Raw genomic sequence first — 49,917 nt, forward strand, 5'->3', positions numbered from 1 at the left:
CGTCGCACCAGGTCAAGAACTCGCGGATCTTGGCGGCACCGGCACGATGCCCGTGCGCCGCGGTCTCGAGCATGCGCTGCTTCGCCCAGCGGCGGTTTCCGTCGACGATCATCGCGACGTGGTTCGGCACCTCGGCTTCGGCGAGGCCGCGGCGGATTCGGCGCTGGTAGAGACGGTAGGCGAAACCCCGGCCCACCGGCGTCTCGGCCGTGTCGCCGCCGCCTGATCGTCGCCGTGAAGTCACGCTCTTACGGTAGCCCACTCGTCTGAGCCGGGGTATCCGCCTCCCGGGTGATGGACGGTGCCGCGCGGATGACGCCGCGTTGCCTTAGGTACGCATGAATGCGACGATGCTCGGCATCGAGCCGCGCCTTGATCGTCACCAGGCGGTCGGCGTACTTCTCGACGAGCTTCGCCTGGATATCCCACTCGGTGTCGTAGATGGCTTCGGCGTAGCCGCTTGATTCTTGGCACTCGGCGTCGGCCGTCGCGATCCTGATCTCGTCAGCGCTCGCCTTCTCCGTGGGCGGCGCATCGGCGTCGAGGCCGAACATCGCACGAAGGGAGGGAGTCGGCATATCTGCCGGGTCGGAGCCCAGATCGGCGATACCGAGCGGAGCCATGCAATCGGCCCAGCGCCCGGCGGCCGCGACCACCCCGCGGTCTGCTCGCGCGCGAGCGTAGGCCTCGGCCGCGAGCTTCGTCGCAAACTGCGAGATCGGCTTGTCGAGCCCGAGACGCCGGTCAGCGCGCTCGGCACAGGCAGTCCAAGCCTTATCGCCCGCTCGATCGAGGCGCGGTTGCCGAAAGAGCTCGTCGATCTCCCGCTGGTCGAGGCCGCCCTCGCCGATCTGCTGGTGATACCCGAAGGTGCGCGCGGTCTCGGGGGTGAAGATCAGGCGGGTGACGGAGTTCCAGCTGGCGTTTCCGTCGGGACGCACCGTGCGGGGCGCGACGGACCACTTCTGGCCGGCCGCCTTCATGCAGGTGCCGATCGCGAGGTCGCGGGCATAGTCGCGGTTGCCGGTCTGCGTCTCGACGAAGGCGTCGGTAGGCATCACGATTCGGCTGCGGTCTTTGGCCGGCAGCCGGACGTCGTGGCGGCCCGTCTCGGGTTCGCTGCACGCCACTGCACCGAAGGCCACGACGAGGGTGACCGCCATGCCCGCCAGTGCGCGGCGAGCGCGGGGCCGGGCTGTCACTGCGCGACGAATTTGCCGGAACTGATGCGGTTGTCGAACACCTTCGTGATTGTGCCGCCGGCATCGCCGAGATAGCGGTCGCCGGAGCCCCGGGGAAGATCGATCGACGGACCTTTGAAATTGGCGTCTTGCCAGAAACGGACCGTCTGGTACCGACCGTTGTTGTAGACGGAGGTGGCGATGTCGTCGGCGTTCCACTGCCCCGAATCGCCGACACGCACCAGACGGAGATCGCTGACCGAGTTCGAGAAGCTCGTGCGGATTCCGCCGTAGCTCTTTGCGTCGTAGAGACAGGCAGAACCGAGTGCGCAGGTACCCGGCGCGGGTGAGGTCGCGCGCGGGACGCCGCTCGCGGAGGCCGGGCTGGCGGCACCGATCGCGGCTGCCGCGCCGGTGAGAGCGGCCACCGCGCTCACGAACACCCTCTGGCGAATGGACTTCATCGTTCTCCCTCGAATCGTCGCCCGGCTGGGCCCCTTCACTCTATGGAACGAGAAGTGTCACATGCAAATACAGGTCCGTGAACTCCTGGCGGATAGCCAGAAAAGCCCCCTACGATCGGTGGATGACCGCTCTTGGCACCCAGCTCGAGGTCAAACCCACCTGGCGCGGGTGGATTCACGCCGCGACCTTTCCCGTGGCGATCGCCCTCGGCGTCGTCCTCGTGAGTCTCGCCGTGGGCACACCTGCCAAGGCGTCGACGGCCGTGTACTTCGGCACGTCACTGCTGCTCTTCGGAGTGTCGGCGACCTACCACCGCTTCAACTGGAAGCCGAAGGCGAAGCTGCTGCTCAAGCGCCTCGATCACTCCAACATCTTCCTGCTGATCGCCGGCACCTACACTCCCCTTGCCGTCTTGAGCCTCCCGCACGACAAGGCGGTCATCCTGCTCTGGCTCGTCTGGGGCGGGGCCTTCGCCGGCATCGCCTTCCGCGTCTTCTGGACGAGCGCGCCCCGCTGGCTCTACACCCCGCTCTACGTGCTCCTCGGCGTGGGTGCGCTGCTCTACGTGCGCGAATTGATCGCCAACAACCCCGCGTCGATGATCCTGGTGCTCGTGGGCGGGCTCCTCTACATCATCGGAGCCATCTGCTACGGCACGAAGCGTCCGAATCTGATCCCCGGAGTCTTCGGCTTCCACGAGCTCTTCCACGCGCTGACCGTGCTGGCGTTCCTTTGCCACTGGACGGCCGTGCTGCTCGTGGCGATCTAGCGCCGCTCTCGCAGCTTCAGCGACCGGAGCCCGGGCCGTCGGTCTCGCCGCGCAACTCGTCGTCGAGCCCGGCAGCCGCCCTCGCGGCCTCCTCGCGCTCCGCCTCGATCTGCTCGCGCACCTCACCGCGGTAGCGGGTCCGTCGCACGCGTCGCGTCATGTCGACGATCAGAAAAACGGTGGCTAGAGCGACGCCGAAGATCGCCAGAAACCCGATCCACCCGGGCGTGACGACGCTGTCGGGGACGGTCTGGACCCCCGGTGAAGACGGGTTGCCGGTTTCGGCAAGGATCCTCGTCGCCAGTGCACTGACTGACACCGAGACGGCCAACACGCTCACTCGGTCACGCCCGCGAAGAGATCGGTCTCGGGCAGCGTGGTCTCGACCTTGGAGTCGATGAGCTGGAAGTCTTCGGTCGGCCAGACCTTGGCCTGCAGTTCGTGCGAGTGCAAGAAGAAGAATCCGGTGGGGTCGACCTGGCTCGCGTGCGCCCGCAGCGCATCGTCGCGCGCGGGGAACGAATCGGCGACGTTCACGTGTGTTGTCGACGGGTCGGCTCGTTCGCCCCAGCGCTCGAACATCTCGTCCATCTGCGCGAGGACGGGAGAGTCGGGGGTCTCGACCTTGATGGCCTCGTAGATCGCCCGCATGCGCGTGGTGTTCATGATGCGGTCGTAGTAGAGCTTCGACACCTGCCAGGCAGGGCCCGCGTGGGGGTAGCGCGCGGGGTCGGCGGCAGCCTCGTAGGCCGCGACCGAGACCTCATGGGTGCGGATGTGGTCGGGGTGGGGGTAACCGCCGTTCTCGTCGTAGGTGAGGAGCACGTGGGGCTTGAACCGACGCACGATGCGCACGAGCGGCTCGGTCGAGATCTCGAGGGGAATGGTCGCGAACGAGTTGACCGCGACGCTCTCGCCCTCCTCGGGCAACCCGGAGTCGCTGTACCCGAGCCAGACATGGTCGACACCCATGGCCTCTTGAGCGCGGGCCATCTCGAGGATCCGCAGCCCGGCGATGTCCCGCTCGGCGTGGGCCCGCGCCTCGAGGTGCTCGTTGAGGATCGACCCCTGCTCGCCTCCCGTGCAGCTCACCACCAAGACCTCGACCCCGGCCTTGCGGTAGTGGGCGTACGTAGCGGAGCCCTTGCTCGACTCGTCGTCGGGATGGGCGTGGACTGCCAGCAGGCGCAATGGCACGGTGGTACCTCGGATCTCGGTCACGGCCAGCGTTGCTAACCTCTACCCAAGGATAATCGGACGGAGACCGCAGGTGGCGCCCACCCCCTCGAGCAACAGCACGAGCGCACCGCAGTCGTCGACAGCGCCCGCGGGCGACAGCAAGCTCGACGTCCGTTACGGCCGCACTCGCGCCTTCCGTCTGCGGCGGCGCTGGATCGCGGCAATCGCCGGCGGCGTGGTCGTGGTCGTCTTCGGCGCCTGGGTGCTCTTCGCAGCATTCGATGGCACGAGCGCCACCATCGAGTCGAACGACGCCGGGTACGTGATCCACGACGCCCACTCGGCGACCGTGCGCTCGCAGATCAGCGTCGATCCGGGCACGAAGGTCGACTGCTCGATCCAAGTGCTCAACTCGGGCTTCGACGTGGTCGGCTGGAAGGTCGTCCACTTCCCCGCATCGACGAGCCAGAACAACACCTACACGACCGACCTCAAGACCATGAACCGCGGAGTCACGGGCTTGATCGACAAGTGCTGGCTGCCGTAAACTCTCGTGATTCCCGCTCGAGACCGGCCACACGGCCGGTCTCCTTTTTTCAGCCACCCACCCTTCGGGGTATTGGAGCAACCATGAGCAACGCAGAAACAACCACCTGGCTCTCGCAGGAGGCCTACGACCGGCTGGCCGCCGAGCTCGAGACCCTCAGCACTTCGGGCCGCGACGAGATCGTCGGCCGCATCTCGGCCGCGCGCGAAGAGGGCGACCTGAAAGAGAACGGCGGCTACCACGCGGCCAAAGACGAGCAGGCGAAGATCGAGGCGCGCATCCGCACCCTGATCAACCTCCTCAAGACGGCGACCATCTCGGAAGGCGCGGCCGACACCGGCATCGTCGGCCCCGGCATGCTCATCACGGCGACCATCGCCGGCGACGAGTCGACGTTCGTGCTCGGCAGCCGCGAGATCATCGCGCCCGGCAGCGATCTCACCGTCTACAGCCCGACGAGCCCACTCGGCGAGGCGATCGAGGGCAAGAAGGCCGGCGACTCGACCTCCTACACGGCTCCCAACGGCAAAGAGATCGCCGTCACGATCTCGTCGGTCGCGCCCTACAGCTTCTAGCCCGTCACGACAGAAGGCCCAGGATCCCACGCGACCAGCGTCGGATCCTGGGCCTTCTGTCGTGAACGCACCAGCGTCACGGACCGCTAGCGCCTACGAGGCCGCGGGCTGCGGCGTGAATCCGTTGTCGCGCAAGCGCTCCATGACCTGTTCGGCGTGATCGGGACCGCGTGTCTCGACGCTGAGCTCGAGTTCGACCTCGCTGATCTGAAGGCCACGGCCGTGCCGGGTGTGCAGCACTTCGACCACGTTCGCGTTGGCCTCCGAGATGATCTCGGAGACGCGGGCGAGCTGACCCGGCCTGTCGGGAAGCATGACGCGGAAGTGCAGGTACCGGTCGCTGGCGGCGAGGCCGCGGCTGATCACGCGTTCCATCATGAGCGGGTCGATGTTGCCGCCCGAGAGCACGATGACGGTCGTTCCGGTCGGCTGCACCTGCTCGGTGAGCACGGCGGCCACGCCCACGGCTCCGGCGGGCTCCACGACCTGCTTGGCTCGTTCGAGCAGCACCAGGATCGCGCGGGCGGTGTCGTCGTCTTTGACGGTCACGACCTCGTCGACGACGTCGCGGGCGATCGCGAAGTTGAGCACTCCGGGCTTGGCCACGGCGATACCGTCGGCGATCGTCGGCGTGGGAACGACCGCGGTCGCCTCGCCCAGCTTCATCGAGATCGCGTAGGGTGCCGAGTTCGCCGCCTGGACGCCGACGATGCGGATCGTTCCGCCGGTCTCGCGCCGAGCCTGGGTGACAGCACTGGCCACCCCGGCGATGAGGCCGCCGCCGCCGATGCTCATAATGATCGTCTCGACGTCGGGCACCTGGTCGAGGATCTCGAGGCCGAGCGTGCCCTGGCCCGCGATCACGTCGGGGTGGTCGTAGGGCGGGATGAAGACGGCGCCGGTCTCGTCGGAGAACTCTTTCGCCGCTCGCAGGGCGTCTTCGACGGAGTTGCCGCCGAGCACCACATCGGCGCCGTAGTCGCGGGTCGCCTGCAGCTTCGGCAGCGCCACGCCGACCGGCATGAAGATCGTCGCCGTGATGCCGAGCTCGCGAGCCGCCAGCGCGACGCCCTGTGCGTGGTTGCCGGCACTCGCCGCCACGACGCCGTGGGCGCGCTCGTCGGCGTCGAGCTGCGACAGCCGGTTGTATGCCCCGCGGATCTTGTACGAGCCCGTGCGCTGGAGGTTCTCGCACTTGAGGTACACCTTCGCGCCGAGCGCCTGACTCAAGAAAGACGAGCTCTCCATCGGCGTGACGTGCGCCACGTGCGACACGCGCTCGCGGGCTTCGCGGAACTCGGCAAGTGTCGGGCCAGCCAGGGTCACATCCGTCATGGAAGAAGTGTAGGCGGCGAAACCCCGATTGAGGATCCGTATGTCGGTAGCGGCATCTATCCTCAGACCGTGCTCCCGTCCAGCGTTTCTCCCGCTCTCGCCCGTCGCGTCGCCCTGGCGGCGCAAGGGTTCGGTCGCGTCCCGTCCGGGCCCGTGGCGACGCGTCAGCTCAACACCCTCATCGATCGTCTCGGCCTCTTGCAGATCGATTCCGTCAACGTGTTCGAGCGCAGCCACTATCTGCCGATCTACGCCCGGCTCGGATCCTTCGATCGGTCTCTGCTCGACCGACTCACCTTTGCCCGAGGCGGTCGCTACACCGAATACTGGGCGCACGAGGCCGCGTTCCTCCCGACGTCCGATTGGCCGCTCTGGCGCTGGCGGATGGAGCACTACCGCGACTACTACGCCGCCCGGCCCGACTCGTGGGCGTCGGCCAACACGGCGACGCTCGACTGGTTGCGGGCGGAGCTCCGGGCATCCGGGCCCCTGCCGGCGAGTGCGATCGAGGCCGATGCCGTGATCGGTGCCGAGTCGACCGCGCGGCGGGGTCCGTGGTGGGGCTGGAGCGACGTCAAGCAGGGGCTCGAGGTGCTGTTTCGCACGGGCGAAGTCGTCAGTGCCGGTCGCACCCGCTTCGAGCGGGCCTACGGTCTTCCCGATCAGGTACTGCCCTCAGCGGTGCTCAATCGCACGGTCTCGCGTGCCGACGCGCACCGGGCGCTCGTCTCGCACGCCGCGCGGGCGCACGGTGTCGGCACCGCGTCCGACATCGCCGACTACTTCCGACTCAAGGCGGCCGACGTCGCTCCGGCCTTGGCCGATCTGGCCGAGGCCGGCGAGATCACTCAGGTCTCGGTCGACGGCTGGGGCCGGCCAGGGTGGCTGCATTCCGAGGCGAGGTTGCCCCGGCGCATCGAGGCCGACGCACTGCTCTCGCCGTTCGACCCGATCGTGTGGGAGCGCGCGCGGGCCGAGCGCCTCTTCGGGTTCCACTACCGGATCGAGATCTACACGCCACAGCCCAAGCGGGTCTTCGGCTACTACGTGCTGCCGGTGCTGCAAGACGAGGCGCTGGTCGGTCGGGTCGACCTCAAGAGCGACCGCCAGGCCGGGGTGCTGCGGGTGCAGGCGGCGTGGCACGAGGCGGGGCAGACAATCGATGTCGAGCGGTTGGCGGCCCTGCTCCGCCGAACGGCCGAGTGGCAGGGCCTGGAGTCACTCGAGGTGATGCCGCGTGGCGACCTCGCGGCCGCGCTGACTGCTGCCGTCCGCTCCCATTCTTAGGAAAGCGCCGGACCGCTCACCGGGTTCGCTTCAGAACTGCACGCGGTCAGAACTGCACGCGCGGGGGCTCGGCGATCGCCGACGGCTCTGCCACCTCGAAGAAGTCGCGCGAGGTGAATCCGAGCCGCTTCGAGAAGAGGGTGTTCGGGAACACCGTGGTCTTCGTGTTGAACTCACGCACGCCGCCGTTGTAGAACCGCCTCGACCCTTGGATCTTGTCTTCGGTTTCGACGAGCTCTGACTGCAGTTGAAGGAAATTCTGGCTCGACTGCAGCTGCGGGTAGGCCTCGGCCACGGCGAAGATGCTCTTCAGCGACTTCTGCATGTGGCTCTCGGCGACCGCGGCCTCGGCCGGACTCGTGGCGCTCAGCGTCTCGGCACGCGCCTTGGTGACGCTCTCAAAGACCCCCGACTCGTGAGTGGCATACCCCTTCACCGTGCTGATGATGTTCGGGATGAGGTCACCCCGACGCTTCAGCTGGACGGTGATATCGCTCCACGCCTCATCGACGCGCACCTTGAGGGTGACCAACGAGTTGTAGGTCGCCCAGAGGTAGATGCCGAAGATGATGAGCAGCAGCACGACAATGCCTGCTGCAATGAGAATGCCGATGAGGGCGGAATCCATGGTTGAGATACTCCTTGTCGATCCGGGGATCACTATAAACGGGCTGAATGGGGGCTCCATGCGCGGGGGGCATTCTCGGAGGCAACTCACGCCCAGCGGCGGTTTCGACGGATCCTTGGCCTTGTGCCTGTAGGCACTTGTAACAATTCACGGAGATTTCACGTACTCCGCCGTTCGAACGATTGACTTGTACCCCGCAACTTGGCTTACTGGGGGGCAGTGCTCACCAACACGACCCCCGGCTCCCGACGCTCCGTGGCCATGGCCAGCGGGCGCGTTCGTCGTGGGCGGGTACCCGCAGCGATCTGCATGGCAGCACTGGCCCTCGTTCTGATCGTCTCGGGTCTCTCGCTCGCTCCGTCCGCAGCCGATGCGGCGCCGACGAGTGCGACGCCGACACCGTCGCAGGGCATCGGCACACCGGCCCCGCCCGTCGCCCCGACCATCTCGGTCGCCGACTCGCCGCGCGCCCGGGTGACGGTGTCAGGAACAGCCACGCCCGCGGCACACCTGCGCGTGCTCGACCCCGTTCACCCCGCATCGTCGCTCTGCACCTCGACGGCCACTGCCGACGGGCGCTGGTCGTGTGAAGTCGACCTCGTGTCAGGCGCCGGGCAGACTCTCACCGTGCGTGACCTCACCGACACCGCGCTCGGCGACGTCCAGTCGGCTCCGTTCTCGGTGCTCGCCGCCCCGGTGCTGTCGACCGGGTCGGGAATCGACATCGGAGCCCGCGTCCAAGGAACGGGCTATCCCGGCGCTCGAGTGACGGTGACGACCGACGGCAAGGCCGCGGCGACAGCAACCGTCAGTGACGCGGGGCAGTGGAGCACCGTGCTCTCAGCCACGACGACACCGTCCGGTCGCTACAACGTTCAGGCGACCCAGTCGTCGTCGCGCGTTCCGGCGGTTCCGGTCTCGTCCGCCTCCGCCGCGGTCACCGTCACGATCGACCGCGATGCCCCGGCTGCGCCGACGGTCGCCCACCCCACGCAGGGCTCCACCATCAGCCGGCAGCCCGTGGTCTTCGACGGCACCGGCGAGAGCGGTTCCACCGTGACCACCTACGTCGACAGCAATCCCGTCTGCACCGCCGTCGTGAAGAACGGCGCATGGAGCTGCAGATCGGAGGGCCTCCTCCTCCCGTCCGGAGACCGCCGAGTCCAGGCTGCTCAGCGCGACGCCGCCGGCAACTACGGTGCGCCCAGTGCGGCCGTCCTGGTCACATTCGCCCCGTCGTCGCCATCGGCCACACCCTCGACTCCGTCGGCGACTCCGTCCGCCCAGCCCACGACGCCATCCGACTCGACGGAGCCGTCTGCCGCTCCCCCGACGGGCACGCCGACCAGCCCCGGTACCCCGGGCGGCGGGTCGCCCAGCGGTGGCTCGTCCGGTTCCGGTGGGTCGACCGGATCAGGGGGAGGCACCGGCGGCAGTGGTTCAGGCGGCGGTTCAGGAAGCGGCTCAGGATCCCTCGGCTCGGGTTCCGCCTCGACCCCCGGCGTCATCGACAGTTCGTCGTGGTCGGGCCCGACCGGCTTCGGCGGCACCCTCCCGACGCTGTCGCAGGGTCTCGGCGGCTGGTCGTGGATGTGGGCACTCGTCATCGGCCTCGTCTTCCTCCTCCTAGTCGTCGCACCCCTGCGCCTTGCTGCCTCGGCGCTGGGCGGTCGGCTCGCCGGACGAGCCCACCGACTCGCGGGCCGCAACCGCTCGATCTCCGACCGCGACGAGCTGTCGGTCCTCTCGCCGACCGCAGGGGTCGTCCTGGCCCTCGCGGTCGGCGCCGTGCTCGTCGCCCTCGCCGCGGGCGTCGACGACCAGGTGCGCTACATCCGGCTCATCGTGGCGATCGCCGTCGGTATTGCCCTGATCAACGGTCTCGGCGTCGTGCTCCCCACCTGGCTCCTAGGGCGACGTCTCGGGCTGCGCCTCTCCCTCTCCGTTTCGCCCCGCCTGCTCATCGGTGCCGTGGCGGCGTGTGTGGCAACCCGGGTGCTGGGCATCGACCCGCCGCTGGCCCTCGGAGTGCTCCTCGTTGCGGGCCTTGCCGACACGGGTGGGCGCGCCTTGGTGGAGCAGGACGACTCACGAACGCGCGGTGTCCTCGCCACGGCCCAACTCGGATCCCTTGCCGGCCTGTCGTTCCTCGCGTGGATCGCCCACGGGCTCATGCCGGCCGCGAGCACTGCTTTCGCCGTCGAGATCACGCGGGAGGCGCTGGTGACGATGTGTCTGGCGGGTCTTGGATCTTTGATCGTCTTGCTGGTACCGCTCGGAGCCCTACCCGGTCGCGCTCTCTACGCCTGGTCGCGACCGACGCTGGTCGGGTTCGCCGTGATAGGCGTCGCCATGGCCTCCGTCGTCTATCTCGGCGGCCCTGACGAGACGTTCCCGATGCTGCCGCTCGTGATCGCCTCCGCGGCATTTGCGACCCTTGCCGTGGGCGCCTGGGCCTGGGTGCGTTTCGTCGAACCCGGCGACGACGTCTGAAGAGCGAGTGCCCCCGCAGGGATTCGAACCCTGACTGAAGCGATTTTAAGTCGCCTGCCTCTGCCGATTGGGCTACGGGGGCGTGCCCGTCAAGCGTACTGAACGAGCCGCGAAACGCCTGATGCCCCCGCAGGACGGGGGCATCAGGCTTACCGACAAGCTATTCGGCGGCGGGAGCCTTCTCAGCCGGCGCCTTCTTGGCGGCGGGCTTGCGCGCCGGCGCCTTCTTGGCCGCAGGCTTCGACTCGGCAGCAACCGGCTCGGCCTTCGTCTCGCCGTCGGCGGGAGTGGCGTACGCGGGGCCGGGCTGGCCGGCAACCTTGCCAATCTCGGGGGCCGGGGCTGCGGCGGGCTCTTCGGCCGGAGCCGCGGGCTTGGGTCGCGAGGCGAACTCTTCGAAAGCGGCGCGCGGCCTCGTGACGTTGTCGAGCGAGGCGATGTCGCGGCCGAGCACGAAGTTGTTCGCCCAGCCGGTCACGACGCGGATCTTGCGCTCCCACGACGGCATGGCCATGCCGTGGTAGCCGCGGTGCGCCATCCAGGCCGGGAATCCCTTGAGGGCGAACTTGCCGCTCTGGAACACACCGATACCGATGCCGAGACCGGCGACGGCGCCGAGGTTGTCGTGGCGGTAGTCTTTCGTGTTTTCGCCGCGGAGGTCGGCCGCGAGGTTCTTCGCGAGCTGCTTGCCCATGCGAACGGCGTGCTGCGCGTTCGGCACGCAGAAGCCGCCGACACCGCCACCGGTGAGGTCGGGCGTCGCCGCGACGTCGCCGCAGGCCCAGGCGTCGGGCACGACGGTTCCGTCTTCGGTCACGATGCGGAGGTCGGGCTGCACGGAGATGCGGCCGCGGGCCTCGATGGGGAAGTCGGTGTTACGAACCACCGGGTTGGCCATAACGCCGGCCGTCCAGATGATGAGGTCGGACTCGAACGACTCACCGGTCGACAGCTCGACCTTGCCGCCGACTGCCGACTGCAGCTGCGTATCGAGGTGGACGATGGCCTGGCGCTCGGCGAGGTTCTTGAGCACCCAGTGGCTCGTTTCCAGGGCGACCTCGGGCATGATGCGGCCCATCGCCTCGATGAGGTGGAAGTGGGTGTCGTCGATGGTGAGGTTCGGGTAATTCTTGAGCAGGTCGGTCGCGAAGCTGCGCAGCTCGGCGAAGATCTCGATGCCGGCGAAGCCGCCACCGACGACGACGGTGGTGAGCAGGCGGTCGCGCTCCGGGCCGGCGTCGAGGTTCGCGGCCTTTTGGAAGTTGGTGAGGAGCTTGTCGCGGATGGCCTCGGCCTCCTCGATCGTCTTGAGGCCGATGGCCTCGTCGGCGACACCCGGAATCGGGAACGTGCGCGAGACGGCACCAGCGGTCATGACGATCTGGTCGTACTCCTCCGTCCACTCGGGGCCGACCTCGGGGGTGATCGTCGCGGTCTTCGTCGCGTGGTCGACCTTCGTCACCTTGGCCGTGACGACGTTGGTGCGAGTCAAGTGGCGTCGCAGCGACACGATGGCGTGACGCGGCTCGATCGAACCGGCGGCGACCTCGGGAAGGAACGGCTGGTAGGTCATGTAGGGCAGCGGGTCGACCACGGTGACCTCTGCCTCGCCCTTGCGCAGCCACTTCTCGAGCTTCCAGGCGGTGTAAAAACCGGCGTAGCCGCCGCCGACGATCAGGATTTTGGGCACGAGGGATGAACTCCTAGATAGGTGTGGACGGGAAACAGGCTAGCGCCTGCTTTGCAGACGACTGAAATGGCGAACGGCCCCGATGACGACGACCAGCAGACTGACCCCGAGACCAGAATAAACCGCGAGTGGGATCCCCGCGGATCTCCAGGTCTCGACACTCGGGAGGAATCCAGCGCTTCCGTCTCTATTCGCCACTGCGGTCGTCGGGCTCGCGGTCACCGGCGCGGAGGGCTCGGGCGACGAGGTCGGCTGCGGCGAGGCCTCGGCCCGGCGGTGGAGCCGGATCCACTCCGCGAGGTCGCCGACGGGGTTCGCCGAGACGCTCGCCACGCTCCTGGTGACGGCCGCATCGGCGTCGACCAGACCGTGGCCGTAGATCGGGCCGGGCGACGGCGCCCCCTTGGGAGTGGCCGTCGAGACGATCCGCTGGATCACGTCGTCGGCCGAGATGCCGGGATGGCTGGCGAAGACGAGGGCGGCGATGCCCGAGACCAGCGGGGCGGCGCCACTCGTGCCGGACCACAGCAGGTATTGCCCGCCCGGCCCCACACCGACGAGCCCTTCGCTCGGGGCTGCGACCCCGATCGTGATCCCCTGGCTCGACGCGTCGAAACTCGCGTTCTTCGATTGGTCGACGCCGGCCACGGTCAGCACTCCGGGCATGGTCGCAGGCGCGCCCACCTCGTCGGTTCCGCTCCCCCGATTTCCGGCGGCGGCGATGACCACCGCACCCTTCTTCATGGCGTAGAGAAAAGCGTCGTCCCAGCTCGTGGGCCAGTCGAGGGTGTTGCGGGTCAGCGACATGTTGATGACCTTGGCCCCGTGGTCGACCGCCCAGCGCACCGCCGTGGCGATCTGCCCGTCGGCGTCGGTCGCCTTGGCGCCGAAACCGACCGAGATCGAGAGGATCTTCGCCTCGGGTGCGACGCCGATCACTCCGGAACCCGAACCGGTGCCCCTGCCGGCGATGAGCGAGGCGACCAGGGTGCCGTGCGCGGAGTCGTCGCCGATCGGCGTCTGCCCGTTCGACGATCCGCTCCCCGAGAAGTCCGCGCCGCCGATGACGGCGCCCTGCAACTCAGCGACCGAGCCGTCCACTCCCGAATCGATCACGGCCACCGTGACGCCCTGGCCGCGGGTGGTGTTCCACGCCTGCTCGATGCCGTAGTCGCTGAGCCAGTACTCCCGATCGCGGATCGAGTCGGCAGACGCTGCGGTGGCCGGGAGGAGGACACCGGGGATCACCAGCGCGGAGACGACAGCCACGGCGGCCGCGAACGCTCCGAGCCGGCGCACTCTGGTCAGCCCTCGGATCCTGCGGTCGCGTCGGGCGCGCCGGTCGCGGCGGTCGCGTCGGGGCGCTCGGCCCCGTCGGCGGAGTAGTCGGGGCAGGTGCACACGTCCGGGCTCCAGGTCGCTCGCTCGAGAGCGAGGTCGCCGAAGGGGTTGACGCCCGGCCCGGCGGCGAGGGCGTGACCGGCCAGGGCGTGGAGGCACTTGACGCGCTCGGGCATGCCGCCGGCCGTCACGTGATCGATCTCGTCGACGTGCTCGATGCCCTCGCGATCGGCGAGGTACGCCTCATGAGCCGCACGATAGCTCTGCTGCAGGTCGGCGCTGTCGGCGAGCAGCTCGGTGTACTCGGCCATGACGCCGGTCGCCTCGAGAGTCGAGATCGCGGCCGTGGCACCCGGGTGGCACAGGTAGTACAGGGTCGGAAAAGGCGTTCCGTCGGCCAGGCGGGGCTTGGTCGAGACCACGGTTGGATTGCCGCAGACGCAGCGCGCGGCGATGCCGATCACGTTGCGGGCCGGGCGACCGAGCTGCTGAGAGACGACGAAGATGTCATGCTCGGTGACGGGGGCGAAGGGTGGCGTGGTCATGGAGTGATCAGAATACTCGGCCCGTGCGCCTACTTGGCGCCCTTCAGGTCGGGCGACACGAGCTTCGCCGCGGGCTCGTCCGTCAGGCCCGCGTCGAGAACAGACGCGGTCATCGCCCCGACCCAGTCGACCTGCGGGTTCTGGATGTCTTTGGTGATCCTCGTTCCGGCCTCGGTCTTCGCGGCGGTCTCGGACTTCGTCGCCGCATCATCCATCACGAGGTAGCTGTACTCTCCCGGATAGACGTACAACAAGCGATCGCGGGCCTGGGCCTCGATGTAGGCGGGGTCGTTCCACCTAGCGACCGTGTCTTTGAGATCGTCGACGTTCTGCTTCTGCGCATCGACGTCGGACTGCAGCGACGTGATCTGCTGCTGCTGCTGGATCAGCGTCTTCAGGCTCGGCGCGAGGATGATCACGAACAGCACGATGATCACGAGCATCAGCAGGCTGAACCCCGAGACGCGCATGCCACGCAGCCAGCCGCCGGCCGCCGTCTCCATCGCCGGCAGGGTCACCGGCACGCGTCGGATCGTTCCGCCTTCGCGGTCGGAGGGTGAGCTAGCCATGCCTCGACCCTAGGCGACGCCCGGCTGCCTCCGGGCCAGCGCGCGCGTGCCGCCCGAATTCGAAGGAGATTCCCGCCTCCGGCGACGAGAAATCAAGGATCCGAGGGGGTCGCCCAGCAGTTTCTCCTTCAAATTCGGCAGGGGGCCCGCGCCGCGAGGGGTGCGGCGCCGCAGAAGCTCGCGAAGCGACGCAGTTCGGCCAATCCGACCTGGCGCGCCGCGTCGTTTTGGCCGATCCGCGTCGCTTTGGCCGTCCGCGTCGCCGCACCGGCGCACGCAAAAGCCCGCCCCGCGCCGAAGCGCGAGACGGGCCTCCTGCAGCAGTCGTTACGCGGTGAAGCGCGGGAACGCCGAGGCGCCGGCGTACACCGCGGCCTCGCCGAGCTCCTCTTCGATGCGAAGCAGCTGGTTGTACTTCGCGACGCGCTCGGAGCGAGCCGGGGCGCCGGTCTTGATCTGACCGCCGTCGGTGGCGACGGCGAGGTCGGAGATCGTGGTGTCTTCGGTCTCGCCGGAGCGGTGCGACATCACGGTCTTGTAGCCGCTGCGCTGTGCGAGGGCCACGGCGTCGAGCGTCTCGGTGAGCGTGCCGATCTGGTTGACCTTGACGAGCAGCGCGTTGGCGGCGCCGTTCTCGATGCCCTTGGCGAGGCGCGTCGGGTTGGTGACGAACAGGTCGTCGCCGACGATCTGCGTCTTGGAGCCGATGACGGACGTGAGGTGCGCCCAGCCCTCCCAGTCGTCTTCGTCGAGAGGGTCTTCGATGGTGACGAGGGGGTAGGACGCGACGAGCTCTTCGTAGTAGGCCGACATCTCTTCCGCGGACTTCGATGCACCCTCGAAGGAGTACGAGCCGTTCGAGAAGAACTCGCTGGAGGCGACGTCGAGGCCGAGTGCGATGTCTTTGCCGGGGGTGAAGCCGGCCTTGGTGATCGCCTCGACGAGGAGGTCGAGAGCGGCGCGGTTGCTGGAGAGGTTGGGGGCGAAGCCACCCTCGTCGCCGAGGCCGGTGGAGAGGCCCTGCGACTTCAGCTCGCTCTTGAGCACGTGGTACGTCTCGGTGCCCCAGCGGAGGGCCTCGGAGAAGCTGGAGGCACCGATGGGCAGGATCATGAACTCCTGGATGTCGACGTTGCTGTCGGCGTGGGAGCCACCGTTGATGACGTTCATCATCGGCACGGGCAGCGTGTGCGCGTTCGGGCCACCGAGGTAGCGGAACAGCGGCAGGTCGGCGGAGTCGGCGGCGGCCCGGGCGACGGCGAGTGACACGCCGAGGATCGCGTTCGCGCCGAGACGCTTCTTGTTGTCGGTGCCGTCGAGGTCGATCATGGCCTTGTCGATGACGCGCTGATCGGTGGCGTCGAGACCTTCGATCTCGGGGCCGATCTCGTCGATGACGGCGGCTACGGCCTTGAGGACACCCTTGCCCTGGTAGCGACCCTTGTCGCCGTCGCGAAGCTCGTACGCCTCGAATGCGCCGGTCGATGCGCCGGAGGGCACTGCCGCGCGCGCGACGACACCGTCGTCGAGCAGAACTTCGACCTCGACGGTCGGGTTGCCTCGTGAGTCGAGGATTTCGCGAGCGCCTACTGCGTCGATTGCTGCCACGGATAACTCCTTAGGATCGTCTGTTTTCGCTCAGGCTCGAAGCCCGCGCCCAATCCTAGTAGGGCGCCTTAACGCCGGAGGGAGTTCTCCACAGGCTGCCCGATGCCTCTTCTACGACAGGGAGCGGAAGGAGAGATCGGCGGCCGTCGCGGTGCTGTCGGAGACCGTGGCGAACGACGCGAAGCCCTGTTCCTTGAGGCCGGCGAGCTGGTTCTTGAGGTTCTTCGCCTTGCGGTCGAGGCGGACGCGGGTTCCGTCAGCGGCGAGCTCGTGCTGCAGACGCACGAGAGCGGCGGGCTCAGCGCCCGCGTCGTAGAGGAGGACGACGCCGTCGCCCGACGCTCCACCCGAAAGCTCAACGAGATCGACCAGACGCTCGAAGCCGAGCGAGAACCCGGCCGCAGGCACGTCCACGCCCAGGAACCGACCGATCATGCCGTCGTAGCGACCGCCGCCGCCGAGCGAGTAGCCGAAGTCGGGATGCGCCACCTCGAAGATCGTTCCGGTGTAGTAGCCCATTCCCCGCACGAGCGTGGGGTCGAACTCGAGGCGGGCTCCGGGCAGAGCGTCTCGCAGCGAGACCAGATCGGCGAACGCGGCCGCGTCGAGCCAGTCGGCGCCGACCACCGATTCCCAGGTGGCGCCGGAGAGCTCGCCCAGAGCCTCGGCCAGACCGTCGACCGGGACCCCGATCGAGGCGAGCTCGGTGACTACACCGTCGACGCCGACCTTGTCGAGCTTGTCGACGATCACGAGCGCATGGTCGAACCGGTCGGCGGGAACGCCCCAGTGCGAGAGAAGGGCGACGAGGATCCGGCGGTCGTTGATCCGAATGGTCGTGCCCGCCAGCCCGAGCCCGTTGAGCACGGCCGACGTGGCACTGAGCAGCTCGATCTCGGCCATCGGGCCCGGCTCTCCGATGATGTCGATGTCGCACTGGACGAACTGTCGGTAGCGCCCTTTCTGCGGTCTCTCGGCTCGCCAGACGGGTGCTATCTGAATCGCGCGGAACACCCCGGGGAGAGTCGCGCGGTGCGTCGCGTAAAAACGCGCGAGCGGCACGGTCAGATCGAAGCGGAGGCCGAGGTCGGCGAGCTCGAGCGGCTCGGAGGCCGCGGCGAGTTTCTCGGGAGTGATGCCGCGCTTCATGATGGCGAAGGCGAGCTTCTCGTTATCGCCTCCCAGCCCGGCGTGAAGGCGGTCGCTCTCCTCCGCGACGGGCGTCTCGATCTCGTCGAAGCCAAAGGATCGATAGGTCGACCGGATGCGGTCGAGGATCAGGTCGCGGCGACGCTTGTCGGCGGGGAGGAAGTCGCGCATTCCGCGCGGCGGAGTGACGGAGGAGGCCATGCGATCAGTCTTCCAGAGTCCGATGAGCGCTTCTGCGCTCCATTCCGGTTGTCGAGATGTGACATTTCATGTATTCTCGTAGCACCCGATCGGGTGGCCAAGCGTTTCATCACCGACCACCCCCATAGACCGGCAGGCGCGAATCGGGTTGCGCGCCTTGCCTGCCCGGCAGCTCGTCCCTTCCCTGCGGTGACGAGCTGGTCCGGCCGGCGGCGCCCCGCTCCCTAGGCGGGGCGCCGCCACTTCGTTCCAGTAGACCCTGCGCAGGAACCGCGTCGACCCCACACCTCAGACAGTGGCGGGGGTGGCTGCCATTCGCATCCGCTCGGCGAAAGTCGCGACGTGACGACGAAAAACGTCGGCGACCTCCTCCGTCGCTCCCGTCGCCAGGGCGTCATACTGCAGGCCGTAGACGGTGTCGGTGAACAGCCGCGCTTCGACCGCGGCCACGGCCTCGGGCACTCCCTGCGAAACGCACCACTGCCGAGTGAAACCCTGCCATTTGGCGACGGCCGAGCGTGCGACGCCCGTCTCGACGCCGTCGATCATCTCGAGCATGGCGGCCTCGTACTCGAGACGCTGGAGTTGGAGATTGTAGGGCGTCGATACTTTCTGCCACGCCGACTCCATGAAGTCGAGCCAACCCTGCTCGTCGAGGGTTGTCGGATCAACCGCGAGGAGGTCGTCCTGGCGCGCCACTATGGCTCGCACGATCTCGTCAATGAGCTGCGCCCGACTGCCGAAGTGGTAGACGAAGACGTAGGTGCTTACGCCCAGCGCTTCGGCGAGCGTTCGGAACGAGACGGTGGCAAGTGTCCGCCCGGCGAGGTGTTCGAGGATCTGGCCCAAGAGCTCCGGCTTGCGTGTCGGGTCGGGCTTTCTCGGCATCACACTCGTCTTTCGTACCGTCGCCGCGATGAGCCACCCTGCGCGACCCCAGCGACCAACGCTCACCATAACAGAGGGTGGACAGCAGGGGTCCGCCTGGTGAAATACTGAAAGTGACCAGGTGACATTTTACTGTGGTGTAGGGTTGTTCCATCGCGCTGAACAAGCGCGGTCGAGCATGGCTGATCACCTGCTCGGGCGGGGTCCCCTCTATTCGGGTTGTGGGGTGCCCCGCCGTCTCCTCTCTTCTTCCTGCTCTCCCTCGGCAACCCGAAGGGCAGCCTCGCGTCGCCGCACGGCGCCGCGAAGAGCTCGCTCGGCATCCCATCCGCGGGCCGACGCCCGATCCACCTCCGCTAAGAGGGCCGAGCCCCACGCGGCCTCGCTGTCGGCGTCGAGAAGCGAGCCGTCGGATCCTGCACTCGGTTCTGAAACGGCCAACGACTCTGCGCGCGCCGCGATCTTCTGCGCTCTCGCCAGAGCGGGCAGCCCCGCGGGCACGCCCTCGAACCGGCTGCTCCGAGCCGCCTTCTCTCGGGCCTTCGCCGCCGACCAGAGCCGCACGATGTCGTCGACCCCGTCGGCCCGGTCGTCGCCGAACACGTGCGGATGACGCCGCCGGATCTTCGAGTCGACCTCCGTCACGACCGCGCCGAGATCGAATCCGGAACCGTTACGCTCGGCGATCGCCGCGTGCAGAACGACCTGGTAGAGAACGTCGCCGAGCTCCTCGCGAATGTCGGCCGGTTTCCCGTCTTCGATCGCCTCCACTAGCTCAGACGTCTCTTCGACCAGGTAGGTGACGAGTGACTCGTGCGTCTGCGCGCGATTCCACTCGCACCCGGGCGGATCGAGCAGAGCGCCGACCGTCGCCTCGAGGTCGGAGAGGGCGGCCGCTGCCGGGGAAGACGTCACGTGGTGCCTGCTTTCTGCGCCTGTCGGTGCTCAACGATAGAATGGCTATTGGTGAGTCGGGAAGTCTGGTCGACACTTCTCTGCCCGACCCTCCCGACAGGAACCCATGCCGAACCTGCTCCGCTCCGAGCGCGCCTCCGCCGTTCTTCTTCTTGCCGCCGCCGTTCTCGGCCTCGTCCTCGCCAATCTGTCGACCGGGCCCGGCCTCCTCGCCCTCAAAGACCACCACCTGTCAATCCCGCTCATCGGGCTCGATCTGTCGATCGGGCACTGGATCTCTGACGGCCTCCTGGCCCTCTTCTTCTTCGTCGTCGCGGTCGACCTCAAGCACGAGCTCGTCAAGGGCCAGCTCAACTCGCTCTCGAAGGCGATAGTCCCGGCCATCGCGGCCATCGGCGGAGTCGCGGCGCCCGCCGCCGTCTACCTCATCATCACGGCCGGTTCGTCGTACGCCTCCGGCTGGCCCGTGCCCACGGCCACCGACATCGCCTTCGCGCTGGGTGTGCTCGCCGTGTTCGGCCGGGGCCTCCCGGGGCGCATCCGTGTCTTCCTCCTCGCGCTCGCCGTGCTCGACGACCTGGTCGCAATTCTCATCATCGCCGTCTTCTTCACCCACGACAGCAGCCCGCTTTACCTCGGCTTGGGCGTTCTCGGCGTCGTGGCCACCTTCGCGGCCGGCCGACTGCTCGGACTACGACGAGGATCCCTCCGGGTCGCGGCAGTCGCCCTCGTTACCCTCCTCGCAGTGGTCACCTGGCATCTCGTCCTGAGTTCCGGGGTCCACGCGACCATTGCAGCCGTCGCCGTCGGCCTCGTGCTGCCGCTGGGGCCAGCACGCAAGGCCGTGCACGCGCTCGAGCCCTTCGTGAATGGCATAGTTCTGCCCGTCTTCGCGTTCGCTGCGGCCGCCGTCGCAGTCCCGAGCGTGGGTCTCGGCCAGCTGAGCCCCGTGTTCTGGGCGATCGTCGTCGCGCTTCCCGTCGGCAAGCTGATCGGTATCACCTTCGCCGGCGGTCTCGCGTCGAGAGTGTTCCGCGATCCCGACCCGGCGAGGCGCGGGCAGATTCTGAGCACGACCGAGCTCATCACCGTCGCGATGCTCGGCGGCATCGGCTTCACGGTGTCGCTCCTGATGAACGAGCTGGCGTTCGCGCGCAGTGAAGAGATCGTCGACGAGGGCACACTCGCCGTGCTCGTCGGGTCGGGGCTGTCGATCGTGATCGCTGGCGCGCTCGTAAGCATGCTGGCGCGAGCGCACCGCAAGCGGGATCGCGTCCGCGCTGCCGCGACCACGTAGGCCCGTATGACCGGCACAGACCCGCACGACCGGCGTAGACCCGCCTCCTAGGGCGAGTGTTTAGGCCAGCCTTGCGGGTCTATGCCGACTGTGCGCGTCTGAGCCGATTGCGCGGGTCTGCGCCGACTGACTGGGTTAGGAGGCGCCGAGCCGGCAGCCCCGGACCCGCAGACGCAACCCGCTTAGCTCGGCGCCGCCGCGCTGTCAGTCGGCCGCGCGGGCTCGGCCCCGTAGACGCTCGTCAGCAGCTGCTCGACCCAGGTGATCAGCTCGGCGTCGGGAAGGGCCTCGCCGTTCTTGCGCGGCATCGGCACGCTGACTGACTTCGTCTGGGCGAAGTAGCGCGCGCCCGGGAACAACCGAGCGAGCCGGAGCTGCACGCTGTCGGCGAGTTCCATGGCCGCGACGCGCATGTTGGTTCCCATCGCGACGACCTCGCTGAGGCCGGTCTTCTGGGCCATCCTGCGAAGCCTCGACACCTCGATCAAGGCGAGGACCTCGGCGGGCGGTTCACCGTAGCGGTCGGTCAGCTCTTCGAGCACAGAGTCGATCTGATCGTCAGAGGAGGTCGGCGACGACGCCGTCGAGAGCTTCTGGTAGGCCTCGAGACGGAGGCGCTCGCTCTCGACGTAGTCTTCGGGAATGTGGGCGTCGACGGGCAACTCGAGCCTCAGCTCGGTCTGCCCCTCGGCGACGTCGCCGCGGAAGGCGTTGACCGCTTCGCCGATCATGCGGAGGTAGAGGTCGAAGCCGACGCCGGCGATGTGACCGGACTGCTCGCCGCCGAGCAAGTTTCCCGCACCGCGGATCTCGAGGTCTTTCAGCGCCACCTGCATACCCGCGCCGAGTTCGTTGTTCGCGGCGATGGTCTCAAGGCGATCCTGGGCCGTCTCGGAGAGCGGCTTGTCGGCGTCGTAGAGGAAGTACGCGTAGCCGCGCTCACGGCCACGGCCGACGCGGCCGCGCAGCTGGTGCAGCTGCGACAGACCGTAGCGATCGGCGCGATCGATGATGAGCGTGTTGGCATTGGCGATGTCGAGGCCGGTCTCGATGATCGTCGTCGAGACGAGCACGTCGAACTTGCGCTCCCAGAAGTCGACCATCACCTGTTCGAGCGCCGACTCGGGCATCTGCCCGTGCGCGATGGCCACCCGGGCCTCGGGCACGAGTTCGGCGAGCTGGGCGGCGACCCGGTTGATCGACGAGACACGGTTGTGCACGAAGAAGATCTGCCCCTCGCGGAGGAGCTCGCGACGGATCGCGGCGCCGATCTGACGTTCGCTGTTGGGGCCGACGAAGGTGAGGATCGGGTGACGGTCTTCGGGCGGCGTGGCCAACGTCGACATCTCGCGGATGCCCGTGACGGCCATCTCGAGCGTGCGCGGGATCGGCGTGGCGCTCATCGCGAGGATGTCGACGTTCGTCTTCAGCTTTTTGAGCTGGTCTTTATGTTCGACTCCGAAGCGCTGCTCTTCGTCGATGATCACGAGCCCGAGGTCTTTGAAGGACAGCCCCTCGGTGAGAATGCGGTGCGTGCCGATCACGATGTCGACCGTGCCGTCGCCGATGCCCTTGATCGTGTCTTTCGACTCCTTGGCCGTCTGGAACCGGCTCAACGCTCGGAGGTGCACGGGGAACCCGGCGAATCGCTCGGAGAAGGTCTCCATGTGCTGCTTGACGAGGAGAGTCGTCGGCACGAGCATGGCGACCTGCTTGCCGTCTTGGATGGCTTTGAAGGCGGCCCGGATCGCGACCTCGGTCTTGCCGTAGCCGACGTCGCCCGAGATGAGGCGATCCATCGGAATGGGGCGCTCCATGTCGGCCTTGATCTCGTCGATCGTGGTCAGCTGATCGGGCGTCTCGGCGAACGGGAAGGCCTCTTCGAGCTCGCGCTGCCAGGGAGTGTCGGGGCCGAAGGCGTGACCCCGTGAGGCCATCCGCGCCGAGTACAGCTTGACCAGCTCGACGGCGATGTCGCGGACGGCCTTGCGAGCTTTGCCCTTCGCCTGCGACCAGTCGCTGCCGCCCATCTTGGACAGCTTCGGCGCTTCGCCACCGACGTAGCGGCTGAGCAGGTCGAGCTGGTCGGTCGGCACGTAGAGACGGTCGCCGGTCTGCCCGCGCTTCGACGGCGCGTATTCGAGCACGAGGTACTCGCGGCTGTGCTTGACGGCGTTGCGGCCGCCCGACGAGACCTCGCGGCTGGTGAGCTCAAGGAACCGGCCGATGCCGTGCGTGGAGTGCACGACGATGTCGCCCGTCTTGAGCTGCAGGGGGTCGACGACGTTCTTTCGACGAGAGGCGAGCTTCTTGACCTGACGCCCGTCGTAGCCGGCGGCGCGACCGAAGAAGTCGGCCTCGCCGAGCACGGCCAGCTTCGCCTCGGGCACCTGGAAGCCGGCCTCGACACCGCCGGTGACGAGATGCACGACCCCCGGCTCGAGGTCGTCGCCGAGCGCCTCGACGATACGGGCCGCGACCCCGCGCTCGGCGAGGACGTCGCGGGCACGGTCGACGAGTCCCACGCCTCGGGCGGTGACGACGATGCTCCAGCCGGCGGCCGCGAGCTCGGCGACGTGCTCGACGGCACCCTCGGCGTTGCCGGAGAAGCTGGGGACGGTCTCGGCGTCGATCCGCACGTAGTCGCCGGCCGACTCGATCCGCTCCTCGTCGCTCAGCACGACGCCCGAGTCGAACCCGGACAGCGACCACCAGGTGCGGTCGCCGGCCTGGAGGCGCAGGTCGCCGACGGTGAGGAAGTCGCCCGAGTCGAGGTCGATGGGCGCTTCGGCACCAGCCGTGGCGGCACTCCAGGCGGCCTGGAGGAACTCGCGGTTGGTGTCGGCGAGGCTCTTGGCCCGCGACACGACGCGCTCCGGTGAGAGCACGGCGATGGCCGCCGACGGCGGCAGGTAGTGCGTGAGCGGCACGAGACGGTGCACGAGCGCCGGGGCCAGCGACTCCATTCCGTCGACGGGGATGCCCTGCCCGATCTTCTCGAGCATCTGCGCGAGGCTCGGGAACTCGTGCTGCATCTCGCGGGCCCGCTGGCGGACCGACTCGGTGAGTAGCATCTCGCGGCTCGGCGGCAGCTCGACCGTCTGGGCCTCGGTGTCGAGGCTGCGCTGGTCGGCGACCGCGAACAGGCGGATCTGGTCGATCTCGTCGCCGAAGAAATCGACCCGGACGGGGTGCTCGGCCATCGGCGGGAACACGTCGAGGATGCCGCCGCGCACGGCGAACTCACCGCGACGCGTGACCATGTCGACCCGGGCGTAGGCGAGGTCGACGAGGCGCACGGCGATCGCCGAGAGGTCGTAGCCGCGCTCCCCCACGGTGAGCCGCACGGCATCGATGTCGGTGAGGTTGTCGGAGATCGGCTGGAGCGCGGCGCGCACGCCCGCGACGACCACGAGCGGGGCGACAGACGAAGGACGCGACGCGAACGCGGCTTGCCACTCGACCAGGCGCCGCAGTGCGTGGATGCGCTTGCCGACCGTCTCGGCGCTCGGGCTGAGCCGCTCGTGGGGAAGGGTCTCCCATGCGGGGAACTCGATCACCTCGGCGTCGGGCAGGTAGCTGGTCAGCGACGTGCGGACCGCCTCCGACTCGCGCCCGGTCGCGGTGATCACGAGAAGCGCCTGCGCCGCACCCGACCCTTCGGCGCGGCGGTCGAGGAGACCGGCCAGCAGAGGCACGCGGAGGCCGTCGACGAGAGAGAAGTCGCTCGATCTTGTCGCCTGCTTCAGGGCAGAGTCGAACGTCGAGGCGCGCGAAAGCGCAGGAATCAAACCCTGGAGTATCACGGGTTCGAGTGTACGTGCCGCCTCCGACACCGACCCGGGAGTCCGCGCAGGGCGAAGTGGGCTACGACGCGGCAGTGAGCCGTCTCCGGCCATGGGCCGATCGGCGGCCCGCAGCCGGGCCCCGTCGACGCCTCCGCGCCGCGCGGACTCCGAGAGCGACCATCGCGAGCCCGTAGACGAGGAGGACGCCGGCGATCCCGGGCATGATCCAGGGCCGGTCGTGGCCGTTGACGAGGGTGTTGGCCCGGCCGAGCAACGGCACCGAATACCAGGCGACGCCACGGAGCTGAATGGCGGCGACCGGGGCGTCGGCGACGTCGTTCGCGTCTCCGCGGAAGGTGAAGAGCCGTTCGCCGGTGGACGTGGTGGTGACGGCGCGCACGCGGTGCGTCACCACCTCGGGCCTCCCCGAGGCGAGCTGGTAGGTCGCGATGTCGCCGACTCGGATCCTTGACGGGTCTTCGGGGCGGACGACCACGAGGGTGCCGGGCGGGAGCGTCGGCTCCATCGACGACGTGAGAACGGTGAGCGGCGTCGAGCCGGTCGCCTTCGGCACGACGACGAGGATGACTCCGAGACCTGCCACGAGCAGCATCACCGCGAGCCCGAAGCCCACCGCCACGGCGCGCACGATGCCGCTCACGCGCCGCACCGGAGTGTCCTGCCCGCCGACGTCGTCGCGAGCGTCACCGTGCTGGACGCCTGGATCGTCGCCGTCGCATTCCCGTTCGCGTCGAGGACGACCACGTCGACCCGGGCCGTTCCGTCGGGCGCGACCGTGGTCGAGACTCGACTGGCCGACAGGGTCGTCGATGCCGAGTACCCCTGGGTCGGGTCGCCGACGCGTGTGCCGCCGATCTCGAGGTCGTAGAAGGTGTCGGGCGATCTGCTGGAGGCGTCCCACGCGATGACGACGTTATTGCCTCCCGACTGGTCGGTGCAGGTCGCCGTCGCCACGGCGGCCGCGGCCTTGGCCGTGTCGACGTAGAAGCCGCCTGCCACCGTCGGCGACCGCCAGCTGCCCGCCGCGAGGACCATCGAGATCACCGGGTTCGTCGTCGACGACGCGGGTGCGCTCGACGTGGGCGCGCTGCGGAGACACCAGACGGCGGACTGCTTGGCGGGCAGGGATCCCGTGAGGCTCGGCATCGAGGCCCAGGTTCCCGAGAGCGACGAGGACGGGGCGTCGGCCGACGCAGTGCAGTCCGCAGCGGCGGCCACCTGCCAGGCGACCACCGTGATGTTCTGCGCGAGCGTTCGGCTCTGCGCGGCGACGGTCGATGTGGAGTACGTGCCAGCGATGGTGCCGTTGTTCGTGAGGGTGAGGGGCGCGGTGAACGACGTGGTCGTCGACGAGAACGTCATGGTCATGGCGTCGGTCCCCGACACGCCGCCCGCAAGCGCCCCGATCGTGGTGCTCGACTGCGTCGTCCGAGAGGTCGACCAGAGGGCGAAGGCCGCCGGGGAGGTACCCGCGATCAACGCCGCGACCAGGACCGCGACGAGAGCCGCCCGCCCGGCGGGCAGTCGGATCCTGCGCTTCACGACACGACCTGCTTGCCCGACACGGTGACGACGAAGTCGACGACGGCACCCGAGACGGACTGCGGCGCATCGGCCGCGAGGGACACCTCGAGGCACGCAGTGGCCCTGGTCGTCGTGACGGGCAGTCGGTAGTAGCCGGTTCCGGTGTCGAACGTCGCGATCGGCCCGGAGGCGCCCGACAGGCCGGCCTTGCAATCGGATGCCTTAGCAACGCTCGAGAGGTGCATCGTCAAGGATCCGAGGACGGTCGCGTCGGGGGTCGACCCGGCGTAGGCCACGTGAGTGGACGTCGTCGAGACCCGGATGTCCATGGGAACCGACCCCGTGTTCTGCACGGTGAACGCGCCCGTCGTGGAGCCTCCGGGGCCGAGAGCGGTCAGGTACATCGCGGGCAGGATCGACACGTCGAGGGAGGCCGTACCGCTCTTGATCGTGCCGGCGCGGATCGCCGCATCGGCCTTCCACAGGGCGAGCGTGCCGCGGGTGCCGACGAGGCAAAGTAGGACTGCCATGGCCACGCCGAGGGCGAGCAGGGCGAGCGTCCGACGTCGCCGAGGCGCGGCGTGCCGTCCTGTCGCGATTTCTCGCATGGTTGCGTTCCCGTCGTCGCGGCTACGACCCGATGGCCGTCTGGGTGAGGGTGAACTTGAGCCCGGTCAGGTCGACGGTGCCGTTCTGCCCGGTCTCAGCCGTCTGCGGAAGCGCGATCGAGAAGACGACAGACACGGTCGATGTGCCGGCCGCCGGAGTCACGGTGAAGGTGTTGGAGCTGCCGACGCGGCTGACGTTCGCCGACGACGAGGAGACGTCGAGCGAGCGCGTCGTCGCCTGGATGAGCTCGGACGTGCCCTTGATGCTGGCCTCGTCGTACGTCAGCACCGCCTTCAGATCGGTTCCGGTGGCCTTCACGGAGAACTGGCGCGTGTAGGAGTAGGAGTTGCCGGGCACCATCACGATGTTCGCGGCGGTTGTTCCCGTGTTGCGCCCGTTCGTGGTGTCGGTCCAGGTGCCCGCCGATCCGGCGATGGGCGCGAGTGCGAGCGTGCCGGACGAGATCGTGCCCGCCTCGGCTCCGGTCGAACTGTTCCAGAGAGCGAACGTACCCGCTCCGCCGAGGAGCAGGACGATGCCGACGGCACCCGCGATCGTCCCGGAGACGATCCTGTTCATCGCGGTGCCGCGGGTGGCGGTGATCGTGGTGGTCTGGCTCATTGCACTGCCTTTTCTGCGCATCCGTGCGCGATCCTGCCGCGGACGTCGTCGGTGATGCTGACGATCGGGGTGTCCGCTGCGGAGTCCTTGAGTCCCCCGACTCTCGACGGCTCGGGTGCCGCCTGCGGAACAGGTCGGCTCACGGGGTGTTTGGGCTACCCGTGACGACCGTCGGGCAGTTGCCCGAACCGTTCTGTTCTGGGTAGAACCTAAGCCGGTCCCCCATACGGCGGACACACCCAGTCCGGGGGACATCGGGTGTCCTCCGTCCGGCGACGGCCCTCACGCGCCCCGGCAGGCCCGAGTCAGGCCGTGTGAAACTTCAGCTGCGCCGCGGTCAGGCCGTCGGCCGCGATCATCTCGACGGCGTCGGCCGCATCGTCAAGGAGGTTGGGGAGCGTCTTGCGCTCGATGCTCGAGAAATCGTGCAGAACGAAGTCGGCGGCGGGTTGACGCCCGGGGGGACGGCCGATGCCGACCCGCACCCGGGTGAAGTCGTTCGACCCGCAGGCCGCGATGATGTCGCGCAGGCCGTTGTGGCCGCCGTGGCCGCCGGCCTGCTTGATCTTGAGAGTGTCGAAGGGGATGTCGAGTTCGTCGTGCACGACGATGAGCCGCGACACGTCGAGGTCGTAGTACCGGAGGAGTGCTGCCACGGGCGGACCGGAGACGTTCATGAAAGTGGTCGGCTTCGCGAGGACGAAGCGCGGGCCGCCGGGGAAGCTGCGCCCCTCGGCGACCACGGCCTGCGTCTTGTGGCTCTTCAAACCGGACTGCAGCCGATCGGCGAGGAGAGCGAGGACCATCTGGCCCACGTTGTGTCTGGTCGAGGCGTAGTCGGGCCCGGGGTTACCGAGCCCGACCACGAGCCATCTGTTGTCGTCCAGAGCGCTGCTCCTCGCCGATCCGCTGTCGCGCTGTTGTTCGGGGTGTTACTCGGAACGCTCTTCGTCTTCGATCGCCGGCACGTCGCCCTCGGCGGCCTCGTCGGTCGAGTCGGCGTCGGACTCGAGGTCGAGCTGCGGCACGGTGACGTTGACGACGAGGGACTCTCCGTCGAGAACGAGCTTGGCGCCCGAGGGGAGCTCGACGTCGGAGGCGAGGATCTGGGTGCCCTCTTCGAGGCCCTCGATGGAGACGACGACGCTCTGCGGGATGTGCGTCGCCTCGACGTCGAGGAGCAGGGTGTTGGCCTCGACCACGTGGATCGTGCCGGGAGCCGACTCGCCCTCGATGTGAACGGGGATCTCGACCTCGACGCGCTCGCCGGCACGGACGACGATGAGGTCGATGTGCTCGATGATCTGACGCACCGGGTCGCGCTGGATGTCTTTGACGAGTGCGAGCTGCTGGGTGCCCTCGATGTCGAGCTCGAGGACCGAGTTCGCACGACGGGTGATCAGCATGGTCTCGTGACCGGGCATCGAGATGTGCACGGGCTCGGTGCCGTGACCGTAGATCACGGCGGGGATCTTGTCGGCGGCGCGGATCTTGCGAGCCGCTCCCTTGCCGAAGCTCGAGCGACGCTCGACGGAAAGCTTGTTGCTGTCGTCAGCCATTGTGTGTCTCCTTGGAAGATTGTGGGCCTCGCCGAAGTCGGCGATCTGTGGCCCGTGGATTCAACTCGAACGCAGTTGGTGAAACCGTGCGTGAGGAAAGACCGGGGCCTGCGCCCATAATCTGCCCACCGCGTCGATAACGGGTGCCGTGCACCCCTCGCCGAAGTTCAAGGGAAGAGTCTACACGGCACTCTCTCCGGCACCAGAGTGGGCCTGACAGACCCTGGATACGTGTCGGAGGTGGTGGATAGATTGACCTCACTTACTTTCGAAGGAGGCACCGTGGCCGAACACGGAAAGACCGCACAGGCGAACATCGGAGTGGTCGGGCTCGCCGTTATGGGATCGAACCTGGCGCGCAACCTGGCCAGCCGCGAGGGCAACACCGTCGCGGTGTACAACCGCTCCCCCGAGCGCACCGACACGCTGATGGAGGAGCACGGCGACGCCGGCTTCATCGCGTCGAAGACGATCGAGGAGTTCGTGGATTCACTGTCGAAGCCGCGCACCGCGATCATCATGGTGCAGGCCGGCAAGGGCACCGACGCGGTCATCTCGCAGCTCGCCGACCTGTTCGAGGAGGGCGACATCATCGTCGACGGCGGCAACGCCAACTTCCACGACACCATCCGTCGCGAGCACGACCTCAAAGAGAAGAAGCTGAACTTCGTCGGCACCGGCATCTCGGGTGGCGAAGAGGGCGCTCTCAAGGGTCCGTCGATCATGCCGGGAGGCAGTGCGGAGGCCTGGGAGACGCTGGGCCCGATCCTGAAGTCCATCGCCGCGGTCGCCGAGGGCGAACCGTGCGTCACCCACATCGGCACCGACGGCGCCGGGCACTTCGTCAAGATGATCCACAACGGCATCGAATACGCCGACATGCAGCTCATCGCCGAGTCGTACGACCTCCTTCGCCGCGTCGGCGGCCACGAGCCCGCCGCGATCGCGGAGGTCTTCGAGGAGTGGAACAAGGGCGAGCTCGAGTCGTACCTCATCGAGATCACCGCCGAGGTGCTCAAGCAGGTCGACGAGAAGACCGGCAAGCCGCTCGTCGACCTCATCGTCGACCAGGCGGGCTCGAAGGGCACCGGCGTCTGGACGGTGCAGAACTCGGTCGGCCTCGGAGTGCCGGTCGGCGGCATCGCCGAAGCCGTCTTCGCCCGGGCGGTCTCGTCGAAGCCCGACCAGCGCGCTGCCGTTCAGAAGACGCTGAAGAACCGACCCGAGATTCAGGATCCGGGCGAGAACTTCGAAGACGACGTCCAGAAGGCCCTGTACGCCTCGAAGATGGTCGCCTACGCCCAGGGCTTCGACGCCATCATCGCGGGTGCCAAGGAGTATGGCTGGAGCATCGACAAGGGCGCCGTCGCCAAGATCTGGCGCGGCGGCTGCATCATCCGCGCGCAGTTCTTGAACCGCATCGTCGACGCCTATGAGAACGACTCGACCATCGCCACCCTTCTCGAAGACGAGTACTTCGCGAAGGCCGTCGCCGACGGCGAAGACGCCTGGCGCCGGATTGTGGCGAAGGCAGCTCTCTCGGGGATCCCGGTTCCCGGCTTCTCGTCGGCCCTCGCCTACTACGACTCCCTCGCGTCGAAGCGCCTGCCGGCCGCGCTGATCCAGGGTCAGCGCGACTTCTTCGGAGCGCACACCTACAAGCGCACCGACAGCGACAAGGTGTTCCACACGCTGTGGTCGGGCGACCGGTCCGAGATAGAGACCGAACCGTCGACCCACTAGGGCGAAGCAGGCGAGGCTAGACGCGGCCGAGGAGGTCGGTGCTCGCCCGGGCTGCGGCTCGAGCGACGCCGACCTCGTCGATCGTGGTCAGGCGGCCATCGTCGACGACCCGGCGCCCACCGACGAAGAGCCCTGCCAACGGCGGCATCGACGCGAGGCCGAGTGACGCGACCGGGTCGACGAGGCCGGCGAATTCGACACCGCGGAGATCCCAGAGCGCGAGATCGGCCAGCTTGCCGACCTCGATCGACCCCAGATCGGCGTCGCGCCCGAGCACCCGGGCACCGCCCACGGTCGCGATCCGCAGCCCGTCACGGACGCTGAACCCATCGGCGCCGGCACGCAGGCGATTCATGAGCACGGCCTGGCGGATCTCGGCGCCGAGCTGTCCCGACTCGTTCGAGGCGGAGCCGTCGACGCCGAGCCCGACCGGCGCGCCGGCACGGAGCAGCTGCGGGATGGGCGCGATGCCGGCCGCGAGCCGGGCGTTCGACGATGGGCAGTGCGCGCTGCCGGTGCCGGTCGCGCCAAAGCGGGCGATGGCGTGGTCGTCGAGGTGCACGCTGTGCGCCATCCAGACGTCGTCGCCGAGCCAACCGAGATCCTCCAGATACTGGGTCGGGGTCTTGCCGAAGCGCTCCTGGCAGAACGCGTCCTCCTCGACCGTCTCCGAGCCGTGCGTGTGGAGGCGCACGCCGAGGGAACGGCCGAGAGCGGCCGCCTCAGTGAGCAGCTCGCTGGTCACCGAGAACGGCGAACAGGGCGCGAGAGCGATCTGCACCATCGAGTCGACCGAGGCGTCGTGGTACCGCTCGACCGCGAGAGCCGACGCGTCGAGGGCTACGGCCGTGGTCTCCACGGCGAAGTCGGGCGGGAGCCCTCCGGCCGAACGCCCGAGGTCCATCGAGCCGCGCGTCCCGTGGAGCCGGATTCCGACTCGAGCGGCCGCACGGACGATGCCCCCGACGATGTCGCCGGATCCTCGGGGGAAGACGTAGTGGTGATCCGCCGCGAGGGTGCAGCCCGACTTCGCGAGCACGGCAAGGGCCGCTTCGGCACCCGCCTCGACGAGGTCTTCGTCGATGCGCGCCCAGGTCGGGTAGAGCGCGACGAGCCAGTCGAAGAGGATCGAGTCTTGCGCGATGCCGCGGGTGAGCCACTGGTAGAGGTGGTGGTGCGTGTTGACGAGGCCGGGCGTCAGCAGATGTCCGCTGCCGTCGACGCGTTCGACCTCGACCCCGTCTGCGAACACCCAGGGCGGCGTCGGCCCGTCGCCGACCGCGATGATGCGCGAGCCGTCGACCACGACGTGTCCGCCGGCGAACTCGCGATCGACTGCGTCGACCGTGGCCACGTGCGCGCCCTGGATGACGAGGCGACGCATCAGGCCAGCCACGCCGCGATCCCGGCGACTGCCTTCTGCTTGACGGCGTCGGAAGCGCCACTGCACTCGATCGAGCTGAGTGCACACGCCGCGATCTCTTCGTCGGTGAGCCGGAGGACCGATCGGCACAGCTCGTATTCCGACAGGAGGCCGGGGCCGAAGAGCACCGGGTCGTCGGCGTTGATCGAGCATCGCACACCCGCGTCGAGCAGCTGCTTGAGCGGGTGCGCGTCGATCTCGGGGATCACGCCGAGCAGCAGGTTCGAGGTCGGACAGACGTCGAGGCAGATACCCTCGGCGGCCAGCCGTGCGGTCAGGGCGTCGCTCTCAATCGCCGTCACCCCGTGCAGGATCCGGTCGGCCTGGAGGGCATCGACCGCTTTCTCGACCTGCTCCGGCCCTGCCAGCTCGCCCGCGTGTGGCGTCGAGAGCAGCCCCGCCTCCTTGGCGATCGCGAACGCCTCGTGAAACTGCTCGGCCGGGTGGCCCCGCTCGTCGTTGGCGAGGCCGAGCGAGACGACCCCGCGACCGGCGTAGGCTGCGGCGATCTTCGCGTAGGCCGTCGCGGTCTCGACGCTCTCGGTGCGGTCGACGGTGACCATGTAGCCGACCTCGACGCCCCAGCGCTCACCCGCTTCGCGAGCCCGGGCGATCATGGCGTCGAGGGCGAGCTCCGTCGAGCCGAAGGTGTCGACGTAGAAGTGCGGGCTCGCGCCGAACTCGGCGTAGACGATTCCCTCCCGGGCGCAGTCCTCGATCGACTCGTCGATCAGGCGGAACAGGTTCTCTTTGATCGAGAGCACCTGCAGCATGCCGCGGTAGGTCTGGCTGAACGCGCTGAAGTCGTCGAACTCTTCGGGCACGGAGACGTCGACGCCTTCGGCGGCACCCATCTCGGCAAGCGTCGTCGCCCGAATGGCGGCTTCGTGGTGAATGTGCAGGTGCGCCTTCGGCAGAGCCGTGAGGTCGCGGACGGGGGTGTCGCTCATGCGGGTACTCCTGGGTTCGGTACGGGGATGGTGCGGGTCACTTCGCGACGGCTTTTCCGGCGTCGGGGCCCCACTTGGCGAGAACGGCCGTCTCGATGAACGTCGCGATCGTGTAGAAGAGGATCGACACGACGGTGATGAGCACCACGATCGCCCAGATCATGCCGTAGTCGGAGCTCGACTTGGCGCTGGTGATAGCGGCTCCGAGGCCCTCGTAGGTGAAGAGCCACTCGTAGAGCATCGCCCCGGTGATGGCCCCGGGCACGGCGATCCGCATCGAGGCGAAGAAGTGCGGCAGCGCCGTGGGGATGGCGATCTTTCGCATGATCGTCCAGCGGCTGCCGCCGTAGACACGGATCAGGTCGACCGACTGCGCGCTGACCGACCGGAATCCGAGCGTCAGATTGACGAGCAGCGGGAAGAACACCACGACTCCGCCGATGAAGGCCGCCGTCACGAGCCCGTTGCCGAAGATCAGGTAGATGACGGGGGCCATGGCGAGCAGCGGAACGGTGCGCAGCAGCATGGCGATCGGCATGAACATGAACTCGATCGGGCGAATGAGGGTGAACACGATTGCGATGACGATCGACGCGCCCACCCCGAAGACGAAGCCGACCAGGGCATGCAGCAGTGTCGTGCCGAGCAGACCGAACAGCACCTCGCGGTTCTCGGCCGCGGTGGTCTGCGACAGCGACGAGTCGACGAACAGGTAGTTGTAGACGTCGAGCGGCTTCTTGGCGATGAAGGCGTTCGCGTGCAGTCCGATGATCGCGAACTGCCAGAGGAGGCCGAGGATCACGGCTGACGCGAGAATCGTCACGACCGTGCGGCCGATCCGACGCGCGACGAACCGCACGGTGGCTCCGGTCTGCGACGGCGCTCGGCTCTCACTCCGCGAGAGTCGGATCGCGGTGGCCATCAGAATCCCTGCCCGGCGCGGCTGTCGCCCGCCGACCACGGTGTGACGAGGCGACCGATCCGGCCGATCACGAAGTACGCGAGCCCGGCGACGCCACCGCAGATCAGAGCGATCGCCCAGAGCTTGACGCTGGCAGCGGTCGCCTGCGCGGCCAGAAGAAGGATCCCGATGCCCGAGTCGACCCCGAGGAGGAAGTACTCCCCCAGCACCGCGCCGAGGAACGCTGCCGGCGCTGCCAGCTTGAGCGCCGCCATGATGCTCGGCAGGGCCGCGATGAAGCGCACCTTGACGAGCTGCGTGAGGCGCGAGCCGCCGTAGGCGCGGACGACATCGAGTTGGGTCTGGGTCGCGGCGTTGAGGCCGAGGATGGTGCCGACCACGGTCGTAAAGATGACGCTCAGGGCGGCCAGGAAGATCGACGTGGTGCGGGATCCTGCGGGCATCAGAAGCGTCACGATCGGCGCGATCGCCGTCAACGGGATGCACGAGGTGACGACCGCGAGCTGCGTCGACATGCCTTCGAACCACGGGAAGACGAGCACGAGCGCGGCCAGCACGAAGGCGATGAGGTTGCCCCACAGGAATCCCCAGCCGGCAGTCGCGGCCGTCTGGGCGATCGCGTTCCAGTAGACCGGGTCGGTGAGGTCGTGGAGGAGCTGGGCGGCGACGAGACCCGGCTGCGGCACGCTGCCCGTGACGGAGAACGCGGTGACGGCGACGATCTGCCAGACCACCAGGATCACGACGATGCCGACGACGGAGCCGGCCCAGGGCGGCATCGAACGGAAAGAGCCGAGCATCGAGCGGCGGGCGGGACCACTGCTCGTCTCGACGTCGAGGGCGATGCTCTGCGAGAGCTCGCGCTCGTACGCCTGCTTGAGGTCAGTCATCGACGGCCGCCCCGTGCGAGCCGAAGAGGATCTCGGAGATGCGATCGACGTAAGCGTGGAACTCGGGAGTGCGGGTCAGTTCGGGCAGGCGCGGGCGCGGCAGGTCGATCTCGACGACCTCCGCGATGCGGCCGGGTCGAGCGCTCATGACGGCGACGACGTCGGAGAGGAAGACGGCCTCCGCGATGCCGTGGGTGACCATCAGCGTGGTCGCGGGCTTCTCGGTCCAGATGCGAAGCAGCTCGACGTTCATCCGCTGGCGCGTCATGTCGTCGAGTGCGCCGAACGGCTCGTCGAGCAGCATGATCGTCGGCTGCACGGCGAGGCAGCGCGCGATCGACACGCGTTGGCGCATGCCGCCCGAGAGCTGGGCGGGCTTGGCGTTCTCGAAACCCTTGAGCCCGACCAGGTCGATGAGGTCGTCGACGAGCCCTGCAGGCGGTGTGATGCCGGCCACCTCGAGTGGAAGCCGGATGTTGGCCGTCACGCTCCGCCAGGGCAACAGCGCGCTGTCTTGGAAGGCGATGCCGGTCTCGTGGCTCTTCTGAATCTCGGCGGCGGATTTGCCGTTGACGACCACGGCACCGGAGCTCGGTGTCTCCAGGCCCGCCAGGATGCGGAGAATCGTCGATTTTCCGCATCCCGACGGACCGAGGAGGGTCAGGAAGGCGTCTTTCTTCGTGCCCAGGTTGATCTCGGACAGGGCCTGGACGGACTTCCGGCCGAGCTGGAACGTCTTGGTGAGACCCTGGATGTTGATGCCGGTGGCGAGTTCCGGCGAACCGGCCGGGTCGTTCGTGGCGAGCGAGAGCTGAGTACTGGGCGCGAAAGACATGGCGATCAGGCGGTCGGGATCGTGAAGGTCGTGATCAGCTCGGGGTTCTCTTTGTAGACCTCGTTGATCAGGGTCAGGTCGAACAGCTTCTCGGCCGTGATGTCTGTTCCCATGGCTTTGAGCGACGCGATGTTCTCGGCCACGAGCTCGTCGGTCATCGTGAAGAGGCCGTTCTTGTTGACGTCGTCCGTCAGGATCAGGGTGTTCTGCGCCTCGGCCTCCTTCGTCTGCTCGGCCACGTCGAGATCCTGATCCTTGCCGTACTTCTCGGCGGCGTACTTGGCGCTCTGAGCGGGATCCTTGGCGGCGTCGGTCCAGCCCTGCACCTCGGCCTTGAGGAAGGCCTTGAGGGTGTCGCGCTTGTTGTCGATCGCATCCTGCGTGGTGGTGAAGGTCTCGGCGACGAACGGGAGACCGTTGTCGGCGAAGCCCAGCACGACCGGGGTGAAGCCGTCGGCCTCGGCCAGGATCGGCTCGTTGGTGATGTACGACATGTGCGCGTCGTACTTGCCGGCCTCGAGCGGGGCGATGTCGTACTGCGTGGTGACCATCGTCACGTCGGAGGTGGTCAGGCCGTTGGCCTTCAAGAAGCCCTCGAAGATGGTCTGGTTGCCTCCGGACTGCACGCCGATCTTCTTGCCCTTGAGGTCGGCGACGGTCTTGATCGGGGTCTTCTCGTCGAGTGACAGCAGGCAGAACGGGTTTTTCTGGAAGGTCGTGCCGATAATCTTGAGGGTCGCGCCCTTGTTGATCGAGGGGGCGGTGATCGACGGCGACGACAGGCCGACAAGCGCCTGTCCGGCGAGGAGGGCCTCTTCGGCGCCGGTCTGACCGCCGCCGGCGAGAAGCGTGACCGCGTCGAAACCGGCCTTCGTGTAGTAGCCCTTCTCGGTGGCGAAGTACTCGCCCGCGAACTCGATGTTCTTGATCCACGACAGCTGCACGGCAATTGTGCCGAGGCTTCCGGCAGCAGCGGCACCGGACGATTTCGGGCTCGAACCGGAATCGGTCGAGCAGGCGGCGAGGAGGGCTGTCGTGCCGACCACGAGGCCGACGCTTCCCCCGAGGCGCAGGAACCCGCGACGGTCGTAGTCCTTTTTCAGCACGGGCGGGGCAGAGAAGATGCTCATGGCACTCCAAGGGGCTCGGTGGCTCAGAAGGGATCGTTCGCGGCTGGGGCGGGTCTGTGGCCGCGGCATCGATCGGTGATCCTCGGAACGCTAGACCGCCGATGTTTCATCGGCATTTCGGTCGGATTGCCGTCGTCGCACTCCCGGCCAACCGATAGCGTCGACGGCATGGATGACGTCGACGGAGCCACTCGGGCCACGGGCGCACCCGGTCGCCGCGACGAACTGCTCGACCGCATCGTCGATCACGTCGTCGAGAACGGCATCGCCCAGATCACCCTGCGGGCACTCGCCACTGCGGTGGGCTCGAACAACCGCATGCTGCTCTACTACTTCGGATCGCGAGAAGAGCTCATCGTCGAGGCGTTGCACGGAGCCGAGTCGCGGTTTCCGACCATGGCCGAGGTGATCACGTTTCTCGATGACGACGGCCTGCCACTCGCGGAACGTCTCGGGGGCGCGTGGGCGACCATCGCGGATCCTCGGAACCGGGCTTTCCACCGGCTCTTCTTCGAGATCTTCGGCCTCGCCGGGTTCGAGCGCGACCGCTTCGCCGCCCTGCTGGGGCTGATCGGCACCGAGTGGGTCGGTCACGTCGCCGGCGCGTTCGAAGACGCTGGCGCGTCACCCGACCAGGCTCTCGAGCTCGGCCACGAGACCGTGGCGCTCTGGCGGGGGCTCCAGGCGTCGCTACTTAGCCTCGGCGACGACGCGCTCGTGGGCCGGGTGGCCGACAGTGCGCACCGGGCCCTCTGCGAGCGCGTGGTGTGACGGTCGTCGCCCCAACGGAGCCCAGGATCCGGCCCGCCGTGTTACGACTTCGCGCCTGCTTCGTAAACAGCCTGTTTCGCACCTAGACCCCGAGTGAACCATTTGGTTCACTGGCGCCATGAAGCAGATGCATCTCGGCGTGTTCGAAGTGGCCGGCACACAGGTCGGCGGAACGCGCAGCTGGTCGCACCCTCGAAGCGACTCCGTCCGGTACCACGAGCTCGATCTGTGGATCGGCATGGCGAAGATCCTCGACCAGGCGGGATTCGACTTCCTGTTCTTCGCCGATGGCTTCGGCTACCCGACCATCGACGGCGACCTACCCGAGATGGCGGCGAGGGGCGGAATCAACTTTCCGGGCATGGATCCGTCGCTGCTGATCCCGACCCTGGCCCGCGAGACCACCCGGCTCGGCTTCGTGGTCACCTCGGCGACGGGGCTCGATCACCCTCTGCAAACCGCCCGGCGTTTCGCCACGCTCGACCATCTCACCGGCGGCCGCATCGGCTGGAACATCGTCACGGGCGGCTCAGCGAACGCCGTCGCCGCGCTGTTCGGCCACACCGAGATGGTCAAGCACGACGACCGCTACGACCAGGCCGACGAGTACGTCGACCTCGCCATGACCCTCTGGGAGGGCTCCTGGGAAGACGACGGCTTCCGCGCCGACAAAGACGCCGAGATCCTCGCCGACCGCTCGAAGATCCACCGCATCTCGTTCGAAGGCCAGCACTTCCGCTCGAACGGCTACTTCACCGTGGCACCGTCGCCGCAGCGGACACCGACGCTGTTCCAGGCCGGCACGTCGCAGCGCGGTCGTGCCTACGCCGCCCGCAATGCCGAAGCGGTCTTCGTCCAGTACACGACCGGCCCGCACACCAAGGCGAACGTCGCCGACATCCGCTCCCGCGCCGCCGAGCACGGCCGCGACCCGGACTCCATCGTGACGATGGTCGGCCTCTCGGTGACCGTCGCCCCCACGAGCGAGGAGGCGCATGCCCTCCGGGCCGAATTCGACGCGATGCAGACCGACGAGGTCGTCGCGGTGCTCTACGCCGGCAACACCGGCATCGATCTGCTCTCGCTCGACCCCGATCGCGATCTGACCCAGCTGCGCGACGACGGCGGGCAGATCGGACAAATCGCCCAGAGCAACATCGATCGCTTCCTGCCCACTGACGGCACCGCTCCCCCGACCGTCCGCGAGATCCTGGACGATCTCAAGGGCAAGGGCACGCGCGGCCTCCAGCTCGTCGGCGATCCGATCGAGGTCGCCGATGCTCTCGAACGCATCATGGACGAGACCGGCCTCGACGGCTTCCTGCTCGAACCGCTGTTCGGCACCGCCGACTGCGTCGACTTCGCCAAACTCGTCGTGCCCGAGCTCCGTCGCCGCGGCCGCATGCCCCTGGAGCCAGCCACCGGCACCCTCCGCGAGCAGGTGCTCGGACGACCCGGAGCCCACCTCTCAGCCGACCACCCCGGCCGCACCTTCGTGGTGACGCCGAGCCCGGCACCCGCCGATCAGGCGCGCGAGGCCCAGGCCACGATGTCGGCGTAGAGCCCCTCGAAGGTCGGGGCCCGGAAAGTGGGCTTCGCTTCGGCAGCCGCGAACCGCTCGATCAGGGCCGTAGGGGATTTCTGATCGGCGGCCGGCTCGAGGTCGTTGCGCCAGATGTCGCCCACGCTGAGCAGACGCTCGGGGTGGGCGGCCAGGCCGTACTTCTCCCGCAGAGACACCAGGATCCGAGGCATCCCACCCGGTTTACCGGCATCGGTCACGATCTCGTCGAAAACGCCGTCGAGCCCCAGGTGCGTCAGCTGCCCGGCTACGCCGGTCGCCGTGGCATTGGTGACGAGGACGACGGTGACGCCGGTGCTCCTCAGGCCGGTGAGGAAGTCGGCGAGGCCGGCCGGAGCCCAGGTCTCGAGGAGGCCGTCGGCCAACTCGCGGCGGCTGGCCTCGTACGCGCGGCTGAGCGAAGCGGCGGCGACGCCGCGGGAGCGTGCGAGAGAGGCCGCAGCCGCGTAGCCGTCGGCGGCGTCGACCAGGGTGGCGAGGTGGCGAGCCGCGGATCCTGCACTCTCGTCGTCGTTCTCTTCAGCAGCCGCGTCGGGGCCGGCCAGGAACGCGCGGATCGTCGATTCGACGACGCGCTCGGTCTCGGCCAGGGCCTCGTCGATGTGCCGCGCGTAGCTGAGCACGGGTTCGTCGCCGAGGCAGACGGTGCCGTCGAAGTCGAGGACGAGCAGTCGGCTATTCATGTTCTTCTCCCGGTGTGGGCGTCGAGAGTGCGAAAAACGCCCTCCGCCGGGCACTCAGAGGACGTTTTTCGTGCTTTCGACGAGGTGACTCAGGCGGCGCCGTCGAACATCGACGTGACCGACCCGTTGTCGAACACCTCGTGGATCGCGCGGGCGATGAGCGGAGCGATCGGCAGGATCGTGAGGCTATCGAACATCTGGTGCTCGGTGATCGGCAGGGTGTCGGTGACGACGACCGAGTCGATGAACTCGTTCGAGAGGATCTCGGGAGCCGGGTCGGAGAAGACGGCGTGCGTGGCGGCCACGATGACCCCGAGGGCTCCGGCCTTCTTCAGCGCCTCGGCGGCCTTGGCGATCGTGCGACCCGTGTCGATGAGGTCGTCGACCAGCAGGCAGACGCGACCGCTGACCTCGCCGACGATCTCGTGCACCGAGACCTCGTTCATGACGCGGGGGTCGCGACGCTTGTGGATGATCGCCAGCGGCGCCCCGAGCTTTTCGCTCCAGATGTCAGCGACCTTGACGCGCCCCATGTCGGGCGAGACGACGGTCAGCGTGGACGGGTCGAGGCGCTCCTGGAAGTGCTTCAGCAGCACGGGCATGGCGAAGAGGTGGTCGACCGGACCGTCGAAGAAGCCCTGGATCTGCGGCGCGTGCAGGTCGACGCTCATGATGCGGTGCGCACCGGCGGCCTTGAACAGGTCGGCCACGAGGCGGGCCGAGATCGGCTCGCGACCGCGACCCTTCTTGTCTTGGCGGGCGTAGGGGTAATAGGGAGCGACGACCGTGATGCGCTTGGCCGAGGCCCGCTTGAGCGCATCGACCATGATGAGCTGCTCCATGAGCCACTCGTTGATCGGCCGGGTGTGCGACTGGATCACGAACGCGTCAGAGCCGCGGACGCTGTCGTCGTATCGCGCGTAGATCTCGCTCGACGCGAAGGTGCGTGCGTCGGTGTGCGTCAGCTCGGTGCCGAGCTCCTGCGCGATGTCGATCGCCAGCTGCGGGTGCGCACGCCCCGTCACAAGGACGAGACGGTTTTCGCCGGTGATCTTGATTCCCGACACGTCACTCGCTCTCTGGCCCGGGGGCCCCGACACCGGCCGCAGGGCGGCGCAGTCGTCGATTGGTGGTTCTGGGTGCTCGGTCAGCTCGCCGTCTCGCTGGTCGCCGCCGCGTCGGCTGCCGCCTTCGCCGCGTCGGTGCCGGGGCGTTTGGCCTCGACCCACCCGCTCATGGTTCGCTGCGGAGCGACGGTGATGGCCAAGGATCCGGCCGGCACGTCTTTGCGGACGACCGTTCCGGCGCCTGTGTACGCTCCGTCGCCAATCCTAACGGGCGCGACGAAGACGTTGTGCGACCCGGTGCGCACGTGCGACCCGACCACCGTGCGGTGCTTGTTCACGCCGTCGTAGTTGGCCGTGATCGTGCCGGCCCCGATGTTCGCGCCGACGCCGACCTCGGTGTCGCCGACGTAGCTGAGGTGGGGAACCTTGCTGCCCTCGCCGATGGTCGAGTTCTTCGTCTCGACGAAGGTGCCGATCTTCCCGTCGGCGCCGAGGATCGTGCCCGGGCGGAGGAAGGCGAAGGGGCCGACGGTCGCACCGGCACCGATCACGGCGAGGGTGGCGTCGGTGCGCTTGACGACGGCACCCGCCCCGACCTCGGTGTCGACGAGCGTCGTGTCGGGGCCGACGACCGCGCCGGTCTCGACGACGGTGGCGCCCTTCAACTGTGTTCCGGGCAAGATCTCGACGTCGGCGGCGAGGCTGACGTCACGGTCGATCCAGGTGGTCTGCGGGTCGAGGATCGAGACGCCCTCGCGCTGCCAGTGCGTGACGATCGTGTCGTTGAAGCGCCGGGCCGCAGCGGCCAGCTGCACGCGATCGTTGATGCCCTCGACGCGCCAGGCCTCGGCGACGGGCTTGGCCGACACGTGACCCCGGTTGATCGTCAGCAGACCGACGACGTCGGTGAGGTACTTCTCGTTCTGCGCGTTCGCGGCGGTCACGAACGGGAGGTGCTTGCGGAGCGCCTCGACCGTGAACACGTAGGTGCCGGAGTTGATCTCGGCCACGTCGCGCTCGTCAGCCGAGGCGTCTTTGTGCTCGACGATCTTCTGCACCCGACCGGAGGAGCGGATCACGCGGCCGTAGCCCGTGGGATCCTCGAGAATCGCACTCAGCAGGGTCGCGTCGGCCTCGTCGGAGCGGTGCAGCTCGAGAAGGGCGAGGAGGTCGTCGTCGTCGAGGAACGGCACGTCGGCGCTCACCACGACGACGTCGCCCGTGAAGTCGGCGGGGAGCGCCTCGACGGCCTGCTCGACGGCTCGACCGGTGCCGGGGGTGTCGTCCTGATCGATGAGAACGGCGCTCGGTGCGGCCTCGAGCACGCTCGCGGCGACCGTGTCGCGGTCGTGCCGGACGACGACCATGAGGTGCTCCGGCTCGAGCGACCGGGCCGTCTCGAGCACGTGGTGGATGAGCGGCAGGCCCGCGAGACGGTGGAGCACCTTGGGCGTCGACGACTTCATGCGGGTGCCCTGGCCTGCGGCGAGGACGATGACGGCGAGTGGCTGCATGGGTGCTCCTTGGTTCGACGTGCCGGGGCACGAGGTCGAGTACCAGGGTAACGAGCCCGTCGCGACGACGGTTCGTCTGTGGGGCGAGCCGAGGATCCTGCGGCACAGGTTCGACATTCGGCTCGGTCTCGAAGACCCGTGAGCTACTGCGAACGCAGTACACGGCCCGGCCCGAATCGACGACGTCACAGGCACCCGTTTTCGTGATTCTTGAGGTGCAGCACGAGCTGCCACCCCGGACGATCAAGGAGTTTCCCATGACCATCACGACGCCCCCCACCAACCAGACCGTGGCACCGGCCCCCACCGTCTGGGACTACCAGACCATCACCGTCGCCCGCTCCGAGGCGGAAGAGCGGCTCACCGCCCTCGAGGTCTTCGGCTGGACCCTTCAGGATCAGGTGCCGACGATCCTCGACCGCCGCACGGCCACCTTCTTCCTTCGCCGCGACCGCGCCCTCGCCGACCGAGCGGCACTCGATGCGCTCGAAGCAGAACACCTCGACGCGGTCACCGAAGTGGAACGCCTGCAGCGTTCGCCGGAGCGGGTGGCGCGCACCGTGGCGATCATCGCCGGGCTCGTCGGCGTCGCCTCCATGGGCGGAGCGGTCTTCGCCTACCTCGACGGCGGCGGCCTGACCTATTACATCCTCGCCGCGGTCGCCTTCGCCCACTGCTTCCTGCCCATTCCGATGAAGAAGACCATCCTGAAAAAGCGAACCGCGTCGGTGTCAGGCCGACTGGCCGAACAGAAGCAGGCCGCCCACGACGTCCTCGAGGCCGCCCGCGCGCTCCGCGACGAGCAGGCCGTGTCGCGGTCGATGCGTCGGTGAGAGTTCCGCCTCGGGTACGACCTGTCGTGGGCGAGAATCAACCCATGCCCTCGTCTCGCCAGCCGCTCCTGCCGCGGGTCACGCGGAATGGGATCTCGCGACTCGATGTTCTGCCCGCGGTGGTCGCGGGGGTAATCGGACTCAGCCTCGCAGTCGAGCTGATCCGGATGATGGCCCACTCGGCGGAAATCGGAGCGATCGGGGGGCTCGCGGTCACGCTCGCCGGCCTGCTCATCGCCACGAAACGGCCCTTCGTCGGCCTGGCCGTGAACTCGTTCGGATGCCTAGTCGTCGCCCTTGGATCATGGGGGCCTCTGGTCGAGTGGAGCATCACCGTCTTCCTGGTCTTCATCGTCACCCTCCGCTTCGGGCGACCCATCCGGGCTGCGGCGCTGGTGGTCGCTCCCACCCTCGCCGGCACGATCATCGCCGGCGACCTCGGCGATCCGGTCACCAGCGTCTTCGCGACCCTCGTCTCTTTGGCCGCAGGGTCGGCAATCGGCGCCGGCTTGCGCGCGCAGCGGCTCTACCGCGACTCCCTCGAGCGTCGGGCCGAAGACGCGCTCGCCACGCGCGAGCTCGAGGCGACACGGCGAGTGGCCGAAGAGCGCCTCCGCATCGCCCGCGACCTCCACGACGTCGTCGGCCACGAGGTCGCCGTCGTCAGCATGAACCTCGGCGTCGTCGAGATGGCCCTGGTCGACACACCTTCCGACGTGACCGAGGCGCTCGATCGGGCGCGCACCGGGGTACGGAACGTCCTTGCCGAAACGCAGCGGATGCTCGTGCTCCTCCGCTCCGATGACGAGCAGGGCGGGGCCGATCCCGTTCCCGATCTCGCTTCGCTTCCGACGCTGTTCGACTCATATCGGCACATCGGGATGGACCTCCACGCCGAGCTCGAGGTGCCAGCGGACAGCGTGGATGCGGCGACGCAGCTGACGGTCTATCGGATCCTGCAGGAGGCCCTGACGAACGCCCAGAAACACGGGCGAGGTGCGGTGAGTGTCACGTGCGCCGCCGAGGGCGTGAGGCTGGTCGTACAGGTGCGCAACGGCCAGCGCCTCGAACCATCCGAGCCGAGCACCGGCCTCGGCCTCGTCGGAATGCGCGAACGGGTCGCCGCGGGCGCCGGAACGATGACAGTGAACTCCACCGACACCGAATTCGTGCTGACCGCCCACCTGCCTCTGAAGAATGGACGTGTCGCATGATCCGCCTCCTCCTCGTCGACGACCAGGAGATGATCCGGATCGGGCTCCGTGGGATCCTCGGCCGTCATGACCCGTTCGAGATCGTCGCGGAGGCCTCTGACGGACTCGGTGCCGTCGAAGCCCTCGCGTCGCAGCCGGTCGACGTGGTCCTGATGGACATCCGCATGCCGGGGATCGACGGTGTCGAGGCGACGCGAAGGATCCGACAGCGCTGGTCGGCAGAGGAGGTCCGGGTGGTCATGTTGACCACTTTCGAGCAGGACTCCAACGTGCTCGCGGCTCTCCGCGCCGGTGCCAACGCCTTTCTGAGCAAGGCCGCAGGACCGAAAGAGCTCATCGCAGCGATCGAGGAAGTGGCCGCGGGTGGCGGCGCGCTCTCGCCCGCCGCGGCCGCGATGCTCATCGGCCGGGTGAAAGACGAGCCGGCTACGGTCGTCGACGCGGACATGACGGCGCGCTTCGACGCGTTGACCCCGCGCGAGCGCGACGTGGTGCTCAGCATGATGACCGGGCTCGACGTCGACGCGATCGCCGCCGAACGGTTCCTGTCGCCGTTCACTGTGAAGACGCATGCGAACCGGGCGATGGCGAAGGTCGGGGCGCGCGATCGGGCGCAGCTGGTGGCATTCGCGTACCGCGGTGGGCTCACGCCGTAGTCCGCTCCTACTGCGAACGCAGTAGGCCGAATCGGTGCAGTCGGACGATTCGTGAACGGGTCCCCGCCGGGAGGCTTGAGGCATCACCTCAGCCCCTCAAGGAGAACCGGATGTCCAGCTCGAAGCCCCCCACCCCCGCCCGACCCGCGACTATGAAGTCGACCTATGTCACCGGCCCTGGAACGACCGCCGTGCTCGACGTGACTACCCCCGAGGTCGGCCCGCGCGACGTGCTCGTGAAGGTGCGGGCCTGCGGCATCTGCGGTTCCGACTCGTTCTACGTCTCGCTCGGCGGACTGCCCGGCCGGGAGGGCCACACGCCCCTCGGCCACGAGCCCGCCGGCGAGATCGTGGCGCTCGGTGCCGAGGTCACAGACCTCCGGGGCGGCGACCACGTCGTCGTCAACCCGATGGCCGCCCCGACGGGAATCATCGGCAGCGGCGGCTCGACCGGCGGTCTGAGCGACTACCTGCTGATCGAAGATGCCGAGGTCGGGCGCAGCCTCGCGGTCGTCCCCGAACACATCCCGTGGGAGGTCGCCGCGCTCAACGAGCCGATGGCCGTCGCGCGGCATGCCGTCAACCGGACGGCGCCGAAGCCAGGTGACAAAATCGTCATCTTCGGTGCCGGGCCCATCGGGCTCGGCGCAGCCATCAGCTACATGGCCGCCGGTGCCGGGTCGATCGTCGTCGTCGATGTGATCCCCGAACGACTCGAGCTCGCCCGTGAAATCGGAGTCGACGATGTGATCGACTCCCGCACCGAGAACGTCACCGAGCGGCTCGTCGAGATCCACGGCGAAGGCGAGACGCGTCGCGGCGTTCGCAAGGCCGCCTCCGACATCTACCTTGATGCCGCCGGCGCCGCTCCCGTCATCGGCGCGATCACGGCCGCCGCCACGCACGGAGCGACCGTCGGCATCGTGGGTGTGCATAAGAACCCCGTCGAGCTGGACCTCGGCCAGCTCCTTGGAAGCGAGCTGACCATCGTGCTGTCGATGGGCTACCCGACCGAAATTTTCGAGGTCACGCGCGACATCGTCGCGAACTGGGAGAAGTACGCGGTCATCGTCAGCGACGTCATCCCGTTCGGCGATGTCGAGCAGGCGTTGACCCTCGCTGCGACACCGGGCGCCGCCGACAAGGTCGTCGTCGTCTTCGACTGACCCGTACGGCACCACTCACGTCTCGAGAAGGAGAAGAACCATGCGAATCGCCGTTGATATGACCAAATGCCAGAGCTACGCGCAGTGCGCCTTCCTGGCACCTGATGTGTTCCGGTTCGAGGGCGACGAGGCCCTCGTCTACGACCCCGACCCCGCCGAGGAGTTCCGGGCCCGCGTTACGCAGTCCGCGGCAGCCTGCCCGGTGCAGGCCATTCGCCTCGACGGAGAGCAACGCAGGCCCGTGGCCAAGGCAGTGAACCCCTCGGCTCCGGCCTCCTCGGCATTGGGCCCCTCGGCGCTGACCGAGACCGATCGCGTGGTCGTTGTGGGCGCATCGCTGGCAGGCCTGACGGCGGCGGAAGCCTTGAGGTCGGACGGGTTCCTCGGCCCGATCACACTCATCGGCGACGAGCCGGACCAACCCTACGACCGGCCGCCCCTGTCGAAACAGGTGTTGCTCGGTACGGCGTCGGCTTCGGGCACCCGCCTTCCGCAGGCCTCCGGCCTCGACCTGGAATGGCGCCTCGGCGTGGCCGCGACCGGCCTCGATGTCGACGCCCGTGCCGTCCTCCTCGCCGACGGCGCACGCGTGCCCTACGACAGGGTGCTCATCGCCACCGGAACCCGAGCCCGACCGTGGCCGGTGGCCGACGAGGCGGCTCTCGACGGAGTCTTCACCCTCCGCACTTCGGCCGACGCGGCACGGCTCCGCTCCCGCCTCGCCGCCGGACCGCGGCGAGTGCTCATCGTCGGTGGAGGATTCACCGGCTCCGAGATCGCGTCGGCCTGCCGTCGCCTCGACCTCCCGGTCACCCTCGTCGATCGAGGCGCGGCGCCGCTCGCCCGAGCGCTCGGCGACACCGTCGCGGGCGTGCTCGCCGATGTGCAGCGCGAGCACGGCGTCGACCTGCGGTCGCTTGTCACCGTCTCCCGACTTCACTCGGACGAGAGGGGGGCGGTCGCGGCCGCCACGCTCTCGGACGGAAAGACCCTCGATGTCGATCTCGTGGTAGTAGCAATCGGCGCCCTCCGGAACACCGAGTGGCTCAGCGAGTCGGGCCTGTCGGTCAGCCCGCTCGGGGTCGACTGCGACGCCACCTGCCGGGCGCTCGACAGCGACGGCACCGTACTCGACGGTGTCTTCGTGGCCGGCGATATCGCCGCCTTCCCGCACCCGTCGGGCGATGGCCGCCGAATGTCGATGGAGCACTGGGGCAACGCCGTGGGCCAGGCCACCGTCGCCGCCGGAAACATGCTGACGGGTGCGAACGTCCACCACGACGAGGTGCCGGTGTTCTGGTCGAACCAGTTCGGCCACGTGATCAAATCCGTCGGCATGCCCGAGGCAGCAGACAGCGTGGTCATCGCTCAAGGATCCACCGAAAAGCGTTCGTTCGTCGCCGTCTACGGCGTCGGCGACCGCATGGTCGGTGCCACCGCCCTCGACCAGGTCAAGTGGCTCGAGCACTACCGGCGTGAGATCAACGACGGCGCCGCATTCCCGCCGACGGGCCGAACCGTCGACAGCCTGCCCGGTACCGACCGAAGCGTGCGCCCGCATTCCCGGGCTAGTCACCCAACCACCATCCCCGCGAAGTCCGATGAAAGGACCACACTGTGAGCACTTCTCCCGAACCCCGCCCCGGCTGCCCCGTCACGGGCGGCTCCCCCACCGCCACGGCGGTGTGGAACGAATTCCTCGACCACGACAACCGCGCCGACCCGTATCCGGTCTATGCCCGCCTTCGTGATGCCGCGCCGGTTCAGCGCCTCGACGACGGGGCGTTCCTCGTCACGGGCTACGACGAGATCCTCGAGGTCGTCCATGATCCGCGCATCAGCTCCAACCCGCTCGCCGGCCGAGACGACACCGAGGGGGCCGCCCCCGGCCTCACATCCGCGTTCGTCATGCAGGATCCCCCGGAACACGACCGCCTGCGCCGTCAGACCATGCGACACTTCGGCCCTCCTCATCACGCCGGCTACATCGACTCGCTCCGCGACGACATCACGCAGACGGCGACCACGCTCATCGACGCGTTCCCCGCAACCGGCACCCTCGATCTCGTCGAGGCCTTCGCCTACCCGCTTCCGGTCATGATGATCTGCGACGTGCTCGGCGTTCCCCACGAAGACGAGCCGCGCTTCCATGCCTGGAGCATGGCGATCATCGCGCCTCCTGAGGCCACGACACCCGAAGAGGCTGAAAGGCTGCAGGCGGAGGCGTCACGGGCCACCAGTGAACTCGGGGCCTACCTCGCCCAGCTTGCCGAGGTCCGTCGCGGAACACCCCAGGGCGATCTCCTGTCGGGACTTGTCAACGACACCGGCCCGGATGGGGCGATGTCAACCAGCGAGATGATCAGCACAACCATCATGCTGCTGATCGGCGGACACGAGACCACGGTCAACATGATCGCCAACGGCGCGCTCACTCTGCTGCGGCACCCGGAAGCCCTCGACCGGCTTCGCGCGGACCCGAGCACGATGCCACTCGTCTTCGAAGAGCTGCTTCGGTTGGAGCCGCCCGCCCAGGTCACACCGAAGTACATCGCCCTCGAGGATGTGCGTATCGGCGACGTGACGATCACGAAAGGGTCCCCCGTCTGGATTGCCTGGGCCGCCGCCAACCGCGACCCCCGACACTTCGCCGATCCCGATCGGTTCGACCCCGAGCGGGAGAATCGTGACCACCTCGGATTCGGCGCCGGCATCCACGCGTGCTTCGGAGCGCCCCTCGCCCGCCTCGAGACCCAGATCGCTCTGGCCGAACTCTTCTCTCGACTCGAGAACGTGCGCCTCGTCGAAGACCCGCCGCCCTATCGCCGCAACCCCCTTCTGCGCGGTCCGAGTCGACTCGACATCACCTTCGACGGCATCACAGCGCCGTGACCAGCCCGACAAACGAAAGTAGAGACCACGACACAATGGCGAACATGAGCGAGATCATCTCTTCCGGTGCTGCCCTCGTCGTCGTCGATATGCAAGTCGGCACGTTGGCGAACGCACGCTCGCAACCCGCCGACCGGCTGATCGTCGAGGTGGGGCGAGCGATCAGCGGCTTCCGGGAGGCGGGTCGACCGGTGGTCTTCGCGATCTCGACCGGAACACCGCCGGGCATAACCCAGTACGGATCGCAAGGGCGAACCTGGCCGAGCACCGACACCGAGCTCGTCGACGGCATTCAGGCGCAGAAAGACGAGCTGACCATCCACAGGGCCGCGTGGAGTGCCTTCGCGAACACGGGACTCCATGAGCACCTGACGGCCGAGGCTGTAACCCAGGTCGTCATCGTGGGAATCGCGACAACCTTCGGGGTCGAATCGACGGCCAGGTCTGCCGCCGGCCTCGGCTACGACGTCATCGTGCTCGCCGAGGCCGTCTCCGATCCCGATCCCGCCGGTCACGACCGCACCCTCACCCGGGTCATCCCCGCCCTGGGTCGAGTTCTCTCGCTCGGAGGCTAGAAGACTCGGAGGCCGCCACATCGCTGACTAGCCCGAAGCTCCGCCTCCAGGACTCGAACCTAGACCTAACAGCTCCAAAGGCTGTCGTGCTGCCATTACACCAAGGCGGACCACACCCGGAGGCGCCGGACCATTCTGCCAGATCGCGGCTCCGGTTTTGGGGCGGGGCCCCGTGGGCGCGCGACAGGTGCGAGTGGGCGGGTGTTATGGGGCGTCGGCGCTCAGCCGACCGAGCAGGTCGCTGCGCTCCTCAAGCTGACCGGCGACTGGGGTCAGTTCAAGGGCGA

At 68.1% G+C, this 49,917-nt stretch carries 48 protein-coding genes, 2 tRNA genes and 1 pseudogene (1 of these 51 running past the window's edge); 18 read left to right on the forward strand and 33 right to left on the reverse strand.

Annotated features, from left to right (window positions below; genetic code table 11):
- The 3 genes in view from ITJ49_RS15950 to ITJ49_RS15960 are tightly spaced (at most 4 nt apart) and all read right to left on the reverse strand, a layout consistent with a single transcriptional unit that may run on beyond the window.
- Positions 1 to 244 carry the 5' portion of an isoprenyl transferase gene (locus tag ITJ49_RS15950; RefSeq protein ID WP_370544573.1) on the reverse strand. 569 nt of this gene lie to the left of the window's left edge, so only the first 244 of its 813 coding nucleotides appear in the window; the start codon lies at positions 242 to 244; its stop codon lies off the left edge, out of view.
- Between the two features lie 4 nt (positions 245 to 248).
- Positions 249 to 1,202, reverse strand: coding sequence for a hypothetical protein (locus tag ITJ49_RS15955; protein ID WP_228514612.1), 954 nt, complete (start codon positions 1,200 to 1,202; stop codon positions 249 to 251).
- A complete protein-coding gene (locus ITJ49_RS15960; RefSeq protein ID WP_194606557.1) occupies positions 1,199 to 1,645 on the reverse strand; it encodes a peptidase inhibitor family I36 protein in 447 nt (148 codons plus the stop codon). The genes ITJ49_RS15955 and ITJ49_RS15960 overlap by 4 nt, the downstream gene beginning before the upstream one ends.
- 122 nt (positions 1,646 to 1,767) lie before the next feature.
- Between ITJ49_RS15960 and ITJ49_RS15965 the strand changes: the two genes are divergently transcribed.
- A complete protein-coding gene (locus ITJ49_RS15965) occupies positions 1,768 to 2,415 on the forward strand; it encodes a hemolysin III family protein (protein WP_194606558.1) in 648 nt (215 codons plus the stop codon).
- 16 nt (positions 2,416 to 2,431) lie between these two features.
- Here the strand turns inward: ITJ49_RS15965 and ITJ49_RS15970 are convergent, their stop codons facing one another.
- Positions 2,432 to 2,734, reverse strand: a complete 303-nt coding sequence (locus tag ITJ49_RS15970) for a hypothetical protein (RefSeq protein ID WP_194606559.1) — start codon at positions 2,732 to 2,734, stop codon at positions 2,432 to 2,434.
- A 17-nt stretch (positions 2,735 to 2,751) separates the two neighbouring features.
- Positions 2,752 to 3,636, reverse strand: a complete 885-nt coding sequence (gene mca / locus ITJ49_RS15975; RefSeq protein ID WP_370544574.1) for a mycothiol conjugate amidase Mca — start codon at positions 3,634 to 3,636, stop codon at positions 2,752 to 2,754.
- Positions 3,637 to 3,685: 49 nt separating this feature from the next.
- Here mca and ITJ49_RS15980 point away from each other — a divergent pair, with 49 nt between their 5' ends.
- Together ITJ49_RS15980 and greA are read left to right on the forward strand one after the other, a co-directional pair.
- Positions 3,686 to 4,141 (forward strand): DUF4307 domain-containing protein, encoded by a 456-nt coding sequence (locus tag ITJ49_RS15980; protein WP_194606560.1) that lies wholly within the window; start codon positions 3,686 to 3,688, stop codon positions 4,139 to 4,141.
- Positions 4,142 to 4,224: 83 nt separating this feature from the next.
- Complete coding sequence (gene greA, locus ITJ49_RS15985; protein WP_194606561.1) at positions 4,225 to 4,716, forward strand: transcription elongation factor GreA; 492 nt, start codon at positions 4,225 to 4,227, stop codon at positions 4,714 to 4,716.
- A gap of 93 nt (positions 4,717 to 4,809) precedes the next feature.
- On the opposite strand, the gene ilvA is transcribed toward greA, so the two are convergent.
- Positions 4,810 to 6,051: a threonine ammonia-lyase gene (gene ilvA, locus ITJ49_RS15990; RefSeq protein ID WP_055963253.1), complete on the reverse strand. Its 1,242-nt coding sequence runs from the start codon at positions 6,049 to 6,051 to the stop codon at positions 4,810 to 4,812.
- Between the two features lie 69 nt (positions 6,052 to 6,120).
- Between ilvA and ITJ49_RS15995 the strand changes: the two genes are divergently transcribed.
- Entirely contained in the window at positions 6,121 to 7,338 is a 1,218-nt protein-coding gene (locus ITJ49_RS15995; protein ID WP_194606562.1) for a DNA glycosylase AlkZ-like family protein, read from the forward strand.
- Between the two features lie 46 nt (positions 7,339 to 7,384).
- Here the strand turns inward: ITJ49_RS15995 and ITJ49_RS16000 are convergent, their stop codons facing one another.
- Positions 7,385 to 7,966 (reverse strand): LemA family protein, encoded by a 582-nt coding sequence (locus tag ITJ49_RS16000; protein WP_055963258.1) that lies wholly within the window; start codon positions 7,964 to 7,966, stop codon positions 7,385 to 7,387.
- 309 nt (positions 7,967 to 8,275) lie between these two features.
- On the opposite strand from ITJ49_RS16000, the gene ITJ49_RS16005 reads away from it, so the two are divergent.
- Positions 8,276 to 10,459, forward strand: a complete 2,184-nt coding sequence (locus tag ITJ49_RS16005; RefSeq protein ID WP_194606563.1) for a hypothetical protein — start codon at positions 8,276 to 8,278, stop codon at positions 10,457 to 10,459.
- Positions 10,460 to 10,467: 8 nt separating this feature from the next.
- Here ITJ49_RS16005 and ITJ49_RS16010 read toward each other — a convergent pair.
- From ITJ49_RS16010 to ITJ49_RS16050, 9 genes are all read right to left on the reverse strand, one after another.
- Positions 10,468 to 10,541, reverse strand: a tRNA-Leu gene (locus ITJ49_RS16010).
- A 78-nt stretch (positions 10,542 to 10,619) separates the two neighbouring features.
- Entirely contained in the window at positions 10,620 to 12,149 is a 1,530-nt protein-coding gene (locus ITJ49_RS16015) for an FAD-dependent oxidoreductase (RefSeq protein ID WP_194606564.1), read from the reverse strand.
- Between the two features lie 39 nt (positions 12,150 to 12,188).
- Positions 12,189 to 13,448: a S8 family serine peptidase gene (locus tag ITJ49_RS16020; RefSeq protein WP_370544575.1), complete on the reverse strand. Its 1,260-nt coding sequence runs from the start codon at positions 13,446 to 13,448 to the stop codon at positions 12,189 to 12,191.
- A gap of 5 nt (positions 13,449 to 13,453) precedes the next feature.
- Positions 13,454 to 14,035, reverse strand: coding sequence for a DUF501 domain-containing protein (locus tag ITJ49_RS16025; RefSeq protein WP_194606565.1), 582 nt, complete (start codon positions 14,033 to 14,035; stop codon positions 13,454 to 13,456).
- A gap of 29 nt (positions 14,036 to 14,064) precedes the next feature.
- A complete protein-coding gene (locus ITJ49_RS16030; protein WP_194606566.1) occupies positions 14,065 to 14,604 on the reverse strand; it encodes a septum formation initiator family protein in 540 nt (179 codons plus the stop codon).
- A gap of 327 nt (positions 14,605 to 14,931) precedes the next feature.
- Positions 14,932 to 16,212 (reverse strand): phosphopyruvate hydratase, encoded by a 1,281-nt coding sequence (gene eno, locus ITJ49_RS16035; RefSeq protein ID WP_055963271.1) that lies wholly within the window; start codon positions 16,210 to 16,212, stop codon positions 14,932 to 14,934.
- Positions 16,213 to 16,323: 111 nt separating this feature from the next.
- A complete protein-coding gene (hisS, locus tag ITJ49_RS16040) occupies positions 16,324 to 17,562 on the reverse strand; it encodes a histidine--tRNA ligase (RefSeq protein WP_194606567.1) in 1,239 nt (412 codons plus the stop codon).
- A gap of 288 nt (positions 17,563 to 17,850) precedes the next feature.
- Positions 17,851 to 18,450 carry a TetR family transcriptional regulator gene (locus ITJ49_RS16045; protein ID WP_194606568.1) on the reverse strand — a complete coding sequence of 200 codons (600 nt, stop codon included), beginning with the start codon at positions 18,448 to 18,450 and terminating at the stop codon, positions 17,851 to 17,853.
- Between the two features lie 210 nt (positions 18,451 to 18,660).
- Positions 18,661 to 19,365: a MazG nucleotide pyrophosphohydrolase domain-containing protein gene (locus ITJ49_RS16050; RefSeq protein ID WP_194606569.1), complete on the reverse strand. Its 705-nt coding sequence runs from the start codon at positions 19,363 to 19,365 to the stop codon at positions 18,661 to 18,663.
- 106 nt (positions 19,366 to 19,471) lie between these two features.
- On the opposite strand from ITJ49_RS16050, the gene ITJ49_RS16055 reads away from it, so the two are divergent.
- A complete protein-coding gene (locus ITJ49_RS16055; protein ID WP_194606570.1) occupies positions 19,472 to 20,662 on the forward strand; it encodes a Na+/H+ antiporter NhaA in 1,191 nt (396 codons plus the stop codon).
- Positions 20,663 to 20,844: 182 nt separating this feature from the next.
- Here ITJ49_RS16055 and mfd read toward each other — a convergent pair whose 3' ends face one another.
- The 7 genes from mfd to ITJ49_RS16090 all read right to left on the reverse strand — a co-directional run bounded on the left by mfd (position 20,845) and on the right by ITJ49_RS16090 (position 28,784).
- Positions 20,845 to 24,468 carry a transcription-repair coupling factor gene (gene mfd, locus ITJ49_RS16060; protein ID WP_194606571.1) on the reverse strand — a complete coding sequence of 1,208 codons (3,624 nt, stop codon included), beginning with the start codon at positions 24,466 to 24,468 and terminating at the stop codon, positions 20,845 to 20,847.
- 61 nt (positions 24,469 to 24,529) lie between these two features.
- Positions 24,530 to 25,111, reverse strand: coding sequence for a signal peptidase I (locus ITJ49_RS16065; RefSeq protein WP_370544576.1), 582 nt, complete (start codon positions 25,109 to 25,111; stop codon positions 24,530 to 24,532).
- A complete protein-coding gene (locus ITJ49_RS16070) occupies positions 25,108 to 26,013 on the reverse strand; it encodes a hypothetical protein (RefSeq protein ID WP_194606572.1) in 906 nt (301 codons plus the stop codon). The genes ITJ49_RS16065 and ITJ49_RS16070 overlap by 4 nt, the downstream gene beginning before the upstream one ends.
- Entirely contained in the window at positions 26,010 to 26,525 is a 516-nt protein-coding gene (locus ITJ49_RS16075) for a hypothetical protein (protein WP_194606573.1), read from the reverse strand. Before ITJ49_RS16075 ends, ITJ49_RS16070 begins: the two co-directional genes overlap by 4 nt.
- Positions 26,526 to 26,625: 100 nt before the next feature.
- Positions 26,626 to 27,225, reverse strand: a complete 600-nt coding sequence (locus tag ITJ49_RS16080) for an alternate-type signal peptide domain-containing protein (protein WP_228514614.1) — start codon at positions 27,223 to 27,225, stop codon at positions 26,626 to 26,628.
- 305 nt (positions 27,226 to 27,530) lie between these two features.
- Complete coding sequence (gene pth, locus ITJ49_RS16085) at positions 27,531 to 28,112, reverse strand: aminoacyl-tRNA hydrolase (RefSeq protein ID WP_194606599.1); 582 nt, start codon at positions 28,110 to 28,112, stop codon at positions 27,531 to 27,533.
- A 45-nt stretch (positions 28,113 to 28,157) separates the two neighbouring features.
- Positions 28,158 to 28,784, reverse strand: coding sequence for a 50S ribosomal protein L25/general stress protein Ctc (locus ITJ49_RS16090; protein WP_194606574.1), 627 nt, complete (start codon positions 28,782 to 28,784; stop codon positions 28,158 to 28,160).
- A 282-nt stretch (positions 28,785 to 29,066) separates the two neighbouring features.
- Here ITJ49_RS16090 and gndA point away from each other — a divergent pair, with 282 nt between their 5' ends.
- Positions 29,067 to 30,527, forward strand: a complete 1,461-nt coding sequence (gene gndA, locus ITJ49_RS16095) for an NADP-dependent phosphogluconate dehydrogenase (protein WP_194606575.1) — start codon at positions 29,067 to 29,069, stop codon at positions 30,525 to 30,527.
- 16 nt (positions 30,528 to 30,543) lie between these two features.
- On the opposite strand, the gene ITJ49_RS16100 is transcribed toward gndA, so the two are convergent.
- Genes ITJ49_RS16100 through ITJ49_RS16125 form a run of 6 tightly spaced genes read right to left on the reverse strand, consistent with a single transcriptional unit; the run spans position 30,544 to position 36,677 of the window.
- Positions 30,544 to 31,923 (reverse strand): 8-oxoguanine deaminase, encoded by a 1,380-nt coding sequence (locus tag ITJ49_RS16100; protein ID WP_370544577.1) that lies wholly within the window; start codon positions 31,921 to 31,923, stop codon positions 30,544 to 30,546.
- Positions 31,911 to 32,900 (reverse strand): adenosine deaminase, encoded by a 990-nt coding sequence (add, locus tag ITJ49_RS16105; RefSeq protein ID WP_194606576.1) that lies wholly within the window; start codon positions 32,898 to 32,900, stop codon positions 31,911 to 31,913. The genes ITJ49_RS16100 and add overlap by 13 nt, the downstream gene beginning before the upstream one ends.
- Before the next feature lie 37 nt (positions 32,901 to 32,937).
- The gene (locus ITJ49_RS16110; protein WP_194606577.1) at positions 32,938 to 33,822 is read right to left on the reverse strand and encodes an ABC transporter permease; all 885 of its coding nucleotides are present in this window, start codon (positions 33,820 to 33,822) and stop codon (positions 32,938 to 32,940) included.
- Complete coding sequence (locus tag ITJ49_RS16115) at positions 33,822 to 34,712, reverse strand: ABC transporter permease (protein ID WP_194606578.1); 891 nt, start codon at positions 34,710 to 34,712, stop codon at positions 33,822 to 33,824. Before ITJ49_RS16115 ends, ITJ49_RS16110 begins: the two co-directional genes overlap by 1 nt.
- Positions 34,705 to 35,547 carry an ABC transporter ATP-binding protein gene (locus ITJ49_RS16120; protein WP_194606579.1) on the reverse strand — a complete coding sequence of 281 codons (843 nt, stop codon included), beginning with the start codon at positions 35,545 to 35,547 and terminating at the stop codon, positions 34,705 to 34,707. The genes ITJ49_RS16115 and ITJ49_RS16120 overlap by 8 nt, the downstream gene beginning before the upstream one ends.
- Before the next feature lie 5 nt (positions 35,548 to 35,552).
- Positions 35,553 to 36,677 (reverse strand): ABC transporter substrate-binding protein, encoded by a 1,125-nt coding sequence (locus ITJ49_RS16125; protein ID WP_228514616.1) that lies wholly within the window; start codon positions 36,675 to 36,677, stop codon positions 35,553 to 35,555.
- 168 nt (positions 36,678 to 36,845) lie between these two features.
- Here ITJ49_RS16125 and ITJ49_RS16130 point away from each other — a divergent pair, with 168 nt between their 5' ends.
- Both ITJ49_RS16130 and ITJ49_RS16135 read left to right on the forward strand, forming a co-directional pair.
- Positions 36,846 to 37,448 (forward strand): TetR/AcrR family transcriptional regulator, encoded by a 603-nt coding sequence (locus ITJ49_RS16130; protein WP_194606580.1) that lies wholly within the window; start codon positions 36,846 to 36,848, stop codon positions 37,446 to 37,448.
- Positions 37,449 to 37,566: 118 nt separating this feature from the next.
- Positions 37,567 to 39,009 (forward strand): NtaA/DmoA family FMN-dependent monooxygenase, encoded by a 1,443-nt coding sequence (locus ITJ49_RS16135; RefSeq protein ID WP_194606581.1) that lies wholly within the window; start codon positions 37,567 to 37,569, stop codon positions 39,007 to 39,009.
- Here the strand turns inward: ITJ49_RS16135 and ITJ49_RS16140 are convergent.
- The 3 genes from ITJ49_RS16140 to glmU form a co-directional block, all read right to left on the reverse strand.
- Positions 38,973 to 39,713 (reverse strand): HAD family hydrolase, encoded by a 741-nt coding sequence (locus ITJ49_RS16140; RefSeq protein ID WP_194606582.1) that lies wholly within the window; start codon positions 39,711 to 39,713, stop codon positions 38,973 to 38,975. The genes ITJ49_RS16135 and ITJ49_RS16140 overlap by 37 nt on opposite strands.
- A gap of 89 nt (positions 39,714 to 39,802) precedes the next feature.
- On the reverse strand, positions 39,803 to 40,780 hold the full coding sequence (locus tag ITJ49_RS16145; protein WP_055963312.1) for a ribose-phosphate diphosphokinase: 978 nt from the start codon (positions 40,778 to 40,780) through the stop codon (positions 39,803 to 39,805).
- Positions 40,781 to 40,860: 80 nt separating this feature from the next.
- On the reverse strand, positions 40,861 to 42,294 hold the full coding sequence (gene glmU / locus ITJ49_RS16150) for a bifunctional UDP-N-acetylglucosamine diphosphorylase/glucosamine-1-phosphate N-acetyltransferase GlmU (protein ID WP_194606583.1): 1,434 nt from the start codon (positions 42,292 to 42,294) through the stop codon (positions 40,861 to 40,863).
- Between glmU and ITJ49_RS16155 the strand changes: the two genes are divergently transcribed.
- The 8 genes from ITJ49_RS16155 to ITJ49_RS16190 all read left to right on the forward strand — a co-directional run bounded on the left by ITJ49_RS16155 (position 42,293) and on the right by ITJ49_RS16190 (position 49,630).
- Positions 42,293 to 42,436 (forward strand): hypothetical protein, encoded by a 144-nt coding sequence (locus ITJ49_RS16155; RefSeq protein WP_194606584.1) that lies wholly within the window; start codon positions 42,293 to 42,295, stop codon positions 42,434 to 42,436. The genes glmU and ITJ49_RS16155 overlap by 2 nt on opposite strands.
- Positions 42,437 to 42,551: 115 nt before the next feature.
- Positions 42,552 to 43,127 (forward strand): hypothetical protein, encoded by a 576-nt coding sequence (locus ITJ49_RS16160; RefSeq protein ID WP_194606585.1) that lies wholly within the window; start codon positions 42,552 to 42,554, stop codon positions 43,125 to 43,127.
- Positions 43,128 to 43,171: 44 nt separating this feature from the next.
- A complete protein-coding gene (locus ITJ49_RS16165; protein ID WP_194606586.1) occupies positions 43,172 to 44,341 on the forward strand; it encodes a sensor histidine kinase in 1,170 nt (389 codons plus the stop codon).
- On the forward strand, positions 44,338 to 44,997 hold the full coding sequence (locus ITJ49_RS16170; protein WP_055963332.1) for a response regulator transcription factor: 660 nt from the start codon (positions 44,338 to 44,340) through the stop codon (positions 44,995 to 44,997). Before ITJ49_RS16165 ends, ITJ49_RS16170 begins: the two co-directional genes overlap by 4 nt.
- A 110-nt stretch (positions 44,998 to 45,107) precedes the next feature.
- Complete coding sequence (locus ITJ49_RS16175) at positions 45,108 to 46,163, forward strand: zinc-binding dehydrogenase (protein ID WP_228514617.1); 1,056 nt, start codon at positions 45,108 to 45,110, stop codon at positions 46,161 to 46,163.
- A gap of 40 nt (positions 46,164 to 46,203) precedes the next feature.
- Positions 46,204 to 47,784 (forward strand): FAD-dependent oxidoreductase, encoded by a 1,581-nt coding sequence (locus tag ITJ49_RS16180; protein WP_194606587.1) that lies wholly within the window; start codon positions 46,204 to 46,206, stop codon positions 47,782 to 47,784.
- A complete protein-coding gene (locus tag ITJ49_RS18310; protein WP_370544578.1) occupies positions 47,781 to 49,055 on the forward strand; it encodes a cytochrome P450 in 1,275 nt (424 codons plus the stop codon). Before ITJ49_RS16180 ends, ITJ49_RS18310 begins: the two co-directional genes overlap by 4 nt.
- A 44-nt stretch (positions 49,056 to 49,099) precedes the next feature.
- Positions 49,100 to 49,630 carry a cysteine hydrolase family protein gene (locus ITJ49_RS16190; RefSeq protein WP_194606588.1) on the forward strand — a complete coding sequence of 177 codons (531 nt, stop codon included), beginning with the start codon at positions 49,100 to 49,102 and terminating at the stop codon, positions 49,628 to 49,630.
- 38 nt (positions 49,631 to 49,668) lie between these two features.
- On the opposite strand, the gene ITJ49_RS16195 is transcribed toward ITJ49_RS16190, so the two are convergent.
- A tRNA-Gln gene (locus ITJ49_RS16195) sits at positions 49,669 to 49,740 on the reverse strand.
- A gap of 103 nt (positions 49,741 to 49,843) precedes the next feature.
- Between ITJ49_RS16195 and ITJ49_RS16200 the strand changes: the two are divergent.
- Positions 49,844 to 49,917: pseudogene (locus ITJ49_RS16200) on the forward strand (30S ribosomal protein S16); the annotation flags it as partial.

Origin of the sequence: Frondihabitans sp. VKM Ac-2883 (assembly GCF_015350875.1) — a bacterium.
In the GTDB taxonomy this organism is placed as follows: Bacteria; Actinomycetota; Actinomycetes; order Actinomycetales; family Microbacteriaceae; genus Frondihabitans.

Excerpts from the sequence above, each read along its gene's own strand:
- ITJ49_RS16170 (WP_055963332.1), top strand. The coding sequence starts at position 44,338 with ATGATCCGCCTCCTCCTCGTCGACGACCAGGAGATGATCCGGATCGGG.
- ITJ49_RS16120 (WP_194606579.1), bottom strand. The coding sequence starts at position 35,547 with ATGTCTTTCGCGCCCAGTACTCAGCTCTCGCTCGCCACGAACGACCCG.
- ITJ49_RS16000 (WP_055963258.1), bottom strand. The coding sequence starts at position 7,966 with ATGGATTCCGCCCTCATCGGCATTCTCATTGCAGCAGGCATTGTCGTG.
- ITJ49_RS16140 (WP_194606582.1), bottom strand. The coding sequence starts at position 39,713 with ATGAATAGCCGACTGCTCGTCCTCGACTTCGACGGCACCGTCTGCCTC.
- hisS (WP_194606567.1), bottom strand. The coding sequence starts at position 17,562 with ATGGCCTCCTCCGTCACTCCGCCGCGCGGAATGCGCGACTTCCTCCCC.
- ITJ49_RS16135 (WP_194606581.1), top strand. The coding sequence starts at position 37,567 with ATGAAGCAGATGCATCTCGGCGTGTTCGAAGTGGCCGGCACACAGGTC.
- ITJ49_RS16090 (WP_194606574.1), bottom strand. The coding sequence starts at position 28,784 with ATGGCTGACGACAGCAACAAGCTTTCCGTCGAGCGTCGCTCGAGCTTC.
- ITJ49_RS16110 (WP_194606577.1), bottom strand. The coding sequence starts at position 33,822 with ATGGCCACCGCGATCCGACTCTCGCGGAGTGAGAGCCGAGCGCCGTCG.
- ITJ49_RS16045 (WP_194606568.1), bottom strand. The coding sequence starts at position 18,450 with ATGCCGAGAAAGCCCGACCCGACACGCAAGCCGGAGCTCTTGGGCCAG.
- ITJ49_RS16125 (WP_228514616.1), bottom strand. The coding sequence starts at position 36,677 with ATGAGCATCTTCTCTGCCCCGCCCGTGCTGAAAAAGGACTACGACCGT.
- greA (WP_194606561.1), top strand. The coding sequence starts at position 4,225 with ATGAGCAACGCAGAAACAACCACCTGGCTCTCGCAGGAGGCCTACGAC.
- ITJ49_RS16175 (WP_228514617.1), top strand. The coding sequence starts at position 45,108 with ATGTCCAGCTCGAAGCCCCCCACCCCCGCCCGACCCGCGACTATGAAG.
- add (WP_194606576.1), bottom strand. The coding sequence starts at position 32,900 with ATGAGCGACACCCCCGTCCGCGACCTCACGGCTCTGCCGAAGGCGCAC.
- ITJ49_RS16005 (WP_194606563.1), top strand. The coding sequence starts at position 8,276 with ATGGCAGCACTGGCCCTCGTTCTGATCGTCTCGGGTCTCTCGCTCGCT.
- ITJ49_RS16080 (WP_228514614.1), bottom strand. The coding sequence starts at position 27,225 with ATGAGCCAGACCACCACGATCACCGCCACCCGCGGCACCGCGATGAAC.
- ITJ49_RS16155 (WP_194606584.1), top strand. The coding sequence starts at position 42,293 with ATGGGTGCTCCTTGGTTCGACGTGCCGGGGCACGAGGTCGAGTACCAG.
- ITJ49_RS16025 (WP_194606565.1), bottom strand. The coding sequence starts at position 14,035 with ATGACCACGCCACCCTTCGCCCCCGTCACCGAGCATGACATCTTCGTC.
- ITJ49_RS16160 (WP_194606585.1), top strand. The coding sequence starts at position 42,552 with ATGACCATCACGACGCCCCCCACCAACCAGACCGTGGCACCGGCCCCC.
- ITJ49_RS16130 (WP_194606580.1), top strand. The coding sequence starts at position 36,846 with ATGGATGACGTCGACGGAGCCACTCGGGCCACGGGCGCACCCGGTCGC.
- glmU (WP_194606583.1), bottom strand. The coding sequence starts at position 42,294 with ATGCAGCCACTCGCCGTCATCGTCCTCGCCGCAGGCCAGGGCACCCGC.
- ITJ49_RS16165 (WP_194606586.1), top strand. The coding sequence starts at position 43,172 with ATGCCCTCGTCTCGCCAGCCGCTCCTGCCGCGGGTCACGCGGAATGGG.
- ITJ49_RS16055 (WP_194606570.1), top strand. The coding sequence starts at position 19,472 with ATGCCGAACCTGCTCCGCTCCGAGCGCGCCTCCGCCGTTCTTCTTCTT.
- ITJ49_RS15965 (WP_194606558.1), top strand. The coding sequence starts at position 1,768 with ATGACCGCTCTTGGCACCCAGCTCGAGGTCAAACCCACCTGGCGCGGG.
- ITJ49_RS16075 (WP_194606573.1), bottom strand. The coding sequence starts at position 26,525 with ATGGCAGTCCTACTTTGCCTCGTCGGCACCCGCGGCACGCTCGCCCTG.
- ITJ49_RS16180 (WP_194606587.1), top strand. The coding sequence starts at position 46,204 with ATGCGAATCGCCGTTGATATGACCAAATGCCAGAGCTACGCGCAGTGC.
- ITJ49_RS15960 (WP_194606557.1), bottom strand. The coding sequence starts at position 1,645 with ATGAAGTCCATTCGCCAGAGGGTGTTCGTGAGCGCGGTGGCCGCTCTC.
- ilvA (WP_055963253.1), bottom strand. The coding sequence starts at position 6,051 with ATGACGGATGTGACCCTGGCTGGCCCGACACTTGCCGAGTTCCGCGAA.
- ITJ49_RS16115 (WP_194606578.1), bottom strand. The coding sequence starts at position 34,712 with ATGACTGACCTCAAGCAGGCGTACGAGCGCGAGCTCTCGCAGAGCATC.
- ITJ49_RS16190 (WP_194606588.1), top strand. The coding sequence starts at position 49,100 with ATGAGCGAGATCATCTCTTCCGGTGCTGCCCTCGTCGTCGTCGATATG.
- ITJ49_RS16030 (WP_194606566.1), bottom strand. The coding sequence starts at position 14,604 with ATGGCTAGCTCACCCTCCGACCGCGAAGGCGGAACGATCCGACGCGTG.